The sequence below is a fragment of the Bradyrhizobium sp. Leo170 genome, assembly GCF_004296405.1.
GTDB lineage: Bacteria > Pseudomonadota > Alphaproteobacteria > Rhizobiales > Xanthobacteraceae > Bradyrhizobium.
This window is the reverse complement of sequence record NZ_PSRR01000030.1, coordinates 1-42,322: the sequence shown is the minus strand read 5'-3', so window position 1 is coordinate 42,322 and position 42,322 is coordinate 1. Positions and strand designations below refer to the sequence as shown.

At 60.6% G+C, this 42,322-nt stretch carries 39 protein-coding genes, 1 tRNA gene and 1 pseudogene; 23 read left to right on the top strand and 18 right to left on the bottom strand.

Going from position 1 to position 42,322, the window contains the following annotated elements; genetic code table 11:
• The 6 genes from CWO89_RS08415 to CWO89_RS47700 all read right to left on the bottom strand — a co-directional run.
• A partial coding sequence (locus CWO89_RS08415) for a GMC family oxidoreductase (RefSeq protein ID WP_207234432.1) occupies positions 1-905 on the bottom strand: 905 nt, incomplete at its 3' end.
• Between the two features lie 51 nt (positions 906-956).
• Positions 957-2,423, bottom strand: coding sequence for a sulfatase family protein (locus CWO89_RS08410; protein ID WP_130578160.1), 1,467 nt, complete (start codon positions 2,421-2,423; stop codon positions 957-959).
• Positions 2,424-2,535: 112 nt separating this feature from the next.
• On the bottom strand, positions 2,536-3,876 hold the full coding sequence (locus CWO89_RS08405) for an MFS transporter (RefSeq protein WP_130578159.1): 1,341 nt from the start codon (positions 3,874-3,876) through the stop codon (positions 2,536-2,538).
• A gap of 140 nt (positions 3,877-4,016) precedes the next feature.
• A complete protein-coding gene (locus CWO89_RS08400) occupies positions 4,017-5,447 on the bottom strand; it encodes an NAD-dependent succinate-semialdehyde dehydrogenase (protein ID WP_130578158.1) in 1,431 nt (476 codons plus the stop codon).
• A gap of 48 nt (positions 5,448-5,495) precedes the next feature.
• A complete protein-coding gene (locus tag CWO89_RS08395; protein WP_207234434.1) occupies positions 5,496-6,353 on the bottom strand; it encodes a formylglycine-generating enzyme family protein in 858 nt (285 codons plus the stop codon).
• Positions 6,354-6,827: 474 nt separating this feature from the next.
• The gene (locus CWO89_RS47700) at positions 6,828-6,980 is read right to left on the bottom strand and encodes a hypothetical protein (protein WP_245475820.1); all 153 of its coding nucleotides are present in this window, start codon (positions 6,978-6,980) and stop codon (positions 6,828-6,830) included.
• Here CWO89_RS47700 and CWO89_RS08390 point away from each other — a divergent pair.
• A complete protein-coding gene (locus tag CWO89_RS08390; protein WP_245475819.1) occupies positions 6,954-8,558 on the top strand; it encodes a chloride channel protein in 1,605 nt (534 codons plus the stop codon). The two genes, CWO89_RS47700 and CWO89_RS08390, sit on opposite strands and share 27 nt — an antisense overlap.
• Positions 8,559-8,567: 9 nt before the next feature.
• Here the strand turns inward: CWO89_RS08390 and CWO89_RS08385 are convergent, their stop codons facing one another.
• On the bottom strand, positions 8,568-9,290 hold the full coding sequence (locus CWO89_RS08385) for a GntR family transcriptional regulator (protein WP_130578156.1): 723 nt from the start codon (positions 9,288-9,290) through the stop codon (positions 8,568-8,570).
• Between the two features lie 123 nt (positions 9,291-9,413).
• Entirely contained in the window at positions 9,414-10,541 is a 1,128-nt protein-coding gene (locus tag CWO89_RS08380) for a mandelate racemase/muconate lactonizing enzyme family protein (protein ID WP_130578164.1), read from the bottom strand.
• Positions 10,542-10,696: 155 nt separating this feature from the next.
• On the opposite strand from CWO89_RS08380, the gene CWO89_RS08375 reads away from it, so the two are divergent.
• The 3 genes from CWO89_RS08375 to CWO89_RS08365 are packed head-to-tail and all read left to right on the top strand — an operon-like array spanning position 10,697 to position 13,254.
• Positions 10,697-11,407 (top strand): ABC transporter permease, encoded by a 711-nt coding sequence (locus CWO89_RS08375; protein ID WP_463699647.1) that lies wholly within the window; start codon positions 10,697-10,699, stop codon positions 11,405-11,407.
• Entirely contained in the window at positions 11,404-12,231 is an 828-nt protein-coding gene (locus CWO89_RS08370; RefSeq protein WP_130578154.1) for an ABC transporter ATP-binding protein, read from the top strand. Before CWO89_RS08375 ends, CWO89_RS08370 begins: the two co-directional genes overlap by 4 nt.
• Before the next feature lie 27 nt (positions 12,232-12,258).
• Complete coding sequence (locus tag CWO89_RS08365) at positions 12,259-13,254, top strand: ABC transporter substrate-binding protein (RefSeq protein WP_130578153.1); 996 nt, start codon at positions 12,259-12,261, stop codon at positions 13,252-13,254.
• A gap of 61 nt (positions 13,255-13,315) precedes the next feature.
• Here CWO89_RS08365 and CWO89_RS08360 read toward each other — a convergent pair whose 3' ends face one another.
• The 7 genes and pseudogenes from CWO89_RS08360 to CWO89_RS08330 form a co-directional block, all read right to left on the bottom strand.
• A complete protein-coding gene (locus CWO89_RS08360) occupies positions 13,316-13,852 on the bottom strand; it encodes a ParB N-terminal domain-containing protein (protein ID WP_130578152.1) in 537 nt (178 codons plus the stop codon).
• A gap of 732 nt (positions 13,853-14,584) precedes the next feature.
• A tRNA-Ser gene (locus CWO89_RS45760) sits at positions 14,585-14,680 on the bottom strand.
• A 165-nt stretch (positions 14,681-14,845) separates the two neighbouring features.
• The gene (gene tnpB, locus CWO89_RS08350; protein WP_130578150.1) at positions 14,846-15,112 is read right to left on the bottom strand and encodes an IS66 family insertion sequence element accessory protein TnpB; all 267 of its coding nucleotides are present in this window, start codon (positions 15,110-15,112) and stop codon (positions 14,846-14,848) included.
• Between the two features lie 120 nt (positions 15,113-15,232).
• Positions 15,233-15,451, bottom strand: a pseudogene (locus CWO89_RS08345) (transposase); the annotation flags it as partial.
• A gap of 239 nt (positions 15,452-15,690) precedes the next feature.
• Positions 15,691-16,611 carry an FkbM family methyltransferase gene (locus CWO89_RS08340; RefSeq protein ID WP_130578149.1) on the bottom strand — a complete coding sequence of 307 codons (921 nt, stop codon included), beginning with the start codon at positions 16,609-16,611 and terminating at the stop codon, positions 15,691-15,693.
• A gap of 100 nt (positions 16,612-16,711) precedes the next feature.
• Positions 16,712-18,046, bottom strand: coding sequence for a glycosyltransferase family protein (locus CWO89_RS08335; RefSeq protein WP_130578148.1), 1,335 nt, complete (start codon positions 18,044-18,046; stop codon positions 16,712-16,714).
• Positions 18,047-18,078: 32 nt separating this feature from the next.
• Positions 18,079-18,336: an SIS domain-containing protein gene (locus CWO89_RS08330; RefSeq protein ID WP_130578147.1), complete on the bottom strand. Its 258-nt coding sequence runs from the start codon at positions 18,334-18,336 to the stop codon at positions 18,079-18,081.
• Between the two features lie 81 nt (positions 18,337-18,417).
• Between CWO89_RS08330 and CWO89_RS08325 the strand changes: the two genes are divergently transcribed.
• From CWO89_RS08325 to CWO89_RS08285, 10 genes are all read left to right on the top strand, one after another.
• Entirely contained in the window at positions 18,418-19,677 is a 1,260-nt protein-coding gene (locus CWO89_RS08325; protein WP_165421059.1) for a glycosyltransferase family 4 protein, read from the top strand.
• 188 nt (positions 19,678-19,865) lie between these two features.
• Complete coding sequence (locus CWO89_RS08320) at positions 19,866-20,705, top strand: ABC transporter permease (protein ID WP_245475822.1); 840 nt, start codon at positions 19,866-19,868, stop codon at positions 20,703-20,705.
• Between the two features lie 111 nt (positions 20,706-20,816).
• Entirely contained in the window at positions 20,817-21,482 is a 666-nt protein-coding gene (locus tag CWO89_RS08315) for an ABC transporter ATP-binding protein (protein WP_130578144.1), read from the top strand.
• A gap of 572 nt (positions 21,483-22,054) precedes the next feature.
• Complete coding sequence (locus CWO89_RS08310; protein WP_130578143.1) at positions 22,055-22,516, top strand: hypothetical protein; 462 nt, start codon at positions 22,055-22,057, stop codon at positions 22,514-22,516.
• Entirely contained in the window at positions 22,464-23,213 is a 750-nt protein-coding gene (locus CWO89_RS08305; protein ID WP_130578142.1) for a glycosyltransferase, read from the top strand. Before CWO89_RS08310 ends, CWO89_RS08305 begins: the two co-directional genes overlap by 53 nt.
• A gap of 97 nt (positions 23,214-23,310) precedes the next feature.
• Entirely contained in the window at positions 23,311-24,441 is a 1,131-nt protein-coding gene (locus CWO89_RS08300) for a glycosyltransferase (RefSeq protein ID WP_130578141.1), read from the top strand.
• A 556-nt stretch (positions 24,442-24,997) separates the two neighbouring features.
• The gene (locus tag CWO89_RS08295) at positions 24,998-26,395 is read left to right on the top strand and encodes a hypothetical protein (protein WP_130578140.1); all 1,398 of its coding nucleotides are present in this window, start codon (positions 24,998-25,000) and stop codon (positions 26,393-26,395) included.
• Between the two features lie 187 nt (positions 26,396-26,582).
• The gene (locus CWO89_RS46865; RefSeq protein WP_207234430.1) at positions 26,583-26,924 is read left to right on the top strand and encodes a hypothetical protein; all 342 of its coding nucleotides are present in this window, start codon (positions 26,583-26,585) and stop codon (positions 26,922-26,924) included.
• 27 nt (positions 26,925-26,951) lie between these two features.
• Positions 26,952-27,494, top strand: a complete 543-nt coding sequence (locus tag CWO89_RS08290; protein ID WP_207234429.1) for an integrase core domain-containing protein — start codon at positions 26,952-26,954, stop codon at positions 27,492-27,494.
• 51 nt (positions 27,495-27,545) lie between these two features.
• Entirely contained in the window at positions 27,546-27,734 is a 189-nt protein-coding gene (locus CWO89_RS08285) for a hypothetical protein (protein WP_130578139.1), read from the top strand.
• Between the two features lie 1,231 nt (positions 27,735-28,965).
• Here CWO89_RS08285 and CWO89_RS08275 read toward each other — a convergent pair.
• Together CWO89_RS08275 and CWO89_RS08270 are read right to left on the bottom strand one after the other, a co-directional pair.
• A complete protein-coding gene (locus CWO89_RS08275; protein ID WP_130578138.1) occupies positions 28,966-30,573 on the bottom strand; it encodes a rhodanese-like domain-containing protein in 1,608 nt (535 codons plus the stop codon).
• Positions 30,574-30,591: 18 nt separating this feature from the next.
• The gene (locus CWO89_RS08270; protein WP_283813518.1) at positions 30,592-31,089 is read right to left on the bottom strand and encodes a cysteine dioxygenase family protein; all 498 of its coding nucleotides are present in this window, start codon (positions 31,087-31,089) and stop codon (positions 30,592-30,594) included.
• A gap of 664 nt (positions 31,090-31,753) precedes the next feature.
• Between CWO89_RS08270 and CWO89_RS08265 the strand changes: the two genes are divergently transcribed.
• Genes CWO89_RS08265 through CWO89_RS08240 form a run of 6 tightly spaced genes read left to right on the top strand, consistent with a single transcriptional unit; the run spans position 31,754 to position 37,982 of the window.
• Positions 31,754-33,298, top strand: a complete 1,545-nt coding sequence (locus CWO89_RS08265) for an ABC transporter substrate-binding protein (RefSeq protein ID WP_207234428.1) — start codon at positions 31,754-31,756, stop codon at positions 33,296-33,298.
• Between the two features lie 59 nt (positions 33,299-33,357).
• Positions 33,358-34,344, top strand: a complete 987-nt coding sequence (locus CWO89_RS08260) for an ABC transporter permease (RefSeq protein WP_130578135.1) — start codon at positions 33,358-33,360, stop codon at positions 34,342-34,344.
• Positions 34,344-35,231, top strand: coding sequence for an ABC transporter permease (locus CWO89_RS08255; protein WP_207234427.1), 888 nt, complete (start codon positions 34,344-34,346; stop codon positions 35,229-35,231). Before CWO89_RS08260 ends, CWO89_RS08255 begins: the two co-directional genes overlap by 1 nt.
• Before the next feature lie 17 nt (positions 35,232-35,248).
• On the top strand, positions 35,249-36,283 hold the full coding sequence (locus tag CWO89_RS08250; RefSeq protein ID WP_130578161.1) for an ABC transporter ATP-binding protein: 1,035 nt from the start codon (positions 35,249-35,251) through the stop codon (positions 36,281-36,283).
• Positions 36,264-37,202 (top strand): ABC transporter ATP-binding protein, encoded by a 939-nt coding sequence (locus CWO89_RS08245; RefSeq protein WP_130578134.1) that lies wholly within the window; start codon positions 36,264-36,266, stop codon positions 37,200-37,202. The genes CWO89_RS08250 and CWO89_RS08245 overlap by 20 nt, the downstream gene beginning before the upstream one ends.
• Before the next feature lie 54 nt (positions 37,203-37,256).
• A complete protein-coding gene (locus CWO89_RS08240; RefSeq protein ID WP_130578133.1) occupies positions 37,257-37,982 on the top strand; it encodes a maleate cis-trans isomerase family protein in 726 nt (241 codons plus the stop codon).
• 11 nt (positions 37,983-37,993) lie between these two features.
• Here CWO89_RS08240 and CWO89_RS08235 read toward each other — a convergent pair whose 3' ends face one another.
• Positions 37,994-38,845, bottom strand: a complete 852-nt coding sequence (locus tag CWO89_RS08235; RefSeq protein WP_130578132.1) for a LysR substrate-binding domain-containing protein — start codon at positions 38,843-38,845, stop codon at positions 37,994-37,996.
• Positions 38,846-39,110: 265 nt separating this feature from the next.
• On the opposite strand from CWO89_RS08235, the gene metC reads away from it, so the two are divergent.
• The 3 genes from metC to CWO89_RS08220 form a co-directional block, all read left to right on the top strand.
• Positions 39,111-40,274, top strand: coding sequence for a cystathionine beta-lyase (gene metC, locus CWO89_RS08230; protein WP_130578131.1), 1,164 nt, complete (start codon positions 39,111-39,113; stop codon positions 40,272-40,274).
• Positions 40,275-40,329: 55 nt separating this feature from the next.
• Positions 40,330-41,343 carry a M14 family metallopeptidase gene (locus tag CWO89_RS08225; RefSeq protein WP_130578130.1) on the top strand — a complete coding sequence of 338 codons (1,014 nt, stop codon included), beginning with the start codon at positions 40,330-40,332 and terminating at the stop codon, positions 41,341-41,343.
• Positions 41,344-41,385: 42 nt separating this feature from the next.
• A partial coding sequence (locus CWO89_RS08220) for a molybdopterin-dependent oxidoreductase (RefSeq protein WP_165421058.1) occupies positions 41,386-42,322 on the top strand: 937 nt, incomplete at its 3' end.

Here is a 42,322-nt window from a genome sequence, read left to right as displayed (position 1 = left end):
CGGACTATGGCTCTCGCCTGATAATGATCCTGAAGATTGGCTCCAACTTCCGGCTGATCCACAACAACCGGAATCTTCAACGAACGAAGCAGATCCGCAGGGCCAATACCCGACAATTGAAGAAGATGCGGGGATTGAATTGCCCCGGCGCACAGGATGACCTCGCGGTCGGCATGGGCAACCTCGACGCGGCCGTCGCGGATATATTCGACGCCGGTTGCGACCTGTGCGCGCACGATTATCTTGCTGACGTGAGCATGAGCGACCAGCGTGAGATTCTGCCGCTTCAGGGCAGGATACAGGAAGGCGCTCGCCGAACTGGTTCTCCAGTGAGAGCCAATGCTCAATTGATACCGCCCGACGCCGTAAGTCGTCGCGGCGTTGAAATCAGCATTGAAGGGCAAACCGAATTCAGATCCCGCCGCCAACCAGGAATCACAGGCGACATTCCGGTTGCGCAGATTGGAAACCTCGAACTCGCCGCCCCCTCCGCGATACTCGCTGTCTCCGCCTTCGTAGCGTTCATACCGTTTGAAGAACGGAAGCACCTCCTTGTAGCTCCATCCTGAAGCGCCGAGCTTTGACCAATCGTCAAAATCCTCGTGCTGCCCCCTGATGAAGATCAGTCCGTTGATGGAGGATGAACCGCCGATGACCCGACCGCGCGGCCACACAATGGCTCGCCCTCCCGTTCCCTCGCAAGGCTCCGTATCAAACTGCCGAGAAAAACGCTTGTCGTAGATCGTCCTGTAATAGCCTACCGGGAGCTTCAGCCAAAAGTTCCGGTCGCTGCCGCCGGTCTCGAGGAGGAGGACGCGCCGCGCCGGATCGGCAGATAGCCTGTTTGCAAGAACGCACCCGGCCGAACCGGCACCAACGATGATATAGTCGTATCCAGAGCTCATTAGATTCGAATTTTCCTGCGCGAGAGACGAACCAACGTGGGTGAGACAGACCTAGCCGATCGCCATTGCGGGCTGCGGCTTTTCCCTGTTCTGTTCGCGATTCTCGATCGCACCGCGGATGAGCCAATCCTGGATGTGCTGGACAAACTCGTTCCGGATCTGCACGTGCTGCTTCGAGTCCCAGAGATTCTGCAGCTCGTCCGGGTCCGCTTCCAGATCATAGAGTTCACCGCAGCTCTCGCCCAAATACCAAACGGCTTTCCAGCGCGCATCGCGACGCATGACGATGCACTCCGATCCGCTCTGGATGTGATCCCGATAGAGTTCGGAATAGACGCTGTCGCGGACGGTTGCAGTGCCATCCTCCAGAACGGGCCGCAGCGATACCGCTTCCCAGCCCGCAGGAATGCCCACACCGGCATAGTCGAGAATGGTGGGGGCAATGTCCATCAGTTGGACCAACGAATCCGTCCGGACATCGCGCGTCTTGAGATCTGAACTCCACACGACCAGCGGAACCTTGGTGGCGGTATCGTACATGTTCCATTTCTGGATATGCCCATGATCCCCGAGGTTCTCGCCGTGATCAGAAGTGAAAATCACGATGGCGTTCTTCAGATAGCCCTTCCGCTCGAGCACGCTCATGATATTGCCGACCTGCTCATCGATCAGCGTGACGTTCGCTGCGTAGTAGCGCCGCATCCGGCGGATCGCCTCGGTGCTCGGATCGTTCTTCCACGCAACGCAATCGAAATTCTTGTCGATCATGTTCTGTCGCAGTGCCCGATGCGCCGGCGGTTGGGCAGCCAACTCGGCCGCCGTCGTCCTGGGCATGGGAACGTCGACGTCGTCATACATGTCAATATAGCGCCGCGGCGGGTCGAACGGAGGATGCGGCCCCGGAAAGCCGATCTCGAGGAAGAGCGGCGCGTCCGCCTGCCGCTCCTCAAGCCACCAGCATGCGGTGCGTCCCACGAATGTGTCCGGATGCATCGACTCGTCGTATTCCCAGGGATACGCGCCCAACGCTTCCTTGAAGTACGCCGGATCGCGCTTGTATCTGGCGTAGCGCGTCGGACGGGTCAGCCCCTGCGACCGCAGCGCGATATCCCAGTGATCATAATAGGCCCGCTCCGGTTCATCGAGGAACATCGGCCGGTCCTTGTTTTCCACGACGATACGCTGGTGAAACCCTCCAGGAGCGTCGTAGGGATTCGTATGCATCTTCCCGATATTGGCGCAGTGATATCCGGCCTCGGCCAGCAACCGGACCCAGGTCGGCTCCCACTTGTAGAAATTCATCGTGACGTGATGACTGTGGGGGTACATCCCGGTGAAGAGGCTGGCTCGCGCCGGAACGCACAGCGGCGACGGCGTATAGCAATTTCCGAACGATACCCCCGAGGCGACGAGGCGGTCCAGATTTGGCGTCTTCATCCAATGCGCGCCTAACCCGGCCACAGTGTCATGGCGCTGCTGGTCGGTAATGATGAGAATGATGTTCGGACGATCGACCATCGATCATGCTCCTTGTTGCGGTAACGATCGTCGCTTCCGATCAGGCCGCAGGTGTTCCTGGCCGGAAACGAAACATGCAAAAGCCGGCAACATCCCATTCCGTCCGGCGACGTCAGGATGCCTTGACTGCCGGCAGCAATCGCGCCGGAAAGCCCACGAGCAACACGACAACTCCGAGCGCCGCCAACGCAGCGATCCCATAGAACCCGGCACTGAAGCTCCCCGTGGCATCTTTGATCATGCCCATGAGGTTCGACGCGAAGATGCCGCCCAGAGCTCCGATGCTCGCTACGAGCGCGATGCCTCCCGGCGCCGAGCGGGCACGGAAGTAGCTCGGAGGAATCGTCCAGAAAACGGACCAAAACGCATAATGGCCGGATGCGACAAGGGCGAGCGACACGACCGCGAGAAGGGGATCATGCACGCCGGCCGGCAGCAGCATGAGGCCGACGACTGAAAGCGCCTGTCCGAACGCCGCGTGCCATCGACGCTCCATCTTCTTGTCGGATCGCCAGGCCACAGTCGTCATCATCACCACGCCGGCCACGAACGGAACCGCGTTCAGCAGGCCAAGATACCAGACATTGGCAACCCCGGATCCCCTAAGGATCGACGGACCCCAGAACGCAAACGTATTTGCGACCGCGTACTGGGTGAAGACCGCAAAAGCGAACACGTAGATGCGGGGATCGGCGAGCAGTCCCCCAAACCCATGATGCGTTGCAGCTTGCTTGCCCTGCTCCTCGCGCTCGACGCTCGACGCAAGCGCATCCCTTTCGGGATCGGACAGCCATTTCGCCGCCTTCGGCCGATCGGCAAGGTACCAAAACGCCACGACGCCGACGACGATCGAGGGCAGCCCTTCGAGAAGAAACAACCACTGCCAACTCGCGAGACCAAAGGCGCCTCCGAGATTATCCATGATCAGGCCCGAAATCGGATTACTGATGATCCCCGAGATCGGCAACGCCGCCATGAACAGCGAGGTGATGCGCGCGCGGAGCGTCGAGGGGAACCAGAAGCTGAGGTAAAGGACAACGCCTGGCACGAACCCGGCTTCCGCCGCCCCAAGCAGGAAGCGCCCCAGATAGAAATGCGTCGGCGTCTTGATAAACATCATGGCGACCGACACGATTCCCCAGAGGATCATGATGCGCGCGAGGGTCTTGCGCGCTCCGATCCGGGCGAGGAGAAGATTGCTCGGCACCTCAAACAGCAGGAAACCGGCGAAGAAGAGCGATACGCCAAAACCATATACCGCGTCGGTAAATCCAAGGTCCTTCTGAAAGTGGAGCTTGGCAAAGGCGACATTGGTTCGGTCGATATAGTTCAGGATAAAGCACAGAAAGAGAAATGGGACGATTCTCCATTTCGCCAACTCAATCCCCGACCGCACATAGTCGGCTTCCGCGTTTACAGACGCGCGCGGCGCCACTTCCGCCAGCGAACTCATGAACCCTCCCCTTGTATTGAGAACCGCAGCGCCAATTCATGCGCCCGTTCTTTGTTGTCGTTCTTCCCAGACCTGAACCTTCAATGCCCCTTCTTATTTGATATGTCAATATGTCATCATGCTTATATGATGACTTTGGACTAGTTGGTCCGCGAAACCAGTTTCGAAACGAGATAGCCTTCGAGGGCCTCGCTGCCACCCTCGCTGCCGTAGCCCGAGTCCTTGACGCCGCCGAACGGATTTTCGGGGAGACCAAGACCGTGGTGATTGATCGATATCATTCCACATTCGACGCTGGCGGCGAGCTTATCGGCGACGCTCATCGAGCGGGTATACGCATAGGCCGCAAGGCCGAACGGGAGTCTGTTCGCCTCAGCGACCGCCTCGTCCACGTCATAGAACGGACGCATCACGGCGATCGGGCCGAACGGCTCTTCATTCATCACGCGCACGTCGAGAGAAGCGTTGGCGATGACGGTCGGCTCGAAGAAATATCCGCGATTGCCGAACCGTCCGCCACCGAGGCGAATTTCCGCGCCCTGCTCGCGAGCATCGCTCACCAATTGCTCCATGGCGAGAAGTCGCCGCTCATGCGCGAGTGGCCCCATCGTTGTCTGTGGATCAAGGCCATCGCCGACCCTCACCTGCCTGGCTGTCGCCACGAACTTCTCGATGAACTGATCCATGACGGAAGCCTGGACCAGGAAACGACTGGGGGAAATGCAAACCTGCCCTGCGTTTCGGAACTTGTTCGCCGCAAGGGTCGTCACCGCCCTGTCCAGATCGGCATCCGAGAAAATCAAAGCCGGCGCATGTCCGCCGAGCTCCATCGTGGCCCGTTTCATGTGCTGGCCCGCCAGCGCCGCAAGAGTCTTACCGACCACGGTCGAACCGGTGAACGAGATCTTTCTGATCACTGGATGCGCGATCAGATAGGATGAAATCTCGGCCGGAGATCCAAGCACAAACGACAGCGCATCGGCTGGAACACCGGCATCCAGAAATGCCCTTACCATCTCGGCACAACTGGCTGGCGCCTCCTCTGGACCTTTCAGGATTACCGAGCATCCCGTGGACAGCGCGCTCGCAACCTTGCGTGCCGCCTGGACGATCGGAAAATTCCACGGCGTAAAGGCGGCGACGGGACCAACTGGCTCGCGAACGGCCAGTTGCGCCACGCCAGGCCCGCGAGCCGGTATGACACGGCCATAGACGCGCCGCCCTTCCTCCGCTGCCCAATCGATGAAGTCGGCACCGGCCGCAATCTCGAGCCGAGCCTCGGCGATGGGCTTGCCTTGCTCAATCGTCATGATGCGCGCGATAGTTTCGGCCCGCTCCCGTAACAGGCTTGCCGATTTTCGGAGGATCTGGCCCCGCTCATACGGCGACACTGCGCGCCACTGCTTGAAACCGCGATCTGCCGCCAGCAGGGCTTCGTCCAAATCGGCTTGCGCCGCGACGGGGTGCCTCCCGACTTCCTCTCCCGTGGCGGGATTGAGGATTGGATGCGCGATCCCGCCGCAGGCCTCACGCCACACGCCGGCAACTTGAAGAAGAACGCTTGGATACATCATGCCTTCCTTTGGAGTATCGGGATCGAGCCCGCCGACGAATGCCGATCAAAGATCGTAAGCGACACGAAACCCGATATGGGAGGTGCTCGTGTCGGGTGGATTTCCGGTGCGCGCAGCGATGCGATAGCGGTAGCAGTATGAGCGATGACAGAGAAACGAACCGCCTTTCAGCACGCGCCATCCGTCCCGTAGCGCGGTGGCGTTGGTCATTTGCGCCGCACGTTTGAGCGAAGAAACGCGATAGGCGTTTGCGCACCATTCCCAGACATTGCCGCTGCAATTATAGAGTCCATAGCCGTTGGGCGCGAACGACCGCGCCGGCGCCGTAGAGAAGTAACCGTCCGCAAGGGTATTTCTGGATGGGAAGTCTCCTTGCCAGATGTTGCATGGAAAGTATGACCGGTCGTCGGGCTCCCGGTTGCCCCAGGGAAACAACGCACCTTCAAGGCCGCCACGCGCCGCATGCTCCCACTCAGCCTCGCTGGGAAGACGGCCGCCACTCCACGATGCAAAGTGCTGGGCATCCACATGCGAAACATGAACGACCGGATGATCCAGCCGCTCCGAAATGTTCGAAGCCCCGCCCTCCGGCGCCGCCCAAAACGCACCGTCCACGCGACACCACCAGTCGGCGCCCTGAACGCGCGGATATTGATCGGCTCCGCCAGCAAGATGTTGATAGAAGACGAAGGACCAACCAAGCCGTTCGGCGTCGGTGACATAGCCCCTCTCCCGAACGAACGCGGCGAAGCGTTCGTTCGTAACGGTCACGGCATCGAGGGCAAACGGCTTGAGGGTCAGGCGCCTTCGCGGGGCTTCGCCATCAGCCTCAAAGACAGGGGCGTCCGTCCCCATCTCGGCGCGACCTCCCGGGATAGAGACAGCCTCACTTCGGCGGGGCATGGATCCATTGACGCTTAGCCATCGCTCCTCCAGGGTGGCGCATCCCTGTCGGGAAGATCTTGGCGCGCAGCAGCCGTCCACGCGACCATCATTGCGCACGCTTTCCCCTTGGCCTGGTGCAATCATCGGCTTCGACTCGTCAATGGCGTGGATGGCCGCACTCGCGCGCTGTCGCAACGAGCGCCACGCGGCGCCATTTGTCATCTTGTCTACATGTCATATTACTATTAGGATGACATTCGTCAATCCAGATTTGCCGAATTTCCGGTGCGGAGTTCGAATGCCTCCAGCCCCTGCCCATTGCAGCAACCACCCAAGACCGTCGACCAGGGAGCGCGAATTGGCGCCCCCGAAAGCTCGCCATCGTGAATGTCAGCCCCTCGGCTGCGACGCCGACGCGAGTTTTCAATGACCACTTTGGCAGCACCCGAGGTCGGCGCAAAACAAAGCGCCGCAACTGGCCGTCGTCTTCCGTCAGGCTTGCGCAATTTTGTCCGCAACCGCGAGACCGGTCTGGTTGCGGTCGCCATCGTCGTCGGGCTTCTGAGCGGACTTCTCGTCGTATCCATATCGAAACTGAGCCAGGCTGCGCACGCGCTCTTGTTCGATATCCCGTTCGATGAACATCTCAGTTCGGCAAAGTTCATCTTGTGGCAGCGCGCGTTGCTTGTCCCCATTATCGGCGGCGCCATCCTTGCGCTCATTGCGGTTTTCTTTTCACGCAAACTCAGGGGACAGCAGCTTGCCGATGCGATAGAGGCAAATGCACTCTATGGCGGCCACCTGTCGATGCGCGGCAGTCTGCTGATTTCTATCCAGACACTGCTTTCGAACGGCTTCGGCGGATCGGTGGGGCTGGAAGCGGGATACACCCAAATATGCGCCGCCTTTGGGTCGTTGTTCGGACAGCGGCTCGCGGCACGACGGAGCGATATGCGGCTTCTGGTCGCTTGTGGGGCGGCAGGCGCAATCAGCGCCGCATTTTCCGCGCCGCTGGCCGGCGCTTTCTACGCGTTCGAAGTCATTCTCGGCGCATATACTTCGGCCAGCCTCGTGCCCGTTATCGCGAGCGCAGTTGCTTCATGGCTTGTCGCAAGGCACCTCACCCATCAATCCTTCCTGATGGTTCCCGGTTTTCCCTCTCCGGTTTCAGCTGAGATGGTCGGGCAGACGATGATGATCGGTCTGCTCTGTGCCTTTGCCAGCGTCATCACGATGTTGGCCGTCGCGTTCTCCGAGCGTTGCTTTCAACGCTTGTCCGCTTTCAATGGCTTTCTCAGGCCGATCGCTGGCGGAGCGCTGCTCGGCTCGTTGGCGCTGCTGACGCCTGCGGTACTGGGGGCGGGACATGGTGCGATGCAGATCCAGCTCTTGAGCAATCCAACGTGGACGCTATTGGCCTCGATCATCCTGCTCAAGACGCTGGCGTCCGCAATCTCTCTCGGGTCTGGCTTCCGCGGCGGCTTGTTCTTCGCCTCGCTGTTGCTGGGCGCGCTGATTGGTCAGTTTTACAGCACGCTAATGAGCAGCCTGCTGCCGGCGTTTGCCCTGCAACCGGGAACGGCCGCTATTGCCGCGCTTGCGGCTTTCGGAACGGGAGTGCTCGGCGCACCGATCAGCATGATTTGCCTGGCGCTGGAGATCACCGGCGATTTTTCGGTGACCGTTGGTGCCGTCATTGCCTCCTCTGTCTGCGCGCTGACGGTACGCGAATTGTTCGGCTACAATTTCGCGACGTGGCGCTTTCATCTCCGAGGCGAGGTCATCCGCGGCCCTCAGGACGTTGGCTGGGTCCGGCAATTGAACGCCAGCTCCCTGATGCGAGCCGATTTCGACAGTGCGCCGAGCAGCATGTCAATCGCGGAAGCTCAGAGGATCTTCTCTCCAGTGCAAGTCAGGCAGATCGTGCTGCGCGACGCGAAGGGAACCTATGCCGGCATCGTCTCGTCGGCAGACCTGCACCTGACCGAGGCTGCAGAGGATTCGCCGCTCGGCGCAATCGCCCGGCAAAATGACGAATTCGTGCTGCCCAATACTTCGATTCGCGAGATTCTCAAGACCTTCGAACAAAGCGAGGCCGACGTGCTCGCCGTCGTCGATCGCATCAACCATCGCGCGGCAATTGGAACGGTGAGCGAAGCGCACGTCCTGCGGACCTACGGAGAAGAGCTTGAGCGGCGCAATCAGGAGCTGTTCTCGCGCTAGACGCGCACTTCAAGGCCGCAGATCGATATCAAGCCGGACAAAGTCGCCGCGATAGGTTACTTCGCCCAGATAGATCACACGACGATCGGCACTCGCAAACACACGCCGAACCTCGGCCACAGGTGAGTTCAAGGGAATTCGCAACAGTTTCGCGGCGTCGAGATCGGCCATTCCGATCGTCAGGGTTTGTCGCGCTGTCTCGATCGCAGGAGATTTCAGCTCCTTGAGCAGCGGAATCACCGTCTCGGTTCGGAAGCGGTCCGGACTTCTGCGGAAGAGCTTCTCGTCGAGATATATCGAGATCACGCAGTAAGGCTGCTTGTTGTGTGAATGCACCCGTCGCATGAACACGTAGCGTTCCGCCGGCCGGCCGTCCTCCGGGAGCAACGGTGCATCAGTGTGGCTCTCTGAAATGTTGATGATCTCGGGGGACGTGTCGCGATAGACCTCGGCGAGATCGGCAAGACTCGTCTCGACCTTCAACCAGCGGTCCTGCTTGAGCATACCGGTTACGAAGGTGCCACGGCCTTGCCGTGCCTGGATCACGCCGTCGCGGGCAAGAAGTTCGACCGCTTGTCTGATAGTCACTCGCGAAACACCGAACTCGGCTGCAAGCATCTCGTTTGCCGGCAGGCGCGAGCCTTGCGCCCAGACTCCTCGGGCAATTCGCTGCCGGAAGATATCGGCAATCTGCGCATATTTCGGAATGTGGCTGTCGGAAATCAAATCCATCCTGCCCGCCGCTCCCTGGCCCTCATAGGAAGAACGCGTCGCCGGCCTGCCCGCTCGGCGATAGCCGAAATCGCTTCACGTCCCTTCGGACGAATACGCTGCAGAACGAACCGGCCCGCCGGATCAAGCTGTCCGATACTCTTCGATCCACGAGAGGTCCGGTTCTATTCCCAGGCCCGGCTCCTCACTCAATGTTACGGCGCCGTCCTTCACATCGGCGACCGGCCCGCAAAGCCGGTCGCGCAGCGGATTATCGTTGGAATCGACTTCCAGCATGCCCGCGCCACCGACCCCGGCAAGCAGATGCGCCGACGCCAAGAGGCCAATCCCGCCGCCCAGATAATGCGGACAGAAAATCTTGTCGGCCGCCAGGATGGAGCGCGCGATCTTCGCGCCCACGGTCAATCCGCCCCATTTGGCTATATCGGGCTGCACGACTCGCAGCACGCGATCGTGGAGCGCCTGATCGAACCCCGCAGAACTCGCAATGTTCTCTCCTGCGGCCAACGGCACGCCAGCTTGCTCGCTCAAGGTTTGCCACTCGTGCCATGGTCGGTCGGCGCGGATCGGCTCTTCGAGCCAGGCAAGGCCAAACTCTCCGTAAGAGGGCGCCAGTTCGAGCGCGCGCGCGAGAGACCAGGCCTGATTGGCGTCCGCAGCCAATACACCTGCGCCTACAATGTCGCGAAGCGCAGCAAGGTTGGAACGATCCGTTGCCGGATCAAATCCGACCTTCAGCTTGAGGGCGAGGTGTCCGCGCCGCAGCGCCGCTTCTGCCGTCTGCCGCGAGCCGATCGGATTGATCCCGCTGGCGTAGACTTTAATTCTGTTGCCGGTCCCGCCAAGCATTTTCCACAGCGGCACCTTGCGGCGTCGCGCGTGAAGATCCCAAAGCGCAAGATCGATGCCGGCAATCGCCTGGGCAAAGGGACCTGGTTCGCCCGATTGCAGCGCCAGTACGGCGGTTCCCTCGGTCATCGCCGCAAACAGCTCCGCTGGCTCGCTGACGCCACGACCGTGGATGGCGGGTGCGAGAATCTCGTTGACGAGCCGCGTCCGGTGCTCGGCTCCAGTCGACGGGAAGTTCGACCATACCTCGCCCCAGCCGACGTAACCGTCCTCATCTTCGACACGAACGAACACCGCCGGCCGGTTGAGCATCCGACCGAACGACGTCACGACCGGCGTCGCCAACGGATAGCGGTAGCAGAAGGCCTGGACGTTGCGGACGGTGAATTTCGGCGATGGCATTGGCAGGATCCCGCAGAAATAGCCCTCTTGTATAGTCATCCTATTTATCGTATGATAATATATCAATCAATCACAAACACAGTTGGAAACGCTTGATAAAGGGCAGCACCGCAATACGCTTGTTGTTGGGGTCCATCCCGTGGATCGGCGCAGTCGTGCTTTGGTACGCAGTGCGCTGGAGCGGATTGGTCAACGAAGCGCTGATACCCTCGCCGCACCAGGTTGCGGCCAAGTTCGTTGATCTCCTGCTGCACGACAATCTGCTGCTCGACATCTGGTCGTCGACGCGGCGTGTCTTTCTGGGCGTGATTCTCGGCATCATGGTCGCTGTGCCCGTCGGCTTCCTGCTCGGCTGGTATCGGCCGGCGCGCATCCTCGCCGACCCGATGATCAATTTTTTCCGCGCCTTGCCGCCGATCGCCCTGATCCCGCTCGTGATCGTCTATTTCGGTGTCGACGAGCCGGCAAAGCTCGTCATCCTGTTCTACGCCGCGTTCTTCTCGGGAGTTATCGTGATGTATGAAGGCGTCTCGCAGATCACGCCTCTCTATATCCGCGTCGCGAAGACGCTGGGCGCCGGCGAGATCGAGATATTTCGCAAGGTCATCATCCCTCTGACGGTGCCGCACATCCTCACCGCGTTGCGGGTCGCGCTGGGCGTGGCGTGGGCAACGCTGGTTGCATCCGAGCTTGTCGCCGCGCAGCGCGGACTTGGTGCCATGATCCAGAACGCATCCACCTATTTCCTGCTCGACGTGATCTATGTCGGAATTATCTGCATCGGCTGCATCGCCCTGATCATGGATCTGATCCTGCGCCGGATCAGCGCCAGATTGCTGGTGTGGCAGGAGCGGGCCATCGCATGAACGGCATCGTGAAGCCCGCCAAGCGCGCACAGTTCGATCACGTCTCGCTTGCCTTCGAAACACCGAAAGGCAAGCTCTCGGTCGTCGATGACGTCACCTACAACATTCATGAAGGCGACTTCATTGCGGTGATCGGGCCTTCCGGCTGCGGCAAGACCACCATGATGAGCATGCTGGCCGGCTTTCAGAAGCCGACCACAGGCCGGGTGCTGTTCGACGGCGAGCCGGTCCGGGGACCTGGACCGGAACGCGGCGTGATCTTTCAGGAGTACGGCGTCTTCCCCTGGCTCACCGTCAAGCAGAACATCGCCTTTGGTCTGCAGCTCAAGGCCAATCGCGTCCCGATCGCAGAACGTGACGCGATCTGCGACCACTATATCGATCTCATGGGTCTTGGGGATTTTGCGAACTCCTACCCCAAGCATCTCTCCGGCGGCATGCGACAGCGGCTGGCTATTGCCCGCGCCTATGCGGTGAAGCCGCAATTTCTCCTGATGGACGAGCCGTTCGGGGCTCTCGACGCGCAGACCCGCGCCAACATGCAGAACCTGCTGCTCAAGGTGCTCGCGACCGAGGGCAAGACCGTCATGCTCATCACCCACTCCGTCGAAGAGGCGATTTTCCTCGCCTCTCGGAGAGTCGTGGTGACGGCGCGCCCCGCGCGGATCAAGAAGATCATCGACGTGCCCTTTGCCTATCCGCGCGATGAAACGATTCAGGAAAGGCCGGAGTTCGGTGAGCTGAGGAGCTACATCAGAGAACTCGTGATGAGCGAATACCGGGCGCAGCAGGCGCAAATGCGACCGGTTTCATTTTCGGAATAGATCATAAGATGGCGGGAGGGAAATACTATGGATCGACGGCAATTCCTGACGGCGGCGGCCGGCATCGGGCTCGGCAGCTTTGCGGCGTATGCACCCGCGATCGCGCAGGCAAAAACCAAGATTCGGGTGGGCTATCTGCACACCGTTGCCGTTGACGGACAGATATGGACCGGCATGGATCGGGGCACCTTCGACAAGCAGGGACTCGATCTTGAATTGCGCCAGTTCAACACCGGCCTCGAGATCTTTCAGGCGCTGATCGGCGGCAGTCTTGACGTGCTGGCAACCGGCGCCGTGCTGTCGAACTTCCCGGCGCGCGGGCAAGGCAAGGTTTTCCTGATCAACGATATCGAGGTGGCTACCGCGCAGCTTTGGGTGCGTTCCGACCAGGGCATCAAATCCTTCGCAGACTTGAAGGGAAAACGCATCGCGACGGCAACCGGCACGACCGCGCATGTGTTTCTCGACAAGGCGCTCCGCGCCAACAATGTCGACCCGAAAGAGATAGAACTCATGAATCAGACGATGCCCGCGGCGGTAACGGCGTTCATCTCCGGCGCCGTACCAGCCGTAGCGCTCTGGGTTCCGTTCAATGTGACCGTGCGCGACAAGGTTCCGGGCGCGGTGAAATTGGCGGACGCCTCAGCTTACTATCCGGAGGCTGCCATCATCGGCGGCTGGGCCGCCCGCAACGACTACTACGAACCCAACAAGGAAACGCTTGCCAAGCTCATCAGGGGATGGGCTGAAGCCAACGACCACATCATCGCGAACAGCAAGGAAGCGATGGAAGCACTGCAGAAGAACCACTATAGCCAGACGCCACTCGCCGATATCAACGAATCGTTCAAGGCGCAGAAGATGTTCACGTCGCACGACTGGAAGCGGCTATACTCCGACAACACGATTACAAACTGGCTGCAGCAGTCCACCGATTTCTTCATGGCGAACGCTGGCATCAAGGATTTCACCCCAGCCAACAAATATTTCGACCCGAGCCTCTATCTCAAGACGATTGCCTAGATGGCCATTAGGTTATTGGCTCAAGCCCGCTCGAGGCCGGTGGTCGCGGCGGAGCGGACGATCAATAACGACCGCCATTGCGCTTTTGTTGCGTGAGCCATTCCGACAACGTTCTTGGTGTTGATCCTGAAGTCCTGCGATCTAATTGGCTTCGCGATGCCTTGGGAACGTTCCGGATACCCTTCTCCGAAGGTTTTCGCAAAAGCTCCGCCGATTGCGTCTCCATGACGGCCTCTGAAGCAGCGGCTGATCGCGCGGCAGCCTCCTTTTCGAGGCGCAGTCTTTTCAATCGCGCCATCTTGTCGCGCTCTGCTTCTGCTTCAGCGCTGTCTGACAAAAGCGTCTTTTGATGCACGATCTCAGCCGAGACCAAGACCCCGATGATAGTTCTTTCGCCAAGAGCCTTGCAGGCTTCGAACCGATGCAGTCCCTCGACCAGAACGAACCGGCCTTCGTCGGGCCGAACGAGAATGGGGGCTTGTTGTCCGATTTCTAAAATACTTTCCGCGATTTCTTGAACGAGCTCAGGCTTGACAGCCTTCTTCCTCTTCACGGGAACATAAATCTTGTCGATTGGGAAGCTTTCCGGCTTGGGCATAGCTTCTACTCCTACTGACTGAGCTCGATTTCCGAAGCACCTGGCGGTGGTGGCTGGATTTTAGGGATGAAGCGCTCTACCGCCAAGGCAATTTCCTCGCGTCTCTCACGCGACACTGGTCAGACGACCGAGCCTTTTTGAGTCCAGTTTCCTATCGGCTGAGGAATCAAAACTGGTAATGCTACGATCGAGAAGGCCCTGCTTCTCGTTTAACTAGCCGATCGCATCCTTACGCAATGCGGAATAATTGTTGCAGCCGTCAGTAGAGTCATGGAACCGGACGACCGGGGGTCGAAGAGGCGAAAGAAAACGGATCGCACCATGGATGCGGACATAATGACGCGAGCAGGCAAGGCTAGGCGCGAGACCTCGGCACCATCGTCATCACTACGGTGTTTCCTGACGCGCAAGGAGGCGGCTGCCGAGTTGCGGATATCGCGCTTGCGAAACTCGACCGCGTGGTCGCACGCGGCGATCTCAGAGCCAAGAAACACGGCCACTCGGTGGTGGTGATGAGAAGCGAGATCGCGCGCTACATCGAGCAATAGCCCGACGTGAAACCGCGCGCCGGGTACGCGGTGATTGAGGTTTCAGGCGACTTAAACAGCGAGGTCGAGCGCTTTTCGCGTTTTTGAGGTTCGATTTTCGTCAACGCAATCGATCTGCTCAACGCAATCGATCTTCGAATATTTCGAACATATAAGCCATTGATTTTACTGATATTTTCAGGATTGGCTGGGGGGCGGGAGGGATCGAACCTCCGAATGGCGGAATCAAAATCCGCTTGATTATTCAACGATTTCAAAGCGCATTTGGAAAAATGCCCCAAAAAGCCCTCTAACGATTTCAATAGCTTGGCGGACGTTTCCAAATAAAGCAGCCAGCGCCCCGAGGATCAGTCCCAATCGTGGCGGGTTGTCGACGATCCGTAGCTGAAGCAATCCGACCACCCGCGATACTTGAGGTTCTCGTCTTAGAGCCCAACAACCTCGCTCAGCAGATAGAGGTCGTGGCCCACTGCCGCGGTTCGTCAGCGTGCTTAAAGGTCTCACTTCCGAGTGAACGGGACGACACCTGGCCATCATGCCAGATCACCTTCAGCAGATTGCCGCGACAACCACGGAAGCAAAACAGGTGGCCGCTGAGCGGGTCGCGATGCAATATCTCCTGAACCTGCAGGGTCAACGACGGAAAACCCTTCCGCATGTCGGTATAGCCAGTCGCGAGCCATACCCGCACGCCCGCCGGCAGCGGTATCATCGCGGCGGTCCATCCACCACTGCTGCCTTCAGCGTCGCCGCGTCAACCGCGCCTGCGATCTGCATCCGAGCCCGGCTGCGAACTCGATCTCGATCGCACCGCAGACCCCGGTGGGCGCCGTCAACGGCTGCCGGTTCGGCGTAACCGAGACCGCCACAAAGCGGACTTCATCATCCTGCCGCGACGGCGGCTCAGGCTCGCAGGCGAGGACCCCGAGCGCGCCTGCCGCCGCCAAGCTGTAAGCAGATTAGGGTGAAGATCATGTCGGCGCGCAACCCCAACAACGCTTGCCGCGGGCGCCCAACTCTCCCCCACGATCCGATGCTTCTCGGCAGTGGTCCACCGTCGCCGCTCCGGACGGAACCATAACTGTTGTGACGTTCACTCATTTGCTGGCAGATTAATCAGCAAATAAAATCGATCGCAGGTGGACCACGCGTCCGCAGTCCAAGATCGAGATGGCGTGCCGGGCGCGATTAAGCAGTGCCCGAAACCGCATGCATTTCCACGAACCTCAACCAAATCACCTCCGGCATTCCCAGCTTTATTCGCTGGAAACGGCAACCGCTTGTTTGCGATCATTTCCCCCAAGGGTCGTGGCTGGCCTTCACCCACACATAATCAGAGTGCGGGGCGAACTCCGTCATATATGCGAAGTCTAAGGGAGACGAAACATAGACTCCGCCATCCGGTTCAATCTTTGGCAGCAGTTGTCGTGGCCGAAAGCCCAGGTCAGCCGCCTGATTCCAGAACGAGCGAAATGCCTCTTGTGAGGTCTGCGACGCTTGCGCAAAATGATTCGCGCACCATTCAGTAATGAGGCGCAGGTTCGGTGAACGGGATATGGTCTCGCGAGCTCCAGCCAGCGCCAAGGGCTCGGCGCCCTCGATGTCCAAGTGGATCAGATCCAGCGGTGGCCCGCCATCGCAAATTGCGTCGATCGTACGCGTCTTGGTCTCGAAATGAAGCATCAGCCCTTTGCCCAAGATGAGACGGTCATTCTCATCGAACAGCGGCGAAATCGATTCCGCGGACCAACGAGCATCCTCGAAACTGTCAACCACAAACGTCTGGCCGCTCTCACGGCTGGCACCACCACCACCGAGATATTGCGGATCAAAGGCAAACGTGATGGTCTCACCCGTTGTATTGCCAAGGGCGCATTTATACACGTGCGTGCGATCAGGTATGCCGCCGTAGAACACGTTCATCATCAGGTACGGAACGATGTAAGGGTTTGGCTCAACGACCTTCACCGATCCGGACGGCCCCACCCGCTGCCCGCCTAGAACCATATAGTAGCCAAAATTTCCGCCGGCATTTAAATAATGCTGCCCCTCGCCGAGCAATTCTTGAACCAGCCTGGTTGTCCAGGGCTCGATAACACCATCGCGGATCACGCCGAGAGCCACGTCGATATTAAAGGAGGGGACTACCAACTTGGCCCCCCAATTTGTGTGGACCAGCAGGCGGTCACGTCCGAGATATACGCTGTTCATGGTAGCTTTCGCCCGTCGGGGATCGTTTATTGAAGGTGGTGAGGCTTCATAATCATTCGCGGACGAAAAAGACAGTATCGATGGCTCGCGGGCGGCTTTTTCACTCCGCCGCTCTCAGCGTAATAGGTTCCGGGTTCGTGAGGCTCTGATGACCTCCCTGGGCACCTGCACAACGACTGAACAGGTCCCCGTAGAAGTTTGCCAATGTTTCGGAATTGTAGCCGGGCTGTGGCCTTGTGTTCTTGGTTTGACTCAACTTCCCAATCGTTTGAGCGAGCTCGATATAATTGCCGACGTCTATCATCTCGAACTGTGCAGGGAAATATTTCTCCAGCTCGACGAAGGCACGTGTGCGCGTGAGAATGGTGGGTTTGCCAAGTTCGATTGCATGTGAGGCCGGGCCGGATCCGCTCTGCCCTACCTCGAGATATGGAAAGAGGCAGATGTCAACGGCCTTCACAGCCAATGCAAAATCATAGTCGGCTCTCGGGGCGCCCAAGAAACTGATCCTGCCGAGCAGATCAGAATTAGCCTTAGGATTACCCCGAGTCCCAGACTCCCCCCGCTCGATCTCCTCCAGGATTTGCTTGATGTAAGGATCAATCGAGGCCTTGGGCTTGATCGTCTCGGGGTGCACGCCTCCGTATATCAAGAGCTGATACTCCGGTCCGAGGTGCCTCATGGCCTTAATGGCAGTCATAATGCCTTTGTATTCCGACAAAAATCCGAAAACGCCAATGAACGTATTTTTGCCAGGGAAACGCTTGCCAAGCTCCTCACGCACGGCTGGCCCTTCCTTTTCCAGTTGAGAAGGCCAGCGGGCGCGGAGGTGGCATAACGGATGATCAAAAACATGAGGTACCCGCGCCACCTGCTTGAAGAAGTCACGCTCACGCTGGGTGTGAGTAGCGACAAAGAAAGGTCGCGGCGATCGCGCGCGTTTTTCAATCGCCTTGTAAGTTAGTCTTTCGAAACGCTGATGAAACGGAAATCTGGCAGCCCGCCGCCAACCGCGATTCCGAACAAATCGAGCAAAGTCAATAGGACCACGGCCCTCGGGGTATGGGACTGCAGTGTGCACAGTCAGCACCAACCGGTCCGCTGCATCGATTATCATCTCGAAGCGGCGAGCCATATCGAGATCCCGGCCGCCCAAAAGCCCCGGCTCCCATTGGAGATTGACGACGTCGTATTTCTCAAAGCTGTCGCAAATAGCCCTGATTTGCTGATCACCCGCGGTAACGACGTGCGGTTCCGTGCGCTTTAAGATCGTTTGATCCAGAGGAGCAATGGTTACCTCAAAACGCGTTTCGAGTAGCGTCTTGAGCACCTCGCTATAGGCGGCGATGCCGCAATTCGTGCGATGCGACGAGATTATGAGAACCTTTAAAGTCACCACCGCCCCCAACGAGTGCCCGACAACACGTTCGAACATCCCAGATTACAGTGCCTCCTGCGACAGAGGCGTCACTTCGCGCATCGGGTAATCACCCGAACCGAATACCACATCGCGCAATTGATGGCGTTGCGCTCCTTCAGGAAACGTCCGAAAAGCGCTCCCGTGATGTGCATGGCATCGCTAGCCGAACCGCCGTTGCCGCACACCATGGGCTTGCCTTGAGCGAGTGCCGCAACGATGATGGCAACGGCGCGATCTACTTTGGAACCGCAGTCGTCCTCTATAGCTCTGTCAACCGCCTGCCGCGAATCGATCAGATATTCCATTAGTGACCGTGCGGGAATCGGTATCTCCTTCCAGCTACAGCTTACGACCTGCAGAAATTCTTATACGGCATGAGAAACGATATGGCCACTCGGCTGTCGAGCGAAGCAGTCCCGCCGGGATGGCAGCTTCGGCTGGCGGAAATCAAATCGGACCTGCTACGTCGCCTCATACCAACGGCCGGCGAGGCAGTCCCCGAGCTCGACAACATCGTTGTAGCCGGCCTGCTCAAGAGCCCGACAGGGCTCGGTCAATCGGCACGACTGTGCATCTCCGCCCTGCAACAAGCAGGATACCGGGTTGGCACGATAGATCTGAGTAAGCACTTCAAAGTCAACGCAGATGTTCCTTTTGAAAACTTCGGGTCCGATCCGAGGGATGGCCGCGGCATTCTTATTTTGCACATCAATGGGCCACAGGTGACACGGGCCCTCTGGCGCATAGGTCAGGCTCGCGTTCGCAAGAAGCTGATGATCGGATATTGGGCTTGGGAACTGGAGACAGTACCTCCTGGTTGGATCGACGGAGCGCGCTTTCTTCACGAAATTTGGGCACCGTCCAGCTTCTCCGCCGACGCTTTCTCCCGCGCCATTGACCGGCCGGTGCGCGTGGTGCCTCACGTCGCTTCCCTGAGGTCAAGGGATGGTCAAACTGCTGACGCCAGGAGGGCAGCCCGGCTGATGTTGGATCTGCCGGAATCCGCATTTGTCGTTGCCTTTGGCTTCGCCATGCAGTCGAATTTCGAGCGCAAGAATCCTATAGCGGCGCTTGCCGCTTTCAAAGAGGCGTTCGGGAACAACCCTTCAGCCCGTCTTGTGCTGCGCTGTCTTGATCTCCACGCCTATCCGCGCGGTGCCGAGGCATTGCAGCGCCAAATCGCTGGGCACGATAACATTCACCTGATCTCAGATGTTTCGATTCCGATGAACCTGACGATCGACGCTGCGGACGTCTACGTTTCCCTGCATCGATCTGAAGGCTTCGGTCTCACGATTCTCGAAGCGATGGCCGCGGGCAAGCCGGTGATCGCTACAAAGTGGTCGGGCAACATGGATTTCATGTCGTCGCACGATAGCATCCTGATCGACAGCCACCAGGTCTTGGTTGACGATCCCCAAGGCGTCTATGATCGATCCCTTGGCTGCTGGGCAGAGCCAAGTATCACGGAAGCCGCGAGCGCATTGCGGAGGCTCTATCACGACGTCGAATTTCGAAATACAATCGGAGTCCGAGCCTTGGCCGCGGCGGAAAACTTCGTGCTGAAAAGTCGAAGCACGATACTGGCGGCGCTGCGCGCGGCCGCGAGCGAGCCGCACGGGTCTGCTATCCGAAACGCTCGGTGAAAGGCTCTCGCCGAACCGTCAGGAATCGTCTTTTTCTTTCGCTCGACCCGTAGCCTGAATGCCGAAGCGGTCCTTACAGCTCAACAATGCTGGCAGATCATCAGCTTATCCGCAGTTGCTTTACGCCAGCAATAATCCTAAGGGTGGCGTAATCCGCTCCCCTTAGCATTGGGCGCTCCTGATTGACCGTGACATCTGCCAATTTTGACCTCGGAAAACCCGTCGCCCGCATCACGGCGGAGGCTGTGCCACAGCAGGCCATAGCGGACCTGATGGATGGCGCGCAGCGCTATCCGCTGTGGGGCCATCTCGCGTACCACGACATCCGCCAGCGCTTCCGCCGCTCAATGCTCGGCCCATTCTGGCTCACGCTGACCATGGGTATCATGATCGGGGCGATGGGCCTGGTGTTCTCCACACTGTTCAAGCAGGACGTCGCCCAAACTTTACCCTATATCGCCATCGGTATCATCTTCTGGGGCTTGCTGACGAATTGCATCAACGAGGGCGCGCAGGCCTTCATCTCCGCAGAAAGCTTCATCCGCAACGTGCCTGTGCCGGTGAGCGTCCACTTCTACCGCATGATGGCGCGCAACGTGTTCATTTGGCTGTTCAACATGGCCATTTATGTCTTCATCGTCGCTGTGTTTCGGATCTCGCTGGACTGGAGCGCGATCCTGTTCCTGCCTGGCTTCATTCTGTTTCTGATCAACACAGCCTGGATCGCTCTTGCCTCGGCCATTCTGTCGACCCGCTATCGCGACATGCCCCAGGTAATCACTAACGTCATCCAGGTGGTGTTCTTCGTGACGCCGGTCTTCTGGTCACCCTCGGTGATGTCGCATCGGCCCGCGTTCGTGGCGTTGAATCCGTTCTACCATCTGCTCGCAATTGTTCGCGAACCCCTCCTCGGCACACAGCCTCCGGTGCAAAGCTGGCTGTTCTGCATCGGGCTCGCGATCGTCGGCCTCGCCTTCACTATCTGGCTCTATCGCCGCGCCCACGCACGCATCTCCTACTGGGTGTGAGGCGTGACGCACATTTGCATCACTAATCTTTCGGTCGAATTCGCTATTTTTGGCACCAGTGCGCGATCGCTGCGCAACCGGATTCTTGCGCAGGCGACCGGGGGACGGGTGATGACCGGCGCCCGCGACATCGTTTCGGTGCGTGCGATCGACGGCCTCAATCTCGAAATCCGCGAGGGCGAGCGCGTCGCCCTGTCCGGACACAACGGCTCGGGCAAGACGACCCTGCTCCGCGTCCTCTCCGGCATCTACAAGCCGCGAGCGGGCTCCATCCTTATCGAGGGCAAGGTCGGCGCGCTCCTCGATTCCACTGCTGGAATGGACTTCGAGGCGACCGGTATCGAGAATATCTACCTGCGCGGCTACATGCTCGGCATGAGCCGGCGCGAGATCGCATCGAAGGTCGAGGAAATCGCCGATTTCACTGAGCTGGGTGAGTTCCTGGAACTGCCGGTGCGCACCTATTCCGCCGGTATGTTCACGCGTCTCGCGTTCGCAGTTTCCACCGCCGTGGAATCGGATATCCTCCTGATCGACGAAGGCATCGGCGCCGGTGACGCCAATTTCCAGCACAAGGTGCAGCAGCGGATTGAGAGCCTGTTCAGGCGTACCCCCATTGTGCTGCTGGCGAGTCATGCCGAGGGGATGGTGCGGCAATTCTGCACCCGCCGGCTGATCATGGAACACGGGAAGCTGATCGGAGATGAAGCGCTGGCTGCCGACGAAGTGAAAATGCAGCCACACGATGCGCTCGCAACGACATCCGAGCTGCGATAGCGAACCCTCGTCTTGACACAATCGGATTCGTTATCCGGCGGACGGTCTCGCCAGAGAAGAGTTTTGGCGTCGCGTAGCTTCTTTCGCCGCTGCCTGCGATCGGCAGGATGGTGGCGCCGCCAGGCGCATCGGCGAAAGCGAAGAAGTCCGCAAGCTCGCGAGCGAACTGGTCCCCAGCGACTGGAACGCGCAGCATCTCGAGAGTATTCGGGTCCACACTTGGCTCTCGAAGGAATTCGAGGCGATCGATTTCGAGGACCACCTGCTGGAGCGCCAGCTTCGCAAATACGGCCCCCGGTTCGTGGCCAAGTACAACGCGCACATATTTTCGCAGTCCTGCGAGGACGCAACAATCGCCGAAATCTTTTCGAGGATCGGCACTACGTCAAACAGATTCATCGAGATCGGCGTCGAAGATGGATCGGAGAACACCACCCGATTACCGCTCATGCTTGGCTGGAAGGGACTGTGAATCGAAGGAAATGCCGCGCATTGCAAGACGGCCCGGCGCAACTTAAAAAACCGGATCGCCACAGGACAAATGCAGCAGCCTCGCCCGTACGGTTCGCGAAATGATCAATCAACGCAGCTTTACGTCTGCTGCCGTCTTCCACGACTATTTCGCAATCCGCGGCGGCGGCGAGCGGCTGGTGCTCGAGCTGGCGCAGGCGCTTGGTGCCTCTATCACCTATGGCTACACCACGCCGGAAAGCTATGAGCGGACGCTGTTCCTCGCCGAGAGCCTCGATTTGAACCTTTCGCCGCTCCTGCGCCGCTACGGCCTGCACGCGCCAGCGCTGGCCTTCGCCTTCGCGCGCCAGCGCGCGCGCGCAGAAAGCATCGACACTCGTATCTTCTCGGGGGTTTGCGCCCCCTTCGCCGCCCCGGCAGCGGACCGCCCGGGCAGGAACATCTATTACTGCCACACACCCCCGCTTCCTCTACGATCAACGCGAGTCGTTCGCCGACGGAATCTCGCCGGTGAAGAAGCTCGGCCTTGCGAGCATAGGCGCTGCCTTCCAGCGCGCCTATGAGCGCGCGGTCGGCCGCATGCACCTGATCGTCGCCAATTCCGAAAACGTCCGCGGCCGGATTCAGCGCTTTCTCGGCCGAGACAGCATCGTGGTCTATCCGCCCTGCGACACCGAGGGCTTCGCCTTCGCTGAGCCGCAGGGCTACTATCTCTCGACCGCGCGGCTGGTGGCGCTGAAGCGCGTCGACAGGATCATTGATGCCTTCCGCGCGCTGCCCGGCAAGCAGCTGGTCGTCGCCTCGGGCGGCGACGACGCCGAGGCGTTGCGGCGTCGAGCGGCCGAAGCGCCAAACATCCGCTTCGTCGGCTGGACCGGCGAACGCGAATTGCGCTCGCTAGTGGCGGGTGCCGTCGCTACGATCTACGTGCCCAAGGACGAAGATTTCGGCATGTCACCCGTGGAATCCATGGCTGCAGGCAAGCCAGTGATCGGTGTCGCCGAGGGCGGCCTGCTGGAGACTGTGCTCGATGGGGAGACTGGGCTGCTGCTGCCGGCAGGCTTCACGGCGGAGGACATCGCGGCGGCAGTGGACTGGCTGACGGCGCCGCGGGCGCTTTCGATGCGGCGGGCCTGCGAAGCGCGCGCGGCGCAGTTCACCCGCGCACGCTTCATCAATGGCATGCGCGCGGCCATCGCGTCCGCCGGGGGGATCGAGGTCGGCGTTGCGGGCGCAGGCGTACGCGAGGGTGCCGCGTGAGAGAAAAGGCGGCGTTGCCACGACCTCGGCCATCATTGCGCACGCAAGCGGGCAATCCGGCATCCCGCGCCGCCAGCGCGGAGAAGGCGGCCACGCCGTGAACATACTCCATGTTTACAAGACGTACCTGCCGGACAATTTCGACGGCGTGGCGCGGGTGATCTACGAGATCTGCGAGGGCACGAAGCTCTTCGGCGCCGCCTCACAGGTCTTCTCGCTGAGTCCCAACGGAGGTCCAGCTAGCGTGCAGGTAGGCACCCACCTCTCGCACCGCGCCCGCGAAGACATTCACCTCGCCTCGACCAGCCTCTCCTTCAGAGCCTTCAGCCGCTTTCGCGAACTCGCTCGCGAGGCGGACCTCGTCCACTACCATTTTCCCTGGCCGCTGATGGACCTGCTGCACTTCTACGGCAATGCCGGCCGGCCTAGCATCGTCACCTATCACTCCGACGTGGTGCGCCAGCGCCTACTCGGCCGGTTCTATGCGCCGCTGATGCACCGTTTTCTCGCGGCCATGGATCGCATCGTCGCCACCTCGCCGGCCTATGCGCAAACAAGCCCGGTGTTGCCTCACTATGCCGACCGGCTCGGGGTCATCCCCATCGGCATCGCCGAGATGGAACGAGTGGAACCGGCGCGCGCTGCCTCCTGGCGCGAGCGGCTCGGGGCACGCTTCCTGCTCTTCGTCGGGGCGCTCCGCTACTACAAAGGGCTCACCGTGCTGGTCGAAGCGACACGGGCAACCGGGCTCCCGGTGGTGGTCGTGGGCTCGGGCGAAATGGCAACCAAGCTGGAGAGGAACCGCCCGGCCAGCTTGACGCTTCTCGGTGAGCTTGACGAACGTGACAAGGACGCGGTGCTCTCGCTCGCCGACGGTTTCGTGTTTCCCTCGCACCTGCGCTCGGAAGGCTTCGGCGTGGCGCTCTTGGAAGCGGCGCGCGCGGGCAAGCCGATGATCTCCTGCGAGATCGGCACCGGCACGAGCCATGTCAATCTTGAGGGCGAGACGGGCTTCATCGTGCCGGGCGGCGACACCGCGGCACTGGGCGCGGCGATGTGCCGGCTTTGGGAGAACCCGGCGATGGCCGCCGCCATGGGCGCGCGCGCCCGTGCCCGCTACTTGGCGCTGTTCACCGCGGAGGCGATGGCGAAGGCCTATTTCGATCTCTACGAGACGGTGCTGGCTGAGCAGGCGCAGTTGGCCGGTCTCGGCCACACTCACGTGTGATGCCCAGCACACGGTCGGGCATCACAACTGAATAAAACAGTAGCCGACCGCGAGTGCTTTTGCCTGCTCGCGACGACACGAAGGAATCAGGTTGAACCGCCATCGTCGCGCGTCGTCATAGCGCCTCAGCTCAAAAGCGCGGTACCGAGATCAAAGTAGACATCGGACGAGGGCGGATTGACGGCAACCGCCCGCTCCGGAACGTCCCTCGCCTCTTCCGGCGGGGTTTCGCATCGGAAGCGTAGATACGAAGCAGGTGCAGGGCGTCGAAGTGATTGGTCGGCCGTGAAAAATCTCTCAGCCATTGAGCGGGAGTCGATTTTCCGATTAAGGCGACGTTTGAGATTGCAACCTTTTGCCGCTCGATGCTCGGGTATTTTGCAATTCCATTTTGGATTTCCCTCGAATCGCGAGTCGTGATTCCTTCGTTGCGTCGGAGGGGGTGTTCAACGTGAGCCTAAACTAATCATAACGAAACAAGCAGCTCCAGAAGGGATGAATTGGAGTTCGCCGATCTGTATGCTGTTGTGACCTTACCAGTTCCGTTAGAGTAATAATGCTGTTCACTAGCTATGTCATCGCTGCCGCTGCCATGATCGCTGCAGCGCTCTACCTCATCCTGCGACTGCGGCTGTTCGTCACGACGACGACGATGCTGGTCGGCTCGCTGCTACTCATTTATGGGCCGGCAGCTTTGAGCTTTACCCTATCCTCAGGACAATTTGGCTTTCTGATCCGGCCACTCTTGGGGAACATCAGGGTCTTCTCATCGATGTTCCCGCTGATCAAGGAAAAGATCGGGGATATCGATCCCGTTATCATATCCTTGAACTTCTCGCTCGCCTTGATGTATGTCGGCGTTATCGTCGGCATCGAGCTCGTAGGTCGCCTTTTTTTTGCGCGCGCAACCTTAACCGACGCCGCGGTCGCAAAGTGGAGCGGCGAGCCCGTTCGCGACGAGCAGCATGGTCATCTCATTTTGCTGATTGCCATATCCGTCCTGTTTCTGTTCATGCTCTTTGTCTCGGTCCGCGAAAACCACCTCGGCACGATCCAGCACTTTTATTCGATCAAGGGCGACAATGACGCGCGGGACGCCTATCGCGCCCATTTCGCCGACAGCCCTAGCTATGTTTACCGCGTGCTGCTCAGTGCCGTTGCGCCCATGCTGGTGATCTGGGGATTTCTCGCTGGGACTTTGCGCAGACGCTGGCCGTTAGTTTTGGCGGCGGTGCTGCTCTTTCTGGTTGCCATAATCGGAAAGATCGAGCTGTTGAGCAAGGCGCCGCCAGCATTCTTTCTGATCCAAATCGCACTGGCTGGCATGCTCACCTTCACCAACAGGATCTCATGGCGGGCAACGGTCGCGGGCGCTTTGGTGGTCTCGCTCCTGATCTATACCGCTACGCGGCTGATTGTCATTCTTCCGGAGGGAGCCTCGTTCATCGAAACGGTCTATTCGCGCGTCTTCGAAATGGAGAACGAGACGCTCGTCGAGAATTTCGCCGTTTTCCCGGCGCTGCACCCGTTCATGTGGGGCGCCAACATTCGCCCTATCGCAATTCTGACGGGCGTTCCCTATGTTCCGAGCTACGGTTTAGTGGGCTATATCTGGCATAATACCCACGTCATCACCAGCCCTACTCTGTTTATCGCGGATGCCTGGACGGATTTCTCCTACGTCGGCGTTTTTGTGTACAGCATCATTGCTGGCGCGATCTGCCGTGGCATTGATCTGACATTCCTGGCACGAGGCAAATCGGTGGTTGCGATCGCTGTCTTGAGCGCGACATTCCTGGGCCTGTTCACGCTCTTAACAACGGCATTGAACACTGCGTTGTTTTCCGGCGGACTATTACTGGCACCGATTCTGGCTGTCATTCTGATGACGACCATGAGAATGCTGAGCGGACCGCGGGTGCCCCTCGGCAAGCCCGGCCCACCGCCGTTTTGAAAACGATGATCTCCGGGGAAACCTGTGTGTACCGAAAACCTTGTCCGAGTTGATGATGTGAAGGAATCGCCTAAGCTAATGGAATGATCGGGCTTCTCTGTTTCGTGCTGGCCGTCCCGACCTCGCCGTTCAAGTCGAGGCTGCGGCTTGAAGCTGAGAACGCGGCGCTTCACATCAGTTGATGGTCTTGCGACGGAGGCTGCATGGTCGCGTCCGGCTCACGAACCAGGATCGCTGGTTCCTGGTCCGACTGTATCGCTGGTTTCCGTCAATCCTGTCGGTCCTCACCGTCATCCGGCCCGAGGCGCTCGTGCGGTGGCATCGGGCCGGCTTTCGCTGCTACTGGCGTTGGAAGTCGCGATCTCCAGGAGGCCGACCGCCGATCGACACCGGGCTGCGCGTGTTGATCCGGCGGATCAGCGTCGACAGTCCGCTTTGGGGCGCGCCACGCGTTCATGGCGAACTGCTCAAGCTCGGGTTTGAGATCGCGCAGTCGAGCGTCGCCAAGTACATGGTGAAACGACGTTGACCGCCCAGCCAGGGATGGCAAACCTTCTTGCGCAACCACGCGCCGGACATTGCCGCCATGGATTTGGTCGTTGTTCCAACGATCGGGTTCGACCTGCTCTGGGCCTTCGTCGTCGTCCGGCTGGACCGCAGAGACCTCGTCTGGATCAACGTCACCGCAAATCCGACGGCGGAATGGGTGGCCCGTCAAATAACCGAGGCATTTCCTTGGGACGAGGCTCCGCACTACCTCATCCGCGATCGCGACCGAATCCATGGCAGCGTTGTCACGCGCCGATTGCGCGCCATGGGCATCCGGGACAAGCCGACCGCCCCAGCCTCGCCGTGGCAGAATGGCCGTGCCGAACGGCTGATCGGATCGATCCGGCGTGAGTGTTTGGATCATATCGTCGTTTTCAGCGAGGCCCATCTCCGCCGGATGCTGCGATCCTATGCCCGCTACTACAATGACATTAAAACGCATCGGTCGTTGGATAAGGATGCGCCGGTCTCTCGTCCGGTTCAACGGATAGGAGGCATTCAATCCCACGCCATCCTTGGCGGGCTTCATCATCACTACGTTCGGGTCTAGCCGGTTTTCGGTACACACAGGACTGTGCCCCTCGATATCATCGCACCCCGAATGAACGAACTGAAGGACGAGCGCTATCAAATCGCCAAGGGGCTTCGACAGATGGCCAAAGAGCCGGATGTGATTGCCCTGCATCCCACCGCGCTGAGGCCTATACAAGCGTGCCGTGGTCGATTTGGCGGAGGCTTTGGAAAGGGACAAGGCATTGCAAGGCATTGGCAGACCATCGTCCCCGCGTGATCGATGCAATCCGCACACTCTTTTCGGCCGTCATGGTGACAGCACCGCCGAACACCGTATCCTTCGAAGTCGAAGTCAGGGGGAAGCTTGCAGAGCTTTGCGGGATCGAGGTGTCCCCGAACTGTTCTAGGGTGACGAGACCGATGGTAGCGGGGGAGCGCTACCGCCTTTCCCCACACCAGCCAAACCTACGATACGTCATCCAATCTTTCGCATAAAGCAGTTCGCGAGTCTGGGCGAGAGTCGCTTTACACGCTTGAAGAGCGGTGTTGAACGGCCGCAAACCGCAGGTCGTTTGAAAGCGAGCTAGGTCGTGGAAAATTCGAAAGGGAGCGCCCTTCCAGCTCCGCGGTCGTACTGTGGGCCCGCGATGAGGCCAGTGAGACATTCCGATGGTAGTTTCAAGTTGTCGACCTCGTAGAATTGCCCCGGCTGAGCGCGGCGGCCGCTTTCGTGGACACTGGCAAGTGCAGGCCGGGTCATTAATCTATTTTTCCGAGCGAGGCGTCTGAGGATCGTCTAACAGCTCCTCGAATGCCCGCGCCGCGGGCCGTGATGTCCGATCAGCATTGCGTTCGGCCTCGGTGCGACTATCAGCCGCGTGCGCATCAAGAACGGCGCGGATGGCCGCGCTCTCGGCAAGTGTGGTGATCGATTGCTCGCGGCTCCGCGATGTGCGCCCGTCAACCAAGCGCGTCGGAAGGCCTTGCCACACGCGGCCGTGCTCGCCGGTCCCTTAAGGTCGCGCGTATGCAGCTTAGGCTCATCAAGCACCGTTTCGATCGCCGCAACGATGGCCTGCGTCGGTGATCAGTACATGATCGTCAGCCTTCAGCCGTTGCGAGCATCACTGTTGCGATCGCAGCCTGTCCGGTAGGATAAAGGGCGGCACGATACCCCCCTCGAGCTCCACCGACGCATCCTCGAGCGCGTGCGTGCTGTCTGTCCCCTGCGCTCCGTAGGACACAGGACGCTCATGCTCACGCCGCGCTCGCGTGTCACGCCAATTTTCAACATAATCAAAAACAAAGGTGCCGCCCCGGGTAACCGGCGTGTTGACCCAGCCGCGGTCAGAACGTCCGGCGCGCAGAAGCCGCGTTGCTGGACGAAGAGGCCGCATCACCGCCTCCGTGCCGCGTACGAGGCAACTGGCGACAAGCCAAACGTTTGAACCGGCGGCCCGCTGTCTTTCTTTCGTGCTCAGGGAGCCCGTAAACACCGAGCCAGGATTTCATATGCGAAAAGCCTCGCGTTCCTCTGAATCGATCTGAGACAGGAGGTTTGTCTCCCAAGCCAGATACCGGCGCGCTGCCTCCTTGTTGCCCTGATGCCGATCATGCACGAAGAACAGGAAATCGATGCAGTTCGAATCGGCCGGGAGAACCGGCGTTGCTTCCACTGCAAGACCGGCGGCTGCCCACGCTTTCGAATCAGCGACATGCAGGAGCGGATCGTGCACGCCGCGCTCGGCAAGATCCAGGGCCGCAAGCCGCGCCGTCTCGGCCGTATCGGCTATGAGCACCACGCGCATGCCGGATGGCAGCGCCAGGCTCGCAAGCAGTGGGCGGATCGTCCATACAGCCCCCTTCAGGTGCCCCTTCCGATAGGCCGAGCTCGAACGCAGATCGAGCAACAGAATCCCGTCCATGCCGGCGAGCGCGTCGGCTGAAACCGTGCGGAGCAGCGGCAGCGGCAACGGCAGCGGCCTTTCGTGAAGAGGAGACAGGTGCGCTGCCGCGCCTTCGACGAGTACCTGCGCATCCCAGCCCATCTGTCGCAAGCGGGCCGCGATCACCGGCGCACGCACGCCTTCACTGTCGAACACCACCAAGCGGGCACCACATGTCCCGATGAATTGATCGGTCGCCTGGATGAGCTGGCCGCCCGGAGTGCTTTGGGCCCGTGGCAGACTGCCGGCGGCGAACTCTTCCGGCGTGCGCACGTCGCAAAGATAGGTCGTGCGCCCTGAATCCGTCAGCCAGGTGTCCACCGTGTCGGCATGCACAAACGGCACCTGCCATCGCGCGGCAAAGTCGAGAGCGCGTCGGCGCAGCTCCGGCAGCCGTTCGTCGGCAGGCGGCGCCGGATAGAACCGGTCGGCACCATGATCCAGCGGCAGATCTTCCAGGAACCAGCCCTGGGTGCCGTTCTCGAGTGCGAACACCGGATTTGGGAGACCCAGATCGATCAGGGTCTGCGCGCCGATGATGCTGCGCGTGCGTCCGGCACAGTTGACGACAATGGTGGTCGAGGGATTTGGCGCAAGCAGATCGGCTCGCAGCGCCAGCTCGCCATTGGGGCAGCACACCGCCGTCGGGATGCTCATCTTGCGGTATTCGTCGACCGGGCGACCGTCGAGCACCACCAAGTCATCGCCACGCACGAGCCGATCGGACAGCTCGCGCGCGCTGATGCGCGGTGTATGAAATGACAGCTCGGCCTGTTCGCCGAAGGTCTTGCTGCGCACGTTCACGCCGGCGAACAACTGAAACCCGGCCTCGCGCCATGCAGGCGCGCCGCCCTCGAGAATGAACACGTGCTCGTAGCCGAGGGCGGTCAGGCGGACGGCAGCTCGCTCGGCCAGCCCGGGTGCGACGCCCTCCGCTCCGTCGTCATAGATGACGATGCGAGTGCCGATCCGCGGCACCAGGCGCTGGATGTCGCTTTCAAGCCGACTGTACGGTAGGGACACACAAAGAAAGATATGTGCTTCACCATACTGGCCATGCTCGCGCACATCGAGCAGGGCGATCTCGGCGCCATCATGGAGCCAGCGCTTGAGTTCGCGCGCGCCAATACGCGCCGGCGCCGCAGCGGCGGCAGTCGATGCTTCGTTCATCTGTTCGAGATTCCAGTGTCAGCGTCGGGTCTGAACGCCGATCGCCATGGGCTTCGCCGTCTTGGCCTCAAGATCAAAGGTGGAGCGTTCAGTCAGCGTCTCAAGCGCTCGACCATACATGTGCAGATGACGAATGGGCTTGTCGCCACGGATCTCCACCGAATGGATGTCGTCAGGCATCAACGCTATCCCCGTGCCCGGTCCCACGACAACGAGATCGGACAATTCGAGCTCCGCGTGTCCGGGCTTCGTCCCATCGTCGAGGCGACGGTACACGAAATTGTGCTCCTCTCCTTCGATCCCTGCGACGCAGGCCCAGGTCGTGTGGTTGTGTGGCGGAATGCGCCGTCCGGGCAACATCACGTTCAGATAGAGGGCGAAACTGCGATCGGGATCTTCCTGGATCAGGTAGCGCGCCTGGCGTGTCTCGACGTCGGGCAGCGGATATGCGTCTGGCGACCAGAGTTCGGCGCGAGCTGCAAGCCCGCGGAGTTCGATGAGGACCTCGTTGAGCACAGCGCGCTCCAAGGGAGCCCTTGCAGTAGCAATTCTAATGCGTTCGATCGTCGAACGAACCGTGTCGCGACGGGTCTCATTCACACCCATGGGGTCTCCTCGACGGCAAATGACAGCGAGAGCGGTATCTGTCTGCAGGACTACGCCACGGGGAACCGTCCAACAATTTAATTCTGCCATGCCCCAACATCAGAATTCCTAATGTATTCTGGCCGCATTTTCTTGCGCCAGAGAAACACACGAAATATCAAAGCTACAGCAGTACGTTCAAGCGGACCTCATGCAATCGATTAGATTTCCTTACCGGTTGGCATCGAACTTTTAAATTGTGCCCGCTTCGTGGACAGGCTCAATTAGAAGGCACGCAGGTTTTCCGAGCGTTTCAATGTCGAGCGTTGGGCGGACAGAGGCAGATGAGGATCGGCGCATCATCACGGCCATCCATAAGCAATTCTGTAGCAACCTCCCGGCGCGCGTCGGGGCGCGAACGGGGCCAACCAGCTGGACCGCGCGCAAGACGCAGTCCGCTAAAATCGAGACAAAGCTGTCGAGATAACTGAGGGGAACGATGACGATTGAACGTATCGGGCAACGCCAAAACGGCTGCGGACCCGCACGAGGCAGCTTGCCGGAGAGCAGGAGGACCACCCGATGGATCAAAAGCGTGCTGGCATCGACCGTGCTCTGCGCTGGCGCATGGCTTACGCCCGCCCACGCCGAGACGGCCACCATGGTGCTCGCCACCGAACCGCCGACCCTCGTCTCCCTCACGAACGTCGCCACGACCGCCCTCGCCGTGAGCGGCAAGGTCACCGAAGGCCTGCTTGAATACAACGAAGATCTCAGCCCGGAGCCGCTCCTCGCCACCTCGTGGAACATCAGCCCGGACGGCAAAGAATACAGCTTCAAGCTGCGGGAAGGCGTGCGCTGGCACGACGGCAAGCCTTTCACCGCCGCAGATGCCGCCTTCTCGATCAACCTCCTGAAGAAGGTGCATCCACGCGGGCGCTCCACCTTTGCCAATGTGACATCAGTGGAAGTCCCTGATCCACAGACCCTGGTGATCAAGCTGTCGCAACCTGCGCCCTATCTGATCAAAGCGTTTGCCTCGACCGAGACACCCATCGTCCCGAAGCATCTCTATGAGGGCACGGACGCCGCGTCCAACCCCAACGGCAACACGCCGATCGGCACGGGCCCGTTCAAGTTCAAGGAATGGCAGCGCGGCAACTATATCGTCTACGAGCGCAACCCAGACTACTGGGGTAAACCCGATCCGAAGATCGACCGACTGGTGGTCAAGTTCATTCCCGATGCGGCCGCCCGCTCGATTGCGTTCGAATCCGGCAGCGTGGACTTCGGCTATCGCACCCCCGTGGCGCTATCCGATCTCGACCGCCTGAAAAGCCTCCCGAACCTGAAATTCGAGACCAAAGGCGCAAGCTATTCGTACAACGTGACGCGTCTCGAATTCAACCTCGACAACCAGTACTTCAGGGACAAGCGGGTTCGGGAAGCGGTGGCCCACGCCATCGATCGCAAGGTCATCGTGAACACGATCCACTATGGATATGCCACCATCACCTACTCGCCCATCGCCCCGGGACTGAAGGAATTTCACGACCCGACGCCGAGCCCTTACGCCTACGACCTGAAAGCCGCCGCGAAGCTGCTCGACGAGGCGGGACTGAAGCCGACCGATGGCAAGACGCGGTTCCGTCTCACGCTCGACTTCAATCCTATCACCACCGAGGGGCGGCGCCTCGCCGAATATATCCGCGCCTCACTCGCCAGGATCGGCATTGCAGTCGACCTGCGCGCACAGGACATCTCCGCCTTCGTAAAGCGCATCTACACAGATCGCGATTTCGACTTCGCAGTGAACGGCGCGAGCAATCTCTTCGATCCCACCGTTGGTGTGCAGCGACTCTATTGGTCGAAGAGTTTCGTCAAGGGCGTGCCCTTCTCCAATGCAACCCACTATTCGAATCCGGAAGTGGACCGGCTGCTGGAGCAGGCCGCGGTAGAGAACGACCCCAAGACCCGTGTCGGATTGTTCAAGAAGTTCCAGGACATCGTGGCGGAAGACATTCCCGACCTCAACCTGGTCTCGCCCACGTTCCTCACCCTGCACAACGCGAAGATCCACGATCTCGCGACGACCGCTGACGGCGCCGAAGGCAACCTTGCGCACCTTTATGTCAAATGAGTCACGCCCCCCGGCGTCGGCTCGCCGGAACCGTCCATTGAACCTGTGAGGCCCGCTCGATGCGCCTTCTTTCCCGTGCAGGCAAGAGCCTGAGTCGTACCGCCATCCAGGCGTTGCCGGTAGTGCTCGGCATCGTGGTCTTGAACTTCCTTCTGCTGCAACTTGTACCCGGCGACGCGGCCGACGTGATCGCCGGTGAATCCGGCTCCGCCACGGCCGAGACGATGGCAGCCCTCCGAAAGCAGTTCGGACTCGATCAACCGGTGCTGATACAGCTTGCCAACTATCTCGATCACCTCGCCCATCTCAGTCTCGGCTTCTCTCCGCGCTACAACACCCCCGTGGGCGATCTGATCATGTCGCGCCTGCCCTTCACGCTGCTGCTGATGCTGAGCGCCTTCGTACTCTCGCTTGTAGTCGGCATCGCCTTTGGCGCGTTCATGGCCGCCTTCGCGCGGCGCTGGCCGGATCGGGCTTTGTCGCTGTTCGTGCTGATACTCTATTCGGCACCAGGCTTCTGGGTGGGCCTGATGATCATCGTGCTGTTCTCGGTGAAACTCGGCTGGCTGCCGAGCGGAGGCGCGATGACCGTCGGCGCCGACCTGACCGGTCTTGCCCGAATGGGCGACCTTCTCACCCATCTGGTGCTTCCCAGCATCTCCCTCGCCTGCTTCTTCACCGCGGTGTACGCGCGGCTGACCCGCTCCGCCATGCTTGAAGTGGAGCGGCAGGACTTCGTACGCGCCGCTGAGGCCAAGGGCCTCGGCCCCTTCGCCATTCAGATGCGTCACGTGCTGCGCAACGCACTGATCCCGGTCACCACGGTTGCCGGCCTCCACCTCGGCAATCTGCTGGGCGGAGCCATCGTCGTGGAGACGGTGTTCGGCTGGCCGGGCATGGGACGGCTCGCGCTCGACGCTGTGATGGCGCGCGACTTCAACGTCCTGCTCGGCGTTCTCCTTCTGTCGTCCTTCGTAGTCATCGTTGCCAACGTGCTTATCGACCTGCTGCACGCATGGCTTGACCCGCGCATCGAGTCCGTTTGATGTCGACCAATATGACGAGCCTCCCCGTCACCCTTCTTGCCGTTCCGGCAGCGAAGAACGGTCGACTTTCCGCCTTCCTCAGGCAGCCGACCTTTGTCGCCGGTCTTCTCATTCTTGGCGTCGTGATGACGCTAGCTTGCGTGGCCGACCTGCTTTATCCGGGCGATCCGCAGGACCTGGTGGGTCCTCCCCTTTTGTGGCCGTTCCAGAAGACGGAGTTCCAGCTCGGCACGGATTCTCTCGGTCGAGATATAGCCGCCGGCCTCGTACATGGCGCGCGGGTCTCACTGATCATCGGCTTCTCGGCGGCCTCGATCGGCCTGCTCATCGGCACGCTGGTGGGCGCCGTGGGCGGCTATTTCGGCGGCTTAGCGGACAACGTACTGGTGCGCGTCACCGAGTTGTTCCAGACGGTACCAGCCTTTCTCCTGGTCGTCGTCATCGTCGCCATCGGAGAACCCTCGCTCAAGGTCATCGCACTGGCCATTGGGATCGCATCCTGGCCGACCATCGCGCGCCTGGTACGCGCGCAGTTCCGTTCCCTGCGCGAGCAGGATTTCGTCATGGCGGCACGCAGCCTCGGTTACTCCGACACGCGCATCATCTTCGTCGAGATCCTGCCTAACGCCTTGCCGCCGGTCGTGGTCACCGCTTCCGTGATGGTCGCCGGCGCAATCCTCACCGAGACCGGGCTTTCGTTCCTCAACATGGGTGACCCGAATGTTGTCTCGTGGGGCTCCATGATCGGAGACGGGCGAGAGATGTTGCGGACGGCGTGGTTTCTCACCGCCCTTCCAGGCACCGCCACGGCGCTCACGGTGCTCGCCCTCAACCTCATCGGCGACGGCCTCAACGAGATCTTCAATCCGAGGATGCGAGAACGATGACCGCGCCGAATTCCGCCATGCCACCGTCCACCAGGACTCCCGGATCGATCCTCCGATCGCAAGGGCCGCTTCTGGACGTGCGCAACCTCTCGGTGGCGTTCCCCGGCCACCTTGCGGTACGCGATATCTCCTTTCACATCGACCACGGTGAGACCCTCGCCCTTGTGGGTGAATCCGGTTGCGGCAAGTCGGCCACCTCCTTCGCGCTGATGCGCCTGCTGCCTCGCGGCACCGCCGTCGCCGGAGAGGTCAACTTCAACGGCATCGACCTGTTCAGGACCGATGCCCGCGCGCTCCGGAACATCCGAGGCAAACGCATCGGCCTCATTCTTCAGGAGCCCATGACCTCGCTCAATCCGGTGCGGACCATCGGCGACCAGATTGCCGAAGGGCTTGTACGGCACGAGAAGCTCACCTGGACACAGGCGCGGACCCGCACAGCGGAGCTGCTGGATCTCGTACGGATTCCCGACGCCGCCAGGCGCTATGACGACTATCCCCACAACATGTCGGGCGGCATGCGCCAAAGGGTGATGATTGCGATGGCAGTGTCGTGCAATCCGCAGCTCGTCATCGCCGATGAGCCCACGACCGCCCTTGACGTCACCCTGCAGTCGGAAGTTCTCGAACTACTCGACAGCTTGCGCAGGCAGCTTCAGATGGCGCTGCTCCTGATTACCCACGATCTCGGCGTGGTGGCGCAATGGGCCGATCGAGTAGCTGTGATGTATGCCGGCCGCATTGTGGAGCAGGCCGCGGCGCACGACCTGTTCGAACGGCCAGTCCATCCCTATTCTCAGGGCCTCATGCGGGCAACGTTGAGGCTCGATGACGGAACCCACTACAGCAACGCGAGGTTGAGCGAGATTCCTGGAAGCGTCGCCTCTGCTGCAGGCGAGCAAGGTTGCGCCTTCGCGCCGCGCTGCTCGCAGGCGACTGAGGCTTGCTATCATGCACCTCCTGCACTTGTACCGTTCCGTGACCGGCTCGTGGCCTGCCGTGTTGCCGTCGAACCTTCCGAGGAGCCCTTCCGTGCAGTTGTTGGACGTTGAGAACCTTCAGACCAGCTACCATTCGCACGGGCGCATCCTCAGAGCGGTGGATGACGTCAGTTTCACCGTAGGAAAGGGCGAGACGGTCGGCCTGGTCGGAGAATCCGGCTGTGGCAAGTCGACGCTCGGCAAGACGATCCTTCGCCTTGTTCCGAGCTCGGCCGGACAGATCCGCTTTTCGGGTGCCGACATCGCGCCACTATCCGGCAAGGCGCTCATTCCCTATCGCCGACGGATGCAGATGATCTTCCAGGATCCATTCGGCTCCCTCAACCCTCGCCAGACGGTGCGGACCCTGCTGGATACCGCGCTGAAGGTGCACCGACTCGGAGACGTGACCGAACGCACCAGGCGGATCAACGAGACGATCGACCGGGTCGGCCTGCCCCGCACCGCGCTGTCCCGCTATCCGCACGAATTCTCCGGCGGCCAGCGCCAGCGCATCGGCATCGCGCGCGCCCTGATCCTCGAGCCGGAACTCATTGTCTGCGACGAGCCAGTCTCGGCCCTCGACGTCTCGATCCAGGCGCAGATCCTGAACCTGTTGGTCGACCTCAAGCGCGACCTCGGTCTGTCCTACCTGTTCATCTCCCACGACATGTCGGTGGTGCGCTATTTCACCGACAGAGTGCTGGTGATGTATCTCGGTCGCATCGTGGAGAGCGGGAGCTATGAGACGCTGTGGTCAAACCCGCGCCATCCCTATACCCGCGCGCTGATCGACGCGGTGCCGTCTTACGATGCGCAGAAGAAGCGAACGGCGGTAGTACTCAAGGGTGATTTGCCAAGCGCCTCGCAGGTGCCCTCCGGTTGCCGCTTCCGCCTACGCTGCCGTTTCGCGCAGGAGCGCTGCTCGGATGAAGAGCCGGCATTGCGTCGGATGCCGAGCGGGCAGAGCGTCGCCTGTCATTTCGCGTGAGAAAGATCGCCCGGGAGCTATTGCTGCCGGCCCCATCGCACATGAGGTTTTTCCGTGAACCATGATATCCGCCGCATCGGCGTCCTCGCCCCACCCGCCAATGTGGCGGTGGAACGGGAGTGGCCAAGTTACCTGCCCGATGGGGTGGTCATGAACCACAATCGTCTCTCGCGCACTTCCACGGCGGTCGCGAAGGACGAGCTTCTCGCCATGAACGCCTCCGTCGAGCGGGCGGCGCGCGACCTCGCGTTTGCCCAGCCGGAGGTCATCGTCTACGCCTGCACCTCTGGCTCGTTTCTCAACGGACCGGACGAGGCAGAAGCACTGTCCCGCCGCATCGAGGCGCTGACGGGTATTCCTGCCGTCACAACCTCTCAGGCGGTAATCGCGGCACTGCACGCGTTGCGGGCGAAGCGAGTCTTCATGATCACTCCCTACGCCGACGCGGTGAATGCGGTGGAGGCGTCCTTTCTTGCGCATTTTGGCGTCACCGTCGCAGGCATGGACGCCTTCCGCTGTGCCCAATCCTCCGAAATCCGGGCCCTGACCTCCGAGCAGGTGGCCGAACTCGCACGCGCGCATCATGGTGAGATTGGCAGCTGCGACTCCCTTTTCATCAGCTGCACCAACCTGCTCACGATGAACGAGATCGACGAGCTTGAAGCGGCTTTGGGCGTGCCGGTGGTCTCCTCCAACCAGGCGAGCCTGTGGGCTGCCTTGTCGCAGATGAAAATCGCTGCACCTTCCGCGCCGGGACGGCTGTTCCGGCAGGCTGCGTGAGGATACGTCGCTCAGAAGGCCATGCCCCGGAATGTCTCGAACACCTGCTGCGCAGCCTCGTCAACGCTTTCATCGCGCATATAGAGATAGAAGGTAACGTCCGGCAACCGCGGCAGGTCGTCGGCCTCTCCCAGCACGCGCAGATCCGGCGTCAACATTTCGATGTTGCGGGCCGTGATTCCCAGGCCGGCCCTCACCGCCGCGCGAATGGCGAGGAGATTGAGACTGAGATAAGCGATGCGCCAGGAGAGATGGGCACGGTCCAGCGCGTCGATGGCAAGCGCGCGAAATAGGCTTGGTTCATTGGACAGAATAAGCGGCAATTGCTTCTTGCGCTCGAACTGGTAGTCAGCTGCACACAACCACACCGTAGGGGAGCTGCGCAGCGCGATGCGCGGCAGGTTTGGATCAAGCCTCGTCGTGATCGCGAGATCGAGCTCGCCCTTCTTGAGCTCCTCCATCAGAAAAGGGCTGCGACCGGTACGGACTTCAAGCAGGACATTGGGGTGGCTCTTGGCGATCCGCCCGAGCATGATCGGCAGAATGTTTTCTGCCATATCATTGCTGGCGCCAAGCCGCACCACTTCGGTTTGCCCCGGCCTGGTGGCGAGCGCCGCGTTGGCCTCGTCATTGAGCGAAATGATGCGCCGGGCATAATCGAGCAGCTTCATGCCGTCATCCGTGAGCCGCTTCGTGCGCCCCTGCTTTACCATCAGCAATTTGCCGACATGGCTCTCCAGACGCTGCATCTGCTGGCTGACCGCGGATTGCGTTCGATGCACCCGTTGCGCCGCCGCGGCAAAGCTTTCGGCATCCGCGATAGCGACGAATGTACGCAGCAGATCGAGGTCGAGATTGCGCATGGACGATCCAGAGAGAACCGGGTCAACAAATTAGGGTAGCTTATGAGTCTCGTCGCGACATTTAAATTGTGAGGCCACGGCTTGGGGCGTAATCATGTAACGAAACCCTCTGTTCTTCAGTAAGAAGGCAGTACGAACGACCCATGGAGCGCTCCCGCGGTGTCAAGCAAGATTTCTGCCAATCGATTAGCAATCCTGCAAGATATCCAATATTCCTCCGGTCGCACCCGCCGCACCGCTCCGCTTCGCCCCTGAGGTTCGTGCCATGAAGAAAGACACGCTTCTCGTTCGCGGCGGCCGTGCGGCCACCGGCCCCGTCAACCCGCCAATCTCGCGGGCCTCCACAATTCTCTTCAAGGATCTTGCTGCCTTCGACGCCACCCGCGCCGACCGGTTCGGCGCCTTGCGTTACGGCATTCACGGCACCGACACACTTTTCGCACTCGAGCACGCGCTCGCCAAGCTTGAAGGCTGCCATCGCGCCATCGTGCTACCGTCAGGTCTTGCCGCCATCACAGCCGCCCTCACCGCGGTAGTCAAGGCGGGTGATCACCTGCTCATGGTAGATACCGTCTACGGACCCACGCGCGCGTTCTGCGACGGATTGCTAGCCCGCAATGGAGTCGAGACGACCTACTACGATCCCCTGCTAGGCTCCGGTATCGCCGACCTCATCGGTGACAATACGCGGGCAATATTCTGCGAGAGCCCCGGCTCGCTCACCTTCGAGGTGCAGGACGTGCCGGCCATCGCGAAGGCCGCCCATGCGCGCTCGATCCCGGTTCTGTTGGACAATACCTGGGCAAGCCCGCTGTTCTTTGATGCCCTCGCCCACGGCGTCGACATATCAATCCAGGCGGCGACCAAATATATTTGCGGCCACTCGGATGTGATGATGGGCACGATCGCCACAACCGAACGGTGGTGGCGGCCGGTGCGCAACGTGGTGGCGGACCTCGGCTTTTCCACGAGCCCGGACGACTGCTATCTGGTGCTGCGCGGCATGCGCACGCTCGGCGTAAGAATGCGCCACCAAATGCAAAGCGCGCTCACGGTGGCGCGCTGGCTGCAGGCTCAGCCGGACGTGCGGCGCGTGCTGCATCCCGGCCTGCCCCACGATCCCGGGCATGCGCTCTGGTCGCGCGACTTTACCGGCTCGTCCGCACTTTTTGGCGTCGAGCTCGCGGCCCGCTCTCAAGCCGCGCTCACGGCCTTCATTGATACACTGGAGCTGTTCGGCATCGGCTCGAGCTGGGGCGGATATGAGAGTCTCGCCTTGCCGGCGCGCTTCACGCGCACCGCCCGGCCCTTCCCGCTCTCGGGCACTCTCGTGCGCCTGCACATTGGCCTTGAGGATTCCGACGACCTCATCGCCGACCTCACCAAGGCGCTTGCTGCCATGCGTGCGGCGGAAACCGCAGCAACATGAGTCGTCCGCGCCAGATCCGACTCTTTGTATCGAGAGACCGCACAAGGACATCCAGATGACTGAGACTTCTTTCGCCGAGATCCTCGCTGTCGCGAAGCCTGCGAGCCTCACCACGGGAGGTATCTTCGTCGGCCGGCTGGCATCGGGCGTGGCCATCGAGATTCCCTACCTTATTGCCAAGGGCGCCAAGCCGGGAAAGTGCCTGTGGCTCAACGGACAGGTCCACGGCGATGAGATCAACGGCATCGTTGCCGCCCTCGACTTTGCTCGCGGACTCGACCTCTCCGCACTCTCGGGCAGCGTGGTGGTGAGCTCGACCGCAAACCCGCTAGCCTTCGACGGACGTCGCAAGAAAGCGCCGCAGGACGATATTGATCTTGACCAGTCCTTTCCTGGTGCGGCCGCAGGACTGAGTTCCGAGCGTATGGCGAAGATCTTCTTCGAGGCCTCTGCCGCTGCCGACGCGCTGGTGAACCTGCACACTATGGGCACGGCTTTCGATGCGGACCCCTACGCTGTCTACAAGGTACATCCCAACGGGCGCGTCACCGAGGCCGAGCTGTTGCGCCTTGTCGCTCCGTTCGCACCCGCCGTCGCGTGCCGCATGAGCATCGCAGGCGGCACCGGAGAGCTTCCGGGCAACCTCGCCGGCGCCCTCGACTATCAGTGCCTCGACCGCGGACAGATCTCCTTCATGATCGAGCTTGGCGGCGGCGGACGCCTTGTGCGGGAGCATGTCGCGCAAGGCATCGCCGGCTTCGACGGGTTGGCACGCGGCCTCGGTCTTCTGCCCGAGACGGCTGTTGGCCCGCACAGTCTTCGCCAGGTGACCAAGCGCCGCCACGTGACGTGCTCTGAGGGAGGAATCTTTCGCGTGCATGCCGTCCCCACCCAGATCGTTCCGGCCGGGCAGGCTCTGGGCGAGGTCATGGACCTGCACGGCGTGATACGCGAGCGCGTGACGCTTCCATTCGACGCGCTGATCATCGGGATCCGCCGCGATCCGGTGGTGCATTTCGGCGATCGCGTTGCTTTCGTCGCCGAAGCATGGGCCGACGTACGGACTTGAGCCCGCGATGGACCGACGAAGAGACGGCTGAAGGAAATCGCCATGGCCCTGCGTCGCTTCCCCCATCTTGCCCACTGGGGTGCGTTCACCGCCGTCGTCGAAGATGGACGGCTGGTTGGTTGCGAGCCCTTCGCAAGCGATCCCAATCCATCGCCGATCCTCGGCAACATCGTTCCCTCGGTTTATTCGGACAGGCGCATCCGACGGCCTGCGATCCGCGAGAGTTGGCTCAAGCATCGCCACCGCGCCGGTGGCGATGGCCGCGGCCGCGAGAAGATGGTCGAGGTGGACTGGGACGAGGCTCTTGAACTCGTCACCGAGGAGATTCGCCGGGTAGAGGCGAAGCACGGACGCGAGGCGCTGTTCGCAGGCTCCTATGGCTGGTCTTCCGCTGGGCGATTCCACCACGCACGCTCGCTCATTCGCCGCTTCTACTTTTCCGGCGGCGGTGCGGTGGATCAGCAGGGCAACTACAGCTGGGGCACCGCGCAATTTCTGCTGCCTTATGTGATCGGCACCTACAGCCCTCTCACGGGACGCGTCACCGCGTGGCCGAGCATCCTCGAACATACCGAGATCTTTCTCGCCTTCGGCGGACTGGCGCTGAAGAACGGACAGGTCTCCTCCGGCGGAGCCGTGCAGCACACGCAGGAGCTCTGGCTGCGACGCCTTGCCGAGAAAGGCATCCCTGTCGTCAACGTGTCTCCCACGCGCGGCGATTGCCCCGACTTTTTGCGCGCCGAATGGCTTCCGATCCGGCCCAATACCGACGTGGCATTGATGCTCGCGCTCGCCTACGAAATCCTGCGCATCGGCGGTGAGGATCGCAATTTCCTCTCCACTTACACGGTTGGGCACGAAACGCTTTGCGACTATGTGCGCGGCGTCGGTGACGGCGTCCCCAAGACGCCGGAATGGGCCGAGCAAATCTGCGGGCTGCCCGCGGCGGCAATTGCAAGGCTCGCCGCGCAACTCGTCG

Bases quoted from the DNA above. Each gene is read 5' to 3' on its own strand.
- CWO89_RS08285 (WP_130578139.1), top strand. From the start codon at position 27,546: ATGAACGAACTGAAGGACGAGCGCTATCAAATCGCCAAGGGGCTTCGA.
- CWO89_RS08260 (WP_130578135.1), top strand. From the start codon at position 33,358: ATGCGCCTTCTTTCCCGTGCAGGCAAGAGCCTGAGTCGTACCGCCATC.
- CWO89_RS08225 (WP_130578130.1), top strand. From the start codon at position 40,330: ATGACTGAGACTTCTTTCGCCGAGATCCTCGCTGTCGCGAAGCCTGCG.
- CWO89_RS08295 (WP_130578140.1), top strand. From the start codon at position 24,998: ATGCTGTTCACTAGCTATGTCATCGCTGCCGCTGCCATGATCGCTGCA.
- CWO89_RS08310 (WP_130578143.1), top strand. From the start codon at position 22,055: ATGATCAATCAACGCAGCTTTACGTCTGCTGCCGTCTTCCACGACTAT.
- CWO89_RS08340 (WP_130578149.1), bottom strand. From the start codon at position 16,611: ATGAACAGCGTATATCTCGGACGTGACCGCCTGCTGGTCCACACAAAT.
- CWO89_RS08335 (WP_130578148.1), bottom strand. From the start codon at position 18,046: ATGTTCGAACGTGTTGTCGGGCACTCGTTGGGGGCGGTGGTGACTTTA.
- CWO89_RS08235 (WP_130578132.1), bottom strand. From the start codon at position 38,845: ATGCGCAATCTCGACCTCGATCTGCTGCGTACATTCGTCGCTATCGCG.
- CWO89_RS08315 (WP_130578144.1), top strand. From the start codon at position 20,817: ATGACCGGCGCCCGCGACATCGTTTCGGTGCGTGCGATCGACGGCCTC.
- CWO89_RS08330 (WP_130578147.1), bottom strand. From the start codon at position 18,336: ATGGAATATCTGATCGATTCGCGGCAGGCGGTTGACAGAGCTATAGAG.
- CWO89_RS08400 (WP_130578158.1), bottom strand. From the start codon at position 5,447: ATGTATCCAAGCGTTCTTCTTCAAGTTGCCGGCGTGTGGCGTGAGGCC.
- CWO89_RS08410 (WP_130578160.1), bottom strand. From the start codon at position 2,423: ATGGTCGATCGTCCGAACATCATTCTCATCATTACCGACCAGCAGCGC.
- CWO89_RS08380 (WP_130578164.1), bottom strand. From the start codon at position 10,541: ATGCCATCGCCGAAATTCACCGTCCGCAACGTCCAGGCCTTCTGCTAC.
- tnpB (WP_130578150.1), bottom strand. From the start codon at position 15,112: ATGATACCGCTGCCGGCGGGCGTGCGGGTATGGCTCGCGACTGGCTAT.
- CWO89_RS08360 (WP_130578152.1), bottom strand. From the start codon at position 13,852: ATGCCCAAGCCGGAAAGCTTCCCAATCGACAAGATTTATGTTCCCGTG.
- CWO89_RS08325 (WP_165421059.1), top strand. From the start codon at position 18,418: ATGGCCACTCGGCTGTCGAGCGAAGCAGTCCCGCCGGGATGGCAGCTT.
- CWO89_RS08385 (WP_130578156.1), bottom strand. From the start codon at position 9,290: ATGGATTTGATTTCCGACAGCCACATTCCGAAATATGCGCAGATTGCC.
- CWO89_RS08405 (WP_130578159.1), bottom strand. From the start codon at position 3,876: ATGAGTTCGCTGGCGGAAGTGGCGCCGCGCGCGTCTGTAAACGCGGAA.
- CWO89_RS08250 (WP_130578161.1), top strand. From the start codon at position 35,249: ATGCCACCGTCCACCAGGACTCCCGGATCGATCCTCCGATCGCAAGGG.
- CWO89_RS08275 (WP_130578138.1), bottom strand. From the start codon at position 30,573: ATGAACGAAGCATCGACTGCCGCCGCTGCGGCGCCGGCGCGTATTGGC.
- metC (WP_130578131.1), top strand. From the start codon at position 39,111: ATGAAGAAAGACACGCTTCTCGTTCGCGGCGGCCGTGCGGCCACCGGC.
- CWO89_RS08370 (WP_130578154.1), top strand. From the start codon at position 11,404: ATGAACGGCATCGTGAAGCCCGCCAAGCGCGCACAGTTCGATCACGTC.
- CWO89_RS08365 (WP_130578153.1), top strand. From the start codon at position 12,259: ATGGATCGACGGCAATTCCTGACGGCGGCGGCCGGCATCGGGCTCGGC.
- CWO89_RS08255 (WP_207234427.1), top strand. From the start codon at position 34,344: ATGTCGACCAATATGACGAGCCTCCCCGTCACCCTTCTTGCCGTTCCG.
- CWO89_RS47700 (WP_245475820.1), bottom strand. From the start codon at position 6,980: ATGTTCATCGAACGGGATATCGAACAAGAGCGCGTGCGCAGCCTGGCT.
- CWO89_RS08395 (WP_207234434.1), bottom strand. From the start codon at position 6,353: ATGCCCCGCCGAAGTGAGGCTGTCTCTATCCCGGGAGGTCGCGCCGAG.